The 56,086-nt window shown below is 73.0% G+C and carries 49 protein-coding genes and 2 tRNA genes (1 of these 51 cut by a window edge); 28 read left to right on the forward strand and 23 right to left on the reverse strand.

The features are described from left to right. The 4 genes from ACFYX4_RS12985 to ACFYX4_RS13000 form a co-directional block, all read right to left on the reverse strand. On the reverse strand, positions 1–1,788 hold the 5' portion of the coding sequence (locus tag ACFYX4_RS12985; protein ID WP_389330562.1) for a 3-hydroxyacyl-CoA dehydrogenase NAD-binding domain-containing protein. Its footprint begins 390 nt before the window's first position; only the first 1,788 of its 2,178 coding nucleotides appear in the window; it begins with the start codon at positions 1,786–1,788; its stop codon lies off the left edge, out of view. 40 nt (positions 1,789–1,828) lie between these two features. Then, positions 1,829–3,043: an acetyl-CoA C-acetyltransferase gene (locus ACFYX4_RS12990; RefSeq protein ID WP_389330565.1), complete on the reverse strand. Its 1,215-nt coding sequence runs from the start codon at positions 3,041–3,043 to the stop codon at positions 1,829–1,831. Positions 3,044–3,078: 35 nt separating this feature from the next. Then, positions 3,079–4,179, reverse strand: coding sequence for a CaiB/BaiF CoA transferase family protein (locus ACFYX4_RS12995; protein WP_389331701.1), 1,101 nt, complete (start codon positions 4,177–4,179; stop codon positions 3,079–3,081). A gap of 227 nt (positions 4,180–4,406) precedes the next feature. Then, positions 4,407–4,787, reverse strand: a complete 381-nt coding sequence (locus tag ACFYX4_RS13000; RefSeq protein WP_389330568.1) for an MmcQ/YjbR family DNA-binding protein — start codon at positions 4,785–4,787, stop codon at positions 4,407–4,409. Between the two features lie 92 nt (positions 4,788–4,879). Between ACFYX4_RS13000 and ACFYX4_RS13005 the strand changes: the two genes are divergently transcribed. Continuing rightward, positions 4,880–6,058 carry a saccharopine dehydrogenase family protein gene (locus tag ACFYX4_RS13005; RefSeq protein WP_389330572.1) on the forward strand — a complete coding sequence of 393 codons (1,179 nt, stop codon included), beginning with the start codon at positions 4,880–4,882 and terminating at the stop codon, positions 6,056–6,058. A 51-nt stretch (positions 6,059–6,109) separates the two neighbouring features. Here ACFYX4_RS13005 and mmpA read toward each other — a convergent pair whose 3' ends face one another. Genes mmpA through ACFYX4_RS13025 form a run of 4 tightly spaced genes read right to left on the reverse strand, consistent with a single transcriptional unit; the run spans position 6,110 to position 8,668 of the window. Next, on the reverse strand, positions 6,110–6,256 hold the full coding sequence (gene mmpA, locus ACFYX4_RS13010; RefSeq protein WP_389330575.1) for a morphogenic membrane protein MmpA: 147 nt from the start codon (positions 6,254–6,256) through the stop codon (positions 6,110–6,112). Between the two features lie 48 nt (positions 6,257–6,304). Next, on the reverse strand, positions 6,305–7,036 hold the full coding sequence (locus ACFYX4_RS13015; RefSeq protein WP_389330578.1) for an endonuclease V: 732 nt from the start codon (positions 7,034–7,036) through the stop codon (positions 6,305–6,307). A gap of 52 nt (positions 7,037–7,088) precedes the next feature. Then, positions 7,089–7,418, reverse strand: a complete 330-nt coding sequence (locus ACFYX4_RS13020; protein WP_389330581.1) for a plasmid stabilization protein — start codon at positions 7,416–7,418, stop codon at positions 7,089–7,091. Positions 7,419–7,468: 50 nt separating this feature from the next. After that, positions 7,469–8,668, reverse strand: coding sequence for a WD40/YVTN/BNR-like repeat-containing protein (locus tag ACFYX4_RS13025; protein WP_389330584.1), 1,200 nt, complete (start codon positions 8,666–8,668; stop codon positions 7,469–7,471). A 226-nt stretch (positions 8,669–8,894) separates the two neighbouring features. Here ACFYX4_RS13025 and ACFYX4_RS13030 point away from each other — a divergent pair, with 226 nt between their 5' ends. From ACFYX4_RS13030 to ACFYX4_RS13060, 7 genes are all read left to right on the forward strand, one after another. Continuing rightward, the gene (locus ACFYX4_RS13030; RefSeq protein WP_389330587.1) at positions 8,895–9,308 is read left to right on the forward strand and encodes an SsgA family sporulation/cell division regulator; all 414 of its coding nucleotides are present in this window, start codon (positions 8,895–8,897) and stop codon (positions 9,306–9,308) included. Between the two features lie 333 nt (positions 9,309–9,641). After that, positions 9,642–11,264, forward strand: coding sequence for an ABC-F family ATP-binding cassette domain-containing protein (locus ACFYX4_RS13035; RefSeq protein ID WP_389330590.1), 1,623 nt, complete (start codon positions 9,642–9,644; stop codon positions 11,262–11,264). A 196-nt stretch (positions 11,265–11,460) separates the two neighbouring features. After that, positions 11,461–12,237, forward strand: coding sequence for a dimethylargininase (ddaH, locus tag ACFYX4_RS13040; protein WP_389330593.1), 777 nt, complete (start codon positions 11,461–11,463; stop codon positions 12,235–12,237). Positions 12,238–12,415: 178 nt separating this feature from the next. After that, positions 12,416–13,390: an acyl-ACP desaturase gene (locus tag ACFYX4_RS13045; protein ID WP_389330596.1), complete on the forward strand. Its 975-nt coding sequence runs from the start codon at positions 12,416–12,418 to the stop codon at positions 13,388–13,390. Positions 13,391–13,503: 113 nt separating this feature from the next. After that, positions 13,504–14,349 carry a hypothetical protein gene (locus ACFYX4_RS13050; protein WP_389330599.1) on the forward strand — a complete coding sequence of 282 codons (846 nt, stop codon included), beginning with the start codon at positions 13,504–13,506 and terminating at the stop codon, positions 14,347–14,349. Positions 14,350–14,549: 200 nt separating this feature from the next. Then, positions 14,550–15,956 carry a hypothetical protein gene (locus ACFYX4_RS13055; protein WP_389330602.1) on the forward strand — a complete coding sequence of 469 codons (1,407 nt, stop codon included), beginning with the start codon at positions 14,550–14,552 and terminating at the stop codon, positions 15,954–15,956. A 35-nt stretch (positions 15,957–15,991) separates the two neighbouring features. Continuing rightward, on the forward strand, positions 15,992–17,797 hold the full coding sequence (locus tag ACFYX4_RS13060) for an AAA family ATPase (protein WP_389330605.1): 1,806 nt from the start codon (positions 15,992–15,994) through the stop codon (positions 17,795–17,797). Between the two features lie 70 nt (positions 17,798–17,867). Here the strand turns inward: ACFYX4_RS13060 and ACFYX4_RS13065 are convergent, their stop codons facing one another. The 4 genes from ACFYX4_RS13065 to ACFYX4_RS13080 form a co-directional block, all read right to left on the reverse strand. Next, entirely contained in the window at positions 17,868–19,226 is a 1,359-nt protein-coding gene (locus ACFYX4_RS13065; protein WP_389330608.1) for an SDR family NAD(P)-dependent oxidoreductase, read from the reverse strand. A 79-nt stretch (positions 19,227–19,305) separates the two neighbouring features. Beyond that, positions 19,306–19,377 (reverse strand) — tRNA-Asp (locus tag ACFYX4_RS13070). 9 nt (positions 19,378–19,386) lie between these two features. Next, a tRNA-Ser gene (locus tag ACFYX4_RS13075) sits at positions 19,387–19,459 on the reverse strand. Between the two features lie 59 nt (positions 19,460–19,518). Beyond that, positions 19,519–19,764, reverse strand: a complete 246-nt coding sequence (locus ACFYX4_RS13080; protein WP_389330611.1) for a WhiB family transcriptional regulator — start codon at positions 19,762–19,764, stop codon at positions 19,519–19,521. A gap of 283 nt (positions 19,765–20,047) precedes the next feature. Between ACFYX4_RS13080 and ACFYX4_RS13085 the strand changes: the two genes are divergently transcribed. Continuing rightward, positions 20,048–20,839, forward strand: a complete 792-nt coding sequence (locus ACFYX4_RS13085) for a VOC family protein (RefSeq protein WP_389330614.1) — start codon at positions 20,048–20,050, stop codon at positions 20,837–20,839. A gap of 79 nt (positions 20,840–20,918) precedes the next feature. On the opposite strand, the gene ACFYX4_RS13090 is transcribed toward ACFYX4_RS13085, so the two are convergent. Next, positions 20,919–21,977: a LacI family DNA-binding transcriptional regulator gene (locus tag ACFYX4_RS13090; protein WP_389330617.1), complete on the reverse strand. Its 1,059-nt coding sequence runs from the start codon at positions 21,975–21,977 to the stop codon at positions 20,919–20,921. Positions 21,978–22,053: 76 nt separating this feature from the next. After that, positions 22,054–23,076 (reverse strand): multicopper oxidase domain-containing protein, encoded by a 1,023-nt coding sequence (locus ACFYX4_RS13095; RefSeq protein WP_389330620.1) that lies wholly within the window; start codon positions 23,074–23,076, stop codon positions 22,054–22,056. 187 nt (positions 23,077–23,263) lie between these two features. Between ACFYX4_RS13095 and ACFYX4_RS13100 the strand changes: the two genes are divergently transcribed. Both ACFYX4_RS13100 and ACFYX4_RS13105 read left to right on the forward strand, forming a co-directional pair. Then, positions 23,264–25,759, forward strand: a complete 2,496-nt coding sequence (locus tag ACFYX4_RS13100) for a ThuA domain-containing protein (protein WP_389330623.1) — start codon at positions 23,264–23,266, stop codon at positions 25,757–25,759. Positions 25,760–25,773: 14 nt separating this feature from the next. After that, entirely contained in the window at positions 25,774–27,981 is a 2,208-nt protein-coding gene (locus ACFYX4_RS13105; RefSeq protein WP_389331704.1) for an OmpL47-type beta-barrel domain-containing protein, read from the forward strand. 20 nt (positions 27,982–28,001) lie between these two features. On the opposite strand, the gene ligD is transcribed toward ACFYX4_RS13105, so the two are convergent. Further along, a complete protein-coding gene (gene ligD / locus ACFYX4_RS13110; RefSeq protein ID WP_389330626.1) occupies positions 28,002–29,018 on the reverse strand; it encodes a non-homologous end-joining DNA ligase in 1,017 nt (338 codons plus the stop codon). Positions 29,019–29,092: 74 nt separating this feature from the next. Here ligD and ACFYX4_RS13115 point away from each other — a divergent pair, with 74 nt between their 5' ends. Beyond that, positions 29,093–30,157, forward strand: coding sequence for an ATP-dependent DNA ligase (locus ACFYX4_RS13115; RefSeq protein ID WP_389330629.1), 1,065 nt, complete (start codon positions 29,093–29,095; stop codon positions 30,155–30,157). 21 nt (positions 30,158–30,178) lie between these two features. Here the strand turns inward: ACFYX4_RS13115 and ACFYX4_RS13120 are convergent, their stop codons facing one another. Next, entirely contained in the window at positions 30,179–31,369 is a 1,191-nt protein-coding gene (locus ACFYX4_RS13120) for a zinc-dependent alcohol dehydrogenase (protein WP_389330632.1), read from the reverse strand. A gap of 316 nt (positions 31,370–31,685) precedes the next feature. Between ACFYX4_RS13120 and ACFYX4_RS13125 the strand changes: the two genes are divergently transcribed. Next, the gene (locus ACFYX4_RS13125) at positions 31,686–32,723 is read left to right on the forward strand and encodes a DUF3048 domain-containing protein (RefSeq protein ID WP_389330635.1); all 1,038 of its coding nucleotides are present in this window, start codon (positions 31,686–31,688) and stop codon (positions 32,721–32,723) included. A 55-nt stretch (positions 32,724–32,778) separates the two neighbouring features. Here the strand turns inward: ACFYX4_RS13125 and ACFYX4_RS13130 are convergent, their stop codons facing one another. Further along, entirely contained in the window at positions 32,779–33,243 is a 465-nt protein-coding gene (locus ACFYX4_RS13130) for a MarR family winged helix-turn-helix transcriptional regulator (protein ID WP_389330638.1), read from the reverse strand. 253 nt (positions 33,244–33,496) lie between these two features. Between ACFYX4_RS13130 and ACFYX4_RS13135 the strand changes: the two genes are divergently transcribed. The 7 genes from ACFYX4_RS13135 to pcaD all read left to right on the forward strand — a co-directional run bounded on the left by ACFYX4_RS13135 (position 33,497) and on the right by pcaD (position 40,093). Continuing rightward, the gene (locus ACFYX4_RS13135; protein WP_389330641.1) at positions 33,497–34,282 is read left to right on the forward strand and encodes a CoA transferase subunit A; all 786 of its coding nucleotides are present in this window, start codon (positions 33,497–33,499) and stop codon (positions 34,280–34,282) included. After that, positions 34,282–34,926 carry a CoA transferase subunit B gene (locus ACFYX4_RS13140; RefSeq protein WP_389330644.1) on the forward strand — a complete coding sequence of 215 codons (645 nt, stop codon included), beginning with the start codon at positions 34,282–34,284 and terminating at the stop codon, positions 34,924–34,926. Before ACFYX4_RS13135 ends, ACFYX4_RS13140 begins: the two co-directional genes overlap by 1 nt. Beyond that, positions 34,923–36,125, forward strand: a complete 1,203-nt coding sequence (locus ACFYX4_RS13145; protein WP_389330647.1) for a thiolase family protein — start codon at positions 34,923–34,925, stop codon at positions 36,123–36,125. The genes ACFYX4_RS13140 and ACFYX4_RS13145 overlap by 4 nt, the downstream gene beginning before the upstream one ends. Before the next feature lie 118 nt (positions 36,126–36,243). Further along, the gene (gene pcaH, locus ACFYX4_RS13150; RefSeq protein ID WP_389330650.1) at positions 36,244–37,017 is read left to right on the forward strand and encodes a protocatechuate 3,4-dioxygenase subunit beta; all 774 of its coding nucleotides are present in this window, start codon (positions 36,244–36,246) and stop codon (positions 37,015–37,017) included. Positions 37,018–37,023: 6 nt separating this feature from the next. After that, entirely contained in the window at positions 37,024–37,629 is a 606-nt protein-coding gene (gene pcaG / locus ACFYX4_RS13155) for a protocatechuate 3,4-dioxygenase subunit alpha (RefSeq protein ID WP_389330653.1), read from the forward strand. Then, positions 37,626–38,960 carry a 3-carboxy-cis,cis-muconate cycloisomerase gene (gene pcaB, locus ACFYX4_RS13160; RefSeq protein ID WP_389330656.1) on the forward strand — a complete coding sequence of 445 codons (1,335 nt, stop codon included), beginning with the start codon at positions 37,626–37,628 and terminating at the stop codon, positions 38,958–38,960. Before pcaG ends, pcaB begins: the two co-directional genes overlap by 4 nt. Beyond that, on the forward strand, positions 38,957–40,093 hold the full coding sequence (gene pcaD, locus ACFYX4_RS13165) for a 3-oxoadipate enol-lactonase (RefSeq protein WP_389330659.1): 1,137 nt from the start codon (positions 38,957–38,959) through the stop codon (positions 40,091–40,093). Before pcaB ends, pcaD begins: the two co-directional genes overlap by 4 nt. A 268-nt stretch (positions 40,094–40,361) precedes the next feature. On the opposite strand, the gene ACFYX4_RS13170 is transcribed toward pcaD, so the two are convergent. Continuing rightward, positions 40,362–43,079 (reverse strand): ATP-binding protein, encoded by a 2,718-nt coding sequence (locus ACFYX4_RS13170; RefSeq protein ID WP_389330662.1) that lies wholly within the window; start codon positions 43,077–43,079, stop codon positions 40,362–40,364. A 330-nt stretch (positions 43,080–43,409) separates the two neighbouring features. Between ACFYX4_RS13170 and ACFYX4_RS13175 the strand changes: the two genes are divergently transcribed. After that, positions 43,410–44,477, forward strand: a complete 1,068-nt coding sequence (locus ACFYX4_RS13175; protein ID WP_389330665.1) for a DUF2510 domain-containing protein — start codon at positions 43,410–43,412, stop codon at positions 44,475–44,477. Between the two features lie 160 nt (positions 44,478–44,637). Here ACFYX4_RS13175 and ACFYX4_RS13180 read toward each other — a convergent pair whose 3' ends face one another. After that, positions 44,638–45,252: a TetR/AcrR family transcriptional regulator C-terminal ligand-binding domain-containing protein gene (locus ACFYX4_RS13180; protein WP_389330668.1), complete on the reverse strand. Its 615-nt coding sequence runs from the start codon at positions 45,250–45,252 to the stop codon at positions 44,638–44,640. Between the two features lie 214 nt (positions 45,253–45,466). On the opposite strand from ACFYX4_RS13180, the gene ACFYX4_RS13185 reads away from it, so the two are divergent. Continuing rightward, a complete protein-coding gene (locus ACFYX4_RS13185; RefSeq protein WP_389330671.1) occupies positions 45,467–46,318 on the forward strand; it encodes a phosphatase PAP2 family protein in 852 nt (283 codons plus the stop codon). Continuing rightward, the gene (locus ACFYX4_RS13190) at positions 46,315–47,283 is read left to right on the forward strand and encodes a hypothetical protein (protein ID WP_389330675.1); all 969 of its coding nucleotides are present in this window, start codon (positions 46,315–46,317) and stop codon (positions 47,281–47,283) included. The genes ACFYX4_RS13185 and ACFYX4_RS13190 overlap by 4 nt, the downstream gene beginning before the upstream one ends. 78 nt (positions 47,284–47,361) lie before the next feature. Here ACFYX4_RS13190 and ACFYX4_RS13195 read toward each other — a convergent pair whose 3' ends face one another. The 3 genes from ACFYX4_RS13195 to ACFYX4_RS13205 form a co-directional block, all read right to left on the reverse strand. Beyond that, complete coding sequence (locus ACFYX4_RS13195) at positions 47,362–48,315, reverse strand: phospholipid scramblase-related protein (protein WP_389330678.1); 954 nt, start codon at positions 48,313–48,315, stop codon at positions 47,362–47,364. 83 nt (positions 48,316–48,398) lie between these two features. Beyond that, a complete protein-coding gene (locus ACFYX4_RS13200; protein WP_389330681.1) occupies positions 48,399–50,462 on the reverse strand; it encodes a phosphocholine-specific phospholipase C in 2,064 nt (687 codons plus the stop codon). 202 nt (positions 50,463–50,664) lie between these two features. After that, entirely contained in the window at positions 50,665–51,180 is a 516-nt protein-coding gene (locus tag ACFYX4_RS13205) for a VOC family protein (protein WP_389330684.1), read from the reverse strand. A gap of 181 nt (positions 51,181–51,361) precedes the next feature. Here ACFYX4_RS13205 and ACFYX4_RS13210 point away from each other — a divergent pair, with 181 nt between their 5' ends. The 3 genes from ACFYX4_RS13210 to ACFYX4_RS13220 are packed head-to-tail and all read left to right on the forward strand — an operon-like array spanning position 51,362 to position 53,642. Next, entirely contained in the window at positions 51,362–52,426 is a 1,065-nt protein-coding gene (locus ACFYX4_RS13210; RefSeq protein ID WP_389330687.1) for a Rieske 2Fe-2S domain-containing protein, read from the forward strand. Continuing rightward, positions 52,423–52,635, forward strand: coding sequence for a hypothetical protein (locus ACFYX4_RS13215; RefSeq protein WP_389330690.1), 213 nt, complete (start codon positions 52,423–52,425; stop codon positions 52,633–52,635). Before ACFYX4_RS13210 ends, ACFYX4_RS13215 begins: the two co-directional genes overlap by 4 nt. After that, a complete protein-coding gene (locus tag ACFYX4_RS13220; RefSeq protein WP_389330693.1) occupies positions 52,632–53,642 on the forward strand; it encodes a PDR/VanB family oxidoreductase in 1,011 nt (336 codons plus the stop codon). The genes ACFYX4_RS13215 and ACFYX4_RS13220 overlap by 4 nt, the downstream gene beginning before the upstream one ends. Positions 53,643–53,714: 72 nt before the next feature. Here ACFYX4_RS13220 and ACFYX4_RS13225 read toward each other — a convergent pair whose 3' ends face one another. Continuing rightward, positions 53,715–54,380 carry a hypothetical protein gene (locus ACFYX4_RS13225; protein ID WP_389330696.1) on the reverse strand — a complete coding sequence of 222 codons (666 nt, stop codon included), beginning with the start codon at positions 54,378–54,380 and terminating at the stop codon, positions 53,715–53,717. A gap of 230 nt (positions 54,381–54,610) precedes the next feature. On the opposite strand from ACFYX4_RS13225, the gene ACFYX4_RS13230 reads away from it, so the two are divergent. Beyond that, on the forward strand, positions 54,611–55,261 hold the full coding sequence (locus ACFYX4_RS13230; RefSeq protein WP_389330699.1) for a helix-turn-helix domain-containing protein: 651 nt from the start codon (positions 54,611–54,613) through the stop codon (positions 55,259–55,261). Between the two features lie 32 nt (positions 55,262–55,293). Then, entirely contained in the window at positions 55,294–55,836 is a 543-nt protein-coding gene (locus tag ACFYX4_RS13235; protein ID WP_389331707.1) for a toxin-antitoxin system, toxin component, read from the forward strand. The last annotated feature ends 250 nt before the right edge of the window (positions 55,837–56,086 follow it).

The following is a 56,086-nucleotide window of genomic DNA, read 5'->3' on the forward strand; positions in this document are numbered from 1 at the left end:
GCCGCTGCGGCCGGTGCGGCCGAATTCGTCGACCATGCGGTCGATGACGGCCTCGGCGGGGTGCGCGGTCCAGACGCCGCCGGCCTCCTCGACGGCCCGCCGGGTCTCGTTGCGGATCTTGCGCGGCAGGGTGAGGGTCAGGTCGTCCATGAGGGACAGCACCTTGGCCGGGTAGCCCGCCTGGGCCGCCGCCTGCTCGACGGAGGCGGGCTCGATGCCCTCGCCGACCATGGCGACGCCCTCGTTGATGAAGTGGCCGATCACCCGGGAGGTGAAGAAGCCGCGCGAGTCGTTGACGACGATCGGCGTCTTCTTGATCTGCCGGACCAGGTCGAAGGCGCGCGCGAGCGCCTCGTCGCCGGTCCGCTCGCCCTTGATGATCTCGACGAGCGGCATCTTGTCGACGGGCGAGAAGAAGTGCAGCCCGATGAAGTCGCCCTGGCGCTCGACGCCTTCGGCGAGGGCGGTGATGGGCAGGGTGGAGGTGTTGGAGCACAGCAGGGCGTCGGGGTCGACGAGGTGCTGGATCTCCTGGAACACCTTGTGCTTGAGGCAGGTGTCCTCGAACACGGCTTCGATGACGGCGTCGCAGCCGGCCACGTCCTGCGGGTCGGCGGTGGGCTTGATGCGGGCGAGCAGCGCGTCCGCCTTCTCCTGGCTGGTGCGGCCCCGGGAGACGGCCTTGGCGCACAGCTTCTCGGAGTAGCCCTTGCCCTTGACGGCCGCTTCCAGGGAGACGTCCTTGAGGACGACGTCGATGCCCGCGCGGGCGCACGAGTAGGCGATGCCGGCGCCCATCATCCCGGCGCCGAGGACGGCGACCTTGCGGACCTGGCGCTGTTCGACGCCGCGGGGCCGGTTGGCGCCGGAGTTGACGGCCTGGAGGTCGAAGAAGAACGCCTGGATCATGTTCTTGGAGATCTGCCCGGCGGCCAGTTCCACGAAGTAGCGGGCCTCGATGACCTGCGCGGTCTCGAAGTCGACCTGGGCGCCCTCGACGGCGGCGGCGAGGATGTTGCGCGGGGCGGGGTAGGGCGCGCCCTTGGTCTCCTTGCGCAGGGTGGCGGGGAAGGCGGGCAGGTTCGCCGCGAACTTGGGGTTGGCGGGGGTGCCGCCGGGGATGCGGTAGCCGGGCCGGTCCCAGGGCTGCCGAGACTCGGGGTTCGCATCGATGAAGGCGCGGGCCTTGGCGAGCATCTCCTCGGGCGTGGCGGCGACCTCGTGGACCAGGCCGCTGTCGAGGGCGCGCCGCGGGCTGTACTGGGTGCCCTGGAGGAGGACCTTGAGGAGGGCGTCGGCGATGCCGAGCAGGCGCACGGTGCGGACGACGCCGCCGCCTCCGGGGAGCAGTCCGAGGGTGACCTCGGGGCAGCCGATCTTGGAGCCGGGGGCGTCGAGGGCGACGCGGTGGTGGCAGGCGAGGGCGAGTTCGTAACCGCCGCCGAGGGCCGCGCCGTTGAGGGCGGCGACGACGGGCTTGCCGAGGGTCTCGATGCGGCGCAGGTTGCGCTTGATCTCCATGCCGCCGTCGAGGAGCTGCTGTGCGGTGCCGGGGGTGACGCGGATCAGGTCGCGCAGGTCGCCGCCGGCGAAGAAGGTCTTCTTGGCGGAGGTGATGATCACGCCCCGGATGCTGCCCTTCTCGGCCTCCAGGCGGTCGGTGATCACCGCGAGGGAGTCGCGGAACGCCTGGTTCATGGTGTTCGCGGACTGGTCGGGGTCGTCGAGGACGAGGGTGACGAGGCCGGTGCGGTCCTGTTCCCAGCGGATGGCAGTGCTCTGTGTCATGACAGGGTCTCCGTTGAAGTCTTGTGGTTCCGCCGGGTGTTCAGACGCGTTCGACGATCGTCGCGACGCCCATGCCGCCGCCGACGCACAGCGTGGCGAGGCCGTAGCGCTTGTCCTGGCGCTCCAGTTCGTCGACGAGCGAGCCGAGGATCATCGCGCCGGTCGCGCCGAGGGGGTGGCCGAGGGCGATCGCGCCGCCGTTGACGTTGACCTTGTCCAGGGACAGGCCCATGTCCTTGACGAAGCGCAGGACGACGGCGGCGAAGGCCTCGTTGATCTCGACGAGGTCGATGTCGTCGACGGTGAGGCCGGCCTTGGCGAGGGCCTTGCGGGTGGCGGGGGCGGGGCCGGTGAGCATGATGGTGGGCTCGGAGCCGGAGACGGCGGCGGAGACGATCCGCGCGCGCGGGGTGAGCCCGTATCGTTCGCCGACCTCGCGGGAGCCGATCGCGACGAGGGAGGCGCCGTCGACGATGCCGGAGGAGTTGCCCGCGTGGTGGACGTGGTCGATCCGCTCCACCCAGTGGTACTTCTGGAGCGCCACGGCGTCGAAGCCGCCCAGTTCGCCGATGTCGGCGAAGGAGGGCTTCAGGCCGGCGAGGGAGTCGGCGGTGGTGCCGGGGCGCAGGTGCTCGTCGTGGTCGAGGACGACGAGGCCGTTGCGGTCCCTGACCGGGACGACCGAGCGGTCGAAGCGGCCGTCCTTCCAGGCGGCGGCGGCCCGTTCCTGGGAGAGGGCCGCGTACTCGTCGACGTCGCGCCGGGTGAAGCCCTCGATCGTGGCGATGAGGTCGGCGCCGATGCCCTGCGGCACGAAGTTCACGGCGAGGTTGGTCATCGGGTCGTTGAACCAGGCGCCGCCGTCGGAGGCCATGGGCACGCGGGACATCGACTCCACGCCGCCCGCGAGGACGAGGTCCTCCCAGCCGGAGCGGACCTTGGCGGCGGCCAGGTTGACGGCTTCGAGGCCGGAGGCGCAGAAGCGGTTCTCCTGCACGCCGGCGACCGTGTCGGGCAGTCCGGCGGCGATCGCGGCGATGCGCGCGATGTCGGAGCCCTGGTCGCCGACGGGGCCGACGACGCCGAGCACGATGTCGTCGACGGCGGCCGGGTCGAGGCCGGGGAAGCGGTCGCGCAGCTCGTGGATGAGGCCGACGACGAGGTCGATGGGCTTGGTTCCGTGCAGGGCGCCGGTCGCCTTGCCGCGCCCGCGCGGGGTGCGGATCGCGTCGTACACGTACGCTTCGGTGCTCACTGGCAGGCCTTTCGGGGTGGGTGGTCCATGCGGGCTCAGTCGCCCTGGCCGGGGAGGTCGGTGACGAGCCGGGGCAGGTCCCAGTCGTGTGCCACGCCGGCCGTGTCGGCGCCGGGCAGCGCGGGGCCGCCGCGCACGGCGGTGGGGGTCAGGGAGAAGCGCGGCGCGGGGGCGGGCTGGGTGATGCCGGCGTGGTCGGTGAAGGTGCCGCGGGCGGCGAGGTGCGGGTGGTGCGGGGCCTCGCGCAGCGACAGCACGGGCGCCACGCACGCGTCCGTGCCCTCGAAGAGGGCCGTCCACTCGTCGCGGGTGCGGGACTTGAAGCGGGCGGCGACCGCCTCGCGCAGGTCGCCCCAGCGGGTCCAGTCCTTGCGGGCGTCGGTGAAGTCGTCGAGTTCCAGCAGGCGTACGAACGTGTCGTAGAACTGCGGTTCCAGCGCGCCGACGGCCATGTACCCGCCGTCGGCGGTCTCGTAGGCGCCGTAGTAGGGGCAGCCGCCGTCGAGGAGGTTGGCGGCGCGGCGGTCCTGCCAGCCGCCGGCGGCGAGCATGCCGTGGAGCATGGCGGAGAGGTGGGCCGTGCCGTCGACGATGGCGGCGTCGACGACCTGGCCTTCGCCGGTCGCGCGCGCGTGGTGGAGTGCGGCGAGGACGCCGACGACGAGGTAGAGGGAGCCGCCGGCGTAGTCCCCGAGGAGGTTGGCGGGCGCGGGCGGGGGCGTGTCCGGGGCGCCGATCATGCCGAGGGCGCCGGTGACGGCGATGTAGGCGATGTCGTGGCCCGCGCGGGCGGCGAGGGGGCCGTCCTGACCCCAGCCGGTCATGCGGCCGTAGACCAGTCGGGGGTTGCGGGCGTGGCAGGCCTCGGGGCCGACGCCGAGGCGTTCGGCGACGCCGGGGCGGTTGCCCTCCAGGAGGACGTCGGCGCGGGCGGCGAGGTCGAGCACGCGCGCGGGGCCGTCCGGGGACTTGAGGTCGACGATCACCGAGCGCTTGTTGCGGTTGGTGACGTCGTGGGCGGGGTCGATGGCGAGGGAGGAGCCGCCGGGGCGGTCCACGCGGACGACGTCGGCGCCGAGGTCGGCGAGGAGCATGGCCGCGAAGGGGCCGGGTCCGATGCCGGCGAGTTCGACCACGCGCACACCGGTGAGCGGGCCGCGCCCTGTCGTGGCCGCCGCGTCCGCCGAGTCTGCCGTCGTCATCCAGCCCCCTTGCTGTGACACAACCGATGTAACACCAGTGATGCTAGGAACGTGTTCCAGTGGGCACAAGAGGTGAGCGAGCAAGCGCTTAGCCAGTTTAGGGCGCGATGCCGCATTTCTCCTGACGACTCAGCCTCCTGGCGACTCAGCCTCCTGGCGACTCAGCCGCCGTCCAGCTCCGCCAGCAGGCGTTTGGGGGCGATCGTCCGGTAGCTCTCCTCCACCCAGTCGCAGAGCAGCTCCGCCGCGGGGGCGCCCTGGCCCTCCAGGGGGACGCTCACCCAGCCGGATCTGCCGAGTCCGTATCCGGCGGGCTCCGCGCCCGGGGAGGCCAGCGCGTGCGCGTGGGCGGTGTCGTCCCTCAGCTTGACGGTCACGCGCAGCGGGTGGCTGCCGTCGTCCACGCCGAGGAAGACGAAGACCTTCTTGTTGACCTTGGCGACGCTCTCGCCCCAGGGGAACTCCTCGGCCGCGCCCGGCAGACCGAGCGCGAACTCGCGTACCTTCTCCCACTTTTTCAGGGCGTTCCTGGGCACGGCCACCTGCTGCCTCCGGGCTCGTCGTCGTGGCTCAGCACCCCTCACGCTAGCCTCAGCCACCGACAGCGGCGCGGGCTGCACGACGAAGGGGTGTCATGAGCAGGCTGAAGAGGACCGACCGTCCGTACGACATCGTGCTCTTCGGGGCCACCGGCTTCGTCGGGACGCTCACCGCGGAGTACTTCGCCGCCCACGCGCCGAAGGATCTGCGCTGGGCGATCTCCGGGCGGGACGAGGTCAAGCTGCGGCGGCTGCGCGACCGGCTGCCGGAGGGCGCGGAGCCGGGGGTGCTGCGGGCCGACGTGTCCGACACGGCCTCCCTGCGCGCGCTCGCCGAGCAGGCGCGCGTGGTGGCGACGACGGTCGGCCCCTATGTGACCCACGGCGAGGACCTGGTGGCCGCCTGCGCGGACGCCGGCGCCGACTATCTCGACCTCACCGGCGAGCCGGAGTTCGTCGACCTGACGTACGTCCGGCACGACGCACGCGCGCGGGAGACCGGTGCGCGTCTGGTGCACGCGTGCGGCTTCGACTCGGTCCCGCACGATCTGGGCGCGTACTTCACGGTCCGGCAGCTGCCGGAGGGCGTGCCGCTGGCCGTGGACGGCTTCGTGACCGCCGACGCGGCCTTCTCCGGCGGGACGTTCGCCTCCGCGCTGGGGCAGTTCTCGCGCGGGCGGCGGATGGTGGCCGCGGCGCGGGAACGGCACCGGCACGAGCCGCGGCTGATGGGCCGGCGGGCCACCGCGCCGCTGGGGTCGCCCCGGTACGCCCCGGAGGTCGGCGCGTGGGCGCTGCCGCTGCCCACCATCGACCCGCAGATCGTGCGCCGCTCCGCGAAGGCGCTGGAGCGCTACGGCCCCGACTTCCGCTACCGGCACTACGCGGCCGTGCGGCGGCTGCCGGTCGCCGTGGGCGGGGTCGCGGGCGTCGGCGCGCTGTTCGCCGCCGCCCAACTGCCGCCCGCCCGGCGCTGGCTGTCGGACCGTCTGAAGCCCGGCGACGGGCCGAGCGCCGAGCGTCGCGCGCGGAGCTGGTTCTCGGTGCGGTTCGTGGGCGAGGGCGGCGGCCGGCGGGTCTACACCGAGGTGTCGGGCGGCGACCCCGGCTACGACGAGACGGCGAAGATGTTCGCCGAGTCGGCGCTGTCCCTGGCCTACGACGATCTCCCGGAGACGTCCGGCCAGGTCACGACGGCGGCGGCGATGGGCGACGCCCTGATCGAACGCCTGAACGTGAAGGGGATCCGCTTCCGGGTGGCGGCCAGCCGCTGAGGAGGCCTCCGATCGGCCCGGGGCGGCCCTCACGGGCCGTTCCGGGGCGGTTCAGGCCTGCCACCGGGCCAGCGTGTAGATCATCCCCGCGATCCAGCCCAGGCCCGACAGGACGGCGAGGACCAGGGCCGCGGTCACGGCACGCTCCACGGGCCGGGCGGGGTCGGTGAGGGGCTCGGTGGCCCGGTGCGTCGTCATGAGCTCAGCCTGCCCGGAGACGGCCGGACCTCACATCGGTACGGGTACTCAGTCGACGTACTCAGACCGGCCGTCGCTTCCTGGAGGGAGACCGGTCGTCGCTTCCCGAAGGGCCGCGCGGCACAGCGCGTCCGCTCTGCGGGTCGACTCCGGGAGGCGGAAGCGCGGGGTGAGCGCGAGGGTGTGGGCGCAGGCGTCGTCCAGGGTCGTCCGGTGGCCGACGGAGACGAAGACCGGCTTGACCCCCGCGCGCGTGCGCAGCGCGCGGCCCACCTCGTCGGCGCCGTCGAGCAGCGGTGACGCGGATCCGCGCGGGGCGCCGGGGTCGTCGTACGTGAAGGCGAAGGGGTTCTTGGCGACGCCGATCGTGGGCAGCCCGGTGAGGACCCCGAGGTGGCTGGCGAGGCCGAAGCGGCGGGGGTGGGCGAGGCCGTAGCCGTCGCACACCACCAGGCCCGGGGAGCAGGGCAGCGCGTCGAGCGCGGCGAGCACCGTGGGGATCTCGCGGAAGGCGAGCAGACCGGGCACGTACGGGAAGGAGATCCGTCCGACGGCGGTCGCCTCGGCGACGACGTCGAGGCTCGCCGCGTCCAGCACGACGGCCGCCGCGGCGACGACGTCCCGCTCGTCGTCGTAGGCGACGTCGACGCCCGTCACCCGCCCGGCCCCGGGCGGGGGCCCCGGCTCGTCGAGCACCACCTCGGCCCGCAGCGCGTCCTGGACGGCGCGGGCCTCTTCCTCGGTCGCGGGCCAGCCCGCGGGAACGCGTACGGTCGTCATGGTGGTGACGAGCCTACGGCTCCCGCGGCGGACCGGCGGGGCGGCCCCGGTGTCAGCCCTTGTCGTCCAGGGCGCGTTGCAGCTGACCCTTGTTCATGTCCGAACGGCCATGGATGTTGCGGCGCTTGGCCTCCTCGTACAGCTGGTCGTACGTGGGCCCTTGGGAGCCCTTGCCGGACCGCTGCCCGCCGCGCTTGCCGGACGACATGTCCTCCAGGGAGGTGCGGCTCGCGGTCTTGGACTCGCCGGCCCGAGCGCGCTCCTTGTTGACCGTCCTGGCGGCGATCTCCTCCGCCCGGTCGGTGCTCTCACCCCGGTCCTGCGCGCTCTCCTTGATGTGCTCGTACTGGCGCTCCCGCTTGGGGCTGGAACCGCGTGGCATGGGCGCTCACTCCTTTCGCGTTCGCAGCGACCGGGTACCCCGCAATCGGCTCAGCTCTCCAGCCGCGCCACCCTCCCTTGTTCGCCGGACGCCCAGCAGCCCCGGTCGGGGGCGCAGTCGACGGTGTCGTACGAGCCGGTGTCGACCGTGCGCCAGGTGCGGCCGGCGTCCGTGGTCAGGTCGGTGCCGGTGGGGCCGACGGCGAGGGCGGCGGCGCGGCTGTGCGGCAGCCAGGCGACACCGGAGCGGTAGGCGGGCGGCGGCGCGGCGGCGGGCCGCCAGGTCCGGCCGGCGTCGGCGGTCGTGGCGGCCGACCGCGGGGAGGCCTGGTCGGGGCGGTAGTCGCCGCCGACGGCGAGGCCGTGCGCGCGGTCGCGGAAGGCCAGGGCGAAGACCCCGCGCGCGGGGTCGCCCGCCGGGATCGGGGCGTCGGCGACCGTCCAGGTCCGTCCCCGGTCGGAGGAGTGCATCACCCGCGCGCGTGCGGCCCCGCCGGTGGCGAGCCAGACGTCGCGGGAGCCGGCGGAGACCAGGCACTGGCCGCCGGCGGCGAAGCCGGCCTCGCCCTCCAGGGCGGGCGGCATGCCCCGGTCGGGCAGCACCGTCCAGGAGCGGCCCCCGTCGCTCGTGGACAGGATGCGGAACTTCCCGTCGACGGGGTCGCTCATGGCGAGGCCGTGGCGGCGGTCGAAGAAGGTCATGCAGTCGTAGAAGGCCCGTGCGTCGGTGTTGCGGAAGGACTCCGTCCAGGTGGCTCCGCCGTCGTCGGTGCGGTAGACGCGCGAGGCCTCGCCCTCGCCGATGGCGAGCACCACGGCGCGGCGCGCGTCGAAGGCCTCGATGTCGCGGAACTGGAGTTCGGCCGCGCCGGGCGGCGAGACGTCCCGCCAGGTCCTCCCGCCGTCGGCCGTGCGCAGGACGGTGCCCTGACTGCCGGACACCCAGGCGGTCTTCCGGTCGACGGCGGACAGCCCGCGGAAGCGGACGGCGGGCTTGCCGGTGTCCTTGAGGGCCCACGCGGGCGCGTGGCCGTTCACCGTCACGGGAGCGCCGCTCCCGTTCGCGGCGGTCGCCAGGTCCGTCGCCCGGGCGGGGGCGGCGAGCGCCGCCAGGACGGCCGCGCAGGCCGCTCCCGCGACCGCCGCCCGCCCGATGCGCGGGGTTTCCCGCCCGATGCGCGAGGTTTTCGGAGCCGTCTTCGCCGGCGGAACCGTTCGTACCGTGCGTCGCGTCTTCCCCAGGGGTCTCATGGCGCGCGAAGCTAGCCCACGGCCCGGACGCCGTCCAGAGGACCCCCGTCGCCCCAATCGCCTTACGGGGCACAGGAAGAGAGGTGAGTCACTCGTGTGCATGAAAGTCGGTGACCGAGGTCACTCGCACTGCGTGTGCACGTACTGGCCGCTTCCGTCGTCTCTTCCAGTGTCCGGCTGCACTCACCCCCGGTAGTTCGTCCCGCTGTCACAAGGGAGCAAGGCGTTGTCCATCGTCATCGATCAGCCCGTTGAGGCCCGCCTGGTCGCCGCCGCGCCTCGGATGTCGAACATCCCCGCCACGCTGCACTACGACCGTCGTGATCCCTTCGCCGTCCGCATGACCTTCCCGGCCCCGGCCACCCTGGAGGGCGTCGAAGTCTGCTGGACCTTCGCCCGCGACCTGCTCACCGCGGGGCTGCACGAGGCGGAGGGCCATGGCGACGTCCGGGTCCGCCCCTACGGGTACGACCGGACGGTGCTGGAGTTCCACGCGCCCGAGGGCACCGCCATCGTGCACGTGCACTCGTCGGAGATCCGGCGGTTCCTCCAGGCGACGAGCGAGCTGGTGCCCGCGGGCCGGGAACACCTCCAGCTCGACCTCGACCACGAGCTGGCGGAGCTGATGCGGGAGGCGTGACCCCCGCGGGGACGCCCGGACCCCCCGCGGGCACGCCCGGACCGTAATTCCGTTGACCGGCCCTCCCGGCCCCTTCTACGGTGGGAACGCTTCTGTTGCCGCCGAGGGGAGAAGGACGTTGCTCGTCTGAGGTCCGAGACACCGCGCCACGCCTGTCAGGCGTGCGTGCAGCGTGCGACCTCGGCGTTCGAGCCGTCCTCGCGGAGCAGGGCTCTCCCACGGATTTCCCCCTGACCGCATCCACCGCTCCCGCCCCCGCCCCGCGCGGTGGTCGCCGTCTCCCGGTGTCTCGATACGCGTTGCCCTGACCGCACACGCGACCGCGAGGCCCACTTGTCATCATCCATCACCTGTTCGTCCCTGTCCTTCGCCTGGCCCGACGGCACCTCCGTCTTCGAAGGGCTCGACGTCGTCTTCGGCCCCGGCCGGACCGGACTCGTCGGCCTCAACGGCTCCGGCAAGTCAACCCTGTTGAAACTTCTCGCCGGCCGACTCGCCCCCGCCGACGGCTCGGTGCGCGTCGCGGGCGAGGTGGGCCACCTCCCGCAGAACGTCACCCTCGACACCACCCTCAGGGTCGACGAGGCGCTCGGCATCGCCGCCAGGCGGGCCGCGCTGCACGCCATCGAGGCCGGTGACGTCTCCGAAGAGCACTTCGAGACCGTCGGCGACGACTGGGACGTCGAGGAGCGCGCCCTCGTCACCCTCGGCGAACTCGGGCTCGGCCACATCGGGTTGGACCGCACCGTCGGCGAGGTGTCCGGCGGCGAGTCGGTCCTGCTGCGCCTGGCCGCGCTGCTGCTGCGCCGCCCGGACGTCCTGCTGCTCGACGAGCCCACCAACAACCTCGACCTGTACGCCCGGCGGCGGCTGTACGCGGCGGTCGCGTCCTGGCCGGACGTCATGATCGTCGTCAGCCACGACCGCGAACTCCTCGACCTCGTCGACCAGATCGCCGATCTGCGCGCCGGGGCGGTCACCTGGTACGGCGGCAACTTCTCCGCGTACGAGGAGGCCCTCGCCGTCGAACAGGACGCCGCCGAGCGCATGGTGCGCGTCGCGGAGGCCGACTTGCGCAAGCAGAAGCGCGAACTGGCCGACGCCCAGGTCAAACTGGCCCGCCGCAAGCGGTACGGGCAGAAGATGCAGGAGCAGAAGCGCGAGCCGAAGATCGTCATGGGGGCGCGCAAGCGGGCGGCGCAGGAGTCCGCTGGCAAGCACCGGATCCTGCACGAGGAGAGGCTCGCCGAGGCCAGGGAGCGGCTCGACGAGGCCGCGGAGGCCGTACGGGACGACGACGAGATCCGCGTCGAGCTGCCCTTCACGGCGGTGCCGCCGGGCCGTGAGGTCCTCACTCTGCGGGACCTCGCTCTCGCGCACGGCGCGCGCGTGACGGGCGGTCTCGATCTGCGCGGGCCCGAGCGGGTCGCGCTGGTCGGGCGCAACGGGGCGGGCAAGACGACGCTGCTGCGCACGGTCGCCGGTGAGCTGGAGCCGGTGGCGGGCGAGGTGCACGCGCACGTGCCGCTGCGTTTCCTGCCCCAGCGGCTGGACGTGCTCGACGACGAGCTGACCGTCGCGGAGAACGTGGCCCGGTTCGCGCCGGACGCCACCGCCAACCGGATCCGCGCGCGGCTGGCGCGCTTCCTGTTCCGCGGCGCGCGCGCCGACCAGAAGGCCGGCACGCTCTCCGGCGGGGAGCGCTTCCGGGCGGCCCTGGCGGCGCTGATGCTGGCCGAGCCCGCGCCGCAGCTGCTGATGCTGGACGAGCCGACCAACAACCTGGACATGGCGAGTGTGCGCCGGCTCACGACGGCCCTGGAGTCCTACGAGGGCGCCCTGATCGTCGCCAGCCACGACCTGCCGTTCCTGGAGTCGCTCGGGATCACCCGCTGGCTGCTGCTGGACGGGGAGTTGCGGGAGTCGACGGCGGAGGAGGTGGCCGGACCGGCGTAGGTCCCCGGGCGGACCGGCCCCGAAACCCGTCCGGCGGGTCCGGGGCCGGTGGGTCTCAGGAGGGGCACAGCCCGCTGACGGGGGTTTTGTCCTCGGCGACCGGGGCTGCATGATGGCGGATCGGCGCCATGGACAGGGGCGCCGGTCGGGGCCTGCCGGTCAGGCCCCGAGCCGCCGCCGATTCGGAGACCTGGACGTGCCCAGCAAGAAGGCCCTCATCCGCCGCCCCAGCCCGCGCCTCGCCGAAGGACTGGTGACGCACGTCGAGCGGGAGACGGTCGACGTGCGGCTCGCCCTGGAGCAGTGGGAGGCGTACGTCGAGGCGCTGCGGTCGCACGGCTGGGAGACCGTCGAGGTCGAGCCGGCCGACGACTGCCCCGACTCGGTGTTCGTCGAGGACACCGTCGTGATGTACCGCAACGTCGCCCTGATCGCGCGGCCCGGCGCCGAGTCCCGGCGCGAGGAGACCGCCGGCGTCGAGGAGGCCGTGGCCCGCATGGGCTGCTCGGTCAACTGGATCTGGGAGCCGGGCACGCTGGACGGCGGCGATGTGCTGAAGGTCGGCGACACGGTGTACGTGGGCCGGGGCGGTCGCACCGACGCGGCCGGCGTCCAGCAGGTGCGGGAGGCCTTCGAACCGCTGGGGGCGCGGGTGGTGGCCGTGCCGGTGAGCAAGGTGCTGCATCTGAAGTCGGCGGTCACCGCGCTGCCGGACGGCACGGTGATCGGGCACATCCCGAAGGTCGACCGCCCGTCGCTGTTCCCGCGCTTCCTGTCGGTGCCCGAGGAGGCCGGCGCCCACGTGGTGCTGCTGGGCGGCCCCAAGCTGCTGATGTCGGCGAGCGCGCCGAAGACGGCGGACCTGCTCGCCGACCTCGGGTACGAACCCGTCGTGGTCGACATCTCCGAGTTCGAGAAGCTGGAGGGCTGTGTGACCTGCCTCTCGGTGCGCCTGCGCGGGCTGTACGCCTGACCCGCGCGCGGAGCAGCCCCGGGACCCCCAGGCCTCGAGGCTGCCCAGCTGATCAGCGCTCTTTACCGCGATCTTAACCTACGGTTTCGTAACCTACGGATTCGTAGCCTACGATCCCGTAAGTTCCGGTACAGCACCGGATGTCTCCGCGCTCTGCATCTCGTCCCCTGGAGTACCCGTGACGATCGCTTCCCCGCACCTCGGCAGCCCCTCCGTCTGGACCGACGCCCGGCTGCTGTACGCCCTGGAGGAAGTGGTCGAGCAGGAGCTCAACCGGCATCTGAAGGTCGCCAAGGACTGGATGCCGCACGAGTACGTGCCCTGGAGCGACGCCCGCAACTTCCCCGGTCTCTTCGAGGACGGCGAGGCCTGGGGCAAGGAGCAGTCGAAGGTCACCGAGATCGGCCGCATCGCCCTGGTCGTGAACCTCCTCACCGAGGACAACCTGCCCAGCTACCACCACGAGATCGCCTCCCTCTTCGGCCGGGACGGCGCCTGGGGCACCTGGGTGCACCGCTGGACCGCGGAGGAGGGCAGGCACGGCATCGTGATGCGCGACTACCTGCTCGCCTCGCGCGCGGTGGACCCGGACAAGCTGGAGCAGTTCCGCATGTCCCACATGAGCGAGGGCTTCGAGTCGGACAACCGGCACTCGATGCTGCACTCGGTCGCCTACGTCTCCTTCCAGGAGCTCGCGACCCGCATCTCCCACCGCAACACCGGCCACCAGTCCGGCGACCCGGTCTGCGACCGCATGCTCGCGCGCATCGCGACCGACGAGAACCTGCACATGGTCTTCTACCGCAACCTGCTGAAGGCGGCCTTCGAGCTCGCGCCCGACCTCACCATGCAGGCCGTGCGGGACGTCGTCGTCAACTTCCGGATGCCCGGCCACGGCATCCCCGGCTTCGAGCGGGCCGCGGCGCAGATGGCGATCGGCGAGGTCTACAACCTGCGCATCCACCACGACGACGTGCTGGAGCCCGTGCTGCGCTTCCTGAGGGTCATGGAGATCGACGGCCTCGGTCCCGAGGGCCTGAAGGCGCAGGAGGAACTCGGCCTGTTCATGGGCGGCCTGGACGCGGAGGCCTCGAAGTTCGACGAGAAGCTCGCGGCGCGCAAGGCGCGGATGGCGGCACGGGCCGCCGGCTGACCCGCTCCGCCGTCCGGCCGACGAGGCCGCCGCCCCGCACGCCCGCTCAACGGCTCGCACAGGGAACCGATTTCCCGGTGCGGGCCGTTCGCGTCCTGCGGCATCATGCCGCCATGCACTACAGCGACACGGACGGTCAGGCGCTCGGCTTCCTGCTCGGTCTGACCGACGAGGAGACCGCCCGGCGGATCCGCGGGCGGGTCGGCCTGTCCGCCGTCGCGCGCGAGAACGCCGCGTCGCGACGCCACCGCCTGAGCCGGCCGTGGGCCTGGCCGCCGCACACCCCCGCCTCCCTCACGCTGTGGGTCCTCCAGGAGGACGACCCTCAGCTGAACGCCGTGGTGTGGCAGTACCTCGGCCTCGACACCGGTCTGCGCCGGGCCCTCGCCCGCGGCATCCCGTTCGGGCCGGGCCGCACGAAGCCCGTCCCGTTGCCCCGTCGGCTGCCGGTCGAGGAACCCGACATCCCCGAGAGCCACGTCCGTCACGGCCTGGTGGGCGCCCTGCGTGAGGCGACCACCATGGCCGCCGGACGCGCGGCGGCGTCCATGGTCCTGACCCCGGCCGACTGGCAGGAGGTCACCGAGGCGGACGCGGAGCGCGCACTGCCCGGCTACGCGCGCTGGGCGCTGTCCGTGCGCCCCGACTGCCCGCCCGCGACCCGCGCCGGTTTCGGCTCACACCCCAAGTTCGCCCACCGGGTCCGCCGGGCGGGGATCCTCGACGGCCCGGCGGAGTACGCCCTCGACCACGGGCCCGCCGTGCGGGTCCTGGAGGTGCTGGCCATGGGCCGGGCGCTGTTCCCGGCGCGGATCGGCGAGGCCGAGGACGCCGTGCGCCCCCTCGTACGCAAGCACCTGGGCGACCGGGAGGAGGCGTGGGCGGTGCTGGCCCAGCTCATCGGCACGTTCCACGGCACCGCCCGGGAACTGGTGGCGACCGCGGGCGCCATCGCCTGAACCACGCCGGTCGGGGGGACGGGGCGGCTGGATTCGAACCAGCGTGCTCTGGCTTTGGAGACCGGTGCGCCTGCCTCTGCGCTACGGCCCCGTCCTTGCCGCCGATGGTAGCCGCAGAGCGTAATGGCTTGGCCCGTTGTCAGTGGGGCCTGGTACCAATGAGGCACTGGGGGGGAAGCACGGCACGGGGGGGGCTCGGCATGGGGTACGGGGAGCGGGGGCGGCGGCGTCCGCCGGTGGTGGACCTCGCCGATCGCAGGGCGCTGGAGGCGTACCGTCCCGCGGACGCGGCGGTGGTGGAGGAGGCCCGGCGGCTCAAGGATGCCGCGCTGCTGGACTTCGGGCTGACCGAGTCGGCGGTGGCGTCCTGGCTGTACGCGAAGTGCCGTCACCAGATCCCGACGACGGCGGTGGAAACGGCGGCCGTGGTCGCCTCCGGCGACGGCACGTGCCTGCTGCTGTACAACCCGGACTTCTTCGTCCGACTGGGCCTGGCGGGCGTGAAGTTCGTCCTGTTCCACGAGGCCCGCCATCTGGTGCACCGGCATCTGCTCGCCGACCCGGAGCTGCGCGACGACCCGGTGTTCACCCTGGCCGCCGAGGTGGCCGTCAACCATGTGGCGCTGATCCGGCTGGACCGCGAGCGGCTCCCGCTGCTGGACGGCCGGCCGGTCGGCGTCGACCCGCGCCAGGTCTACGACGCCTACGTCGAGGATCTGACGACGCACGGTCTGGAGCCGGTGTCCTACGGGACGTTCACCGAGACGGACATGCGGGTGTACGGCGAGCTGAAGCGGATGCGCCACCCGCCCGTGCCCGACGAGCGGCTCTGCGTCCACCTGGTGGAGGGCGCGGTCCCCGCCGACCAGGAGACGATCGACGCGGTGACGTCGTCGGCGCTGCTCAACTCCCTGCTGGCGGCCCGGCGCGGACACGCGGGCGCGGAGCGGGAGTTGCTCGAACTGATGGGCCGCACCGAGGAGGGCTCGGCGCGGGCCGCCCGCCTCTGGGGACACCTGGGCGCCGGCGCGCTGCGCGGCGAGACGGCGCGCACGCGCACGGTCGACTGGTGGCAGCGCTGGTTGGTCGACGTGCTCGGCTCGAAGCTGCGCGAGGGTGAGCGGCTGGTGTACCCGAAGAAGCGGGGCGCGCTGCTCGCGGCCCTGGGCCAGGAGCCGATGCTGGCCCGTCGCGGGCCGGTCCGGCAGAAGGTCCTGGTCATCGCGTACGACACCTCGGGGTCGATGCCCGACCGGGTGATCCGCTGGCTCACGGAGCTGGTCGGCGGGATCGACGGAGTGGAGGCGCACTGGCTGTCCTTCGACGCCGTGGTCATGCCGTTCACGCCGGGCGAGCGGGTGTACGGCGGTGGCGGCACCAGTTTCCAGGCCGTCGCGGACTACGTGGAGGGGCGCACGGAGGTGAACGGCCGCCGCTGCGAGGCGAGTCCGGACGCGGTCGTGGTCCTCACCGACGGGTACGCGCCGCCGATCACGCCCGCCGAGCCGGACAGATGGATCTGGCTGATCACCGAGGGCGGCAGCGAGTGGCCCGAGACGCACACCCCGGCGATGGACTGCCATCGCGTCACGACAGGTGCGCGGTGATGATCCCCGCCCTCCCTACAGACACGGAACGGACCATGAGCACCGCCCAGACCGTCCCCGAGCAGCACGCCGAGGTCTCGCGCCTGGAGTCCTTCATCGACGCGATGATCGACCTGGGGCAGACCGGCCAGGTCTTCGGCGAGCACGGCATCGGCAAGACGGCGACGTTCTTCTCGCACGTCGCCCGGTCCCGCCCGGACACCGCGCTGGTGTACGTGCCGGCGGCGAACCTCACCCCGGACGACCTGCTCGTCAACGCGCCCGTGCGGGACCCCGGGTCGGGGGAACTGGTGCTGCGGCAGCTGGTGATGAGCCAGCTGAAGCCGGGCCGGCCGTTCGTGCTGCTGATCGACGACTCGTTGCAGGCCGGGGACACCATCCAGTCGCAGCTGATGCAGATCGCCTGCGACTGGACGCTCGGCGAGCACGATCTGCGCGCCCTGGGCTGCGTCGGCGTCTTCCTCACCGACAACGAGTCGCTCTCCGAGACCTCGGCCCGGCGCGGCGACCTCGCGCTGCTGGACCGCATGGTGACGATGCGGATCACGGCGAACGACACCTCGTGGCGCCGGCACCTGGCCGCCAAGTACCGTCCGTGGGACCTGCGTCCGCTGTTCTCCCTGTGGGCGTCGCTCTCCCCCGCGCTGCGCGAGTCGCTCTCCCCGCGCACGCTGGACCACGTCCTGGCCAACGCCCGTGAAGGCTTCCCGCTGCGCTGGGGACTGCCCCTGATCGACGGCGAGCGGATGCGGCTGGCCGAGCCCGGACCCGACGGCAGACCGGGCCCGAACCGCACCGCGGAGATCCTCGACCGCGTCGCCCGGTCCCTGGGCGTGCCCAACCCGGCCACCATCCCCGACCCGGTACGCCAGGTGGTGCGGGCGGCGCTGCGCAACCGCTGGACGGTGCTGCTCCAGGGCCCGCCCGGGTGCGGCAAGACGGAACTCGTGCGGGAGACGGTCCGGGAGGGGCTGGGCCGGGACGCCCTGTACTTCTCGCTGCCGGTGACCAACGTCGAGGACCTGTGCGCGCCGGTGCCGTCGCCGGACGGCACCCTGGACAACCTCCTCGCGGTGAGGTTCACCGGGCCGGAGCCCAAGGCGATCGTCTGGGACGAGTACAACCGGCCCAAGGACAAGGCCGCGTTCGCCAAGCTCATGGAGATCACCCAGGAGTGGTCGCTCGCCGGGCGGCCGATCGAGAACCTGCGGGCCCAGATAGCCGTGCAGAACCCGCCGTACCACCTGGGCCGCAAGCTGCTGGTGTCGCGGAACAACATCGCGCAGGCGACCCGGTTCACGGCCTCGCTGGAAGTCGCCCCGGAGGACATCCCGGCCAACGAGTGGCTGCTCGCGCGGTACGGGGCGGACGCCGAGACGGTGCTGGAGTGGTGGAAGCACGACATCGACGAGGAGGGCCGCGCCTGGATCACCAAGCGCACCCTGGAGCGGCTGATCAAGCTGCACCGGCGCGGGCTGCCGCTGGAGATGGCGACGGTCTACCTGGGCGACGGCGAGTACGCGCCCGTGCCGCTGTCCGCGCTGATCGACCGGCTCCGGGGCCGCCCGGTGACGGGCCTGCGCGAACTCGCCCGCGACGTGGACCGCTGGGAGGCCCGGCTGCGCCGCGCCGCCGAGCGCTCCGAGGAGGGCGACGACGACAGCGACGTGGTCCACCAGATCCTCGCCAACGCGGAGCTGTCCCAGCTGAAGCGGAACCGGGCGGCGGTCGCCCGCCTGGTCGCCCTGCTGCCGGCGAAGCTGCGGGCGACGTATCTGGTGGGGGCGTCGGAACGGCAGCAGAAGTTCTGGGTGGGGGTGTTCACGGGGATGAAGGGGTGAGGGGTTGAGGTGGTGACGGGATGAGAGGGGCTGTCGCCGGTGGGGAGCGCGGTGCGGTGAGCAGGACCGGTCACCACTCCGCCTCGCGGTAGTCCTTCAGGAACACGCCCGACACCGGGTCGCCGGCCTCGCCGCGGACGACGGGGTCGTACACGCGGGCCGCGCCGTCCACGATGTCCAACGGGGTGCGGAAGCCCGCGCCGGCCATGCGGGCCTTCTTGGGTGCGGGGTTCTCGTCGGTGATCCAGCCGGTGTCGACGGCGCACATGTGCACGCCCCGCTCGGCGAGTTCGACGGCGCTGGTGCGGGTGAGCATGTTCAGGGCGGCCTTGGCCATGTTGGTGTGCGGGTGCCCGGCCATCTTGTTGCGGACGGCGAACCGGCCCTCCACGGCGGTCACGTTGACCACATAGCGGCGCGGGCGCGGGGAGGCGAGCAGCAGCGGCAGCAGCCGGTCGCACAGCAGGGCGGGGGCGAGGGCGTTGACGAGCTGCGTCTCCAGCACCTCGGCCGGGTCGAGCGCGCCGAGCCGGGCGGACCAGGAGTTCTCCGGGGAGGGGTCGGGCAGCAGCCCGGCCTCGTCGGCCTCGCGCAGGGCCGCGGGGAGCGCGGAGACGGTGCCGCCGAGTCCCTCCAGCATGCGCATCGGCGTGAAGCCGGGCGCCCCGCGCGCGCCCTCCGGCAGCGCGTCGCGCTCACCGGCGGCCAGCAGGGCGTACGACTCGGGCGGGCGGCGGACGGTCTGCGCGGCGTTGTTGACGAGGATGTCGAGCGGTTCGCCGTCCCGGCGCAGGTCCTCGCACAGGCCCAGCACCTGGCGCGGGTCGCGCAGGTCGACGGCGAGGACGGTGAGCCGGTCGAGCCACTCGCCGCTGCCCGGTTCGGCGCGGAAGCGGCGCACGGTGTCGTGCGGGAAGCGGGAGGTGACGAGCACCTCCGCGCCGTCCCGCAGCATCATCAGCGCCAACTGGAAGCCGATCTTCACCCGGCCGCCGGTCAACAGGACCCGGCGTCCGCTCAGATCGGTGCTCAGAGCGCGGCGCGCGCTGTTGTCGGCGGCGCAGTCGGGACACAGGCGGTGGTAGAACGCGTCGACCTGTCGATACGGCGACTTGCAGACGTAGCAGGTACGCGGGTTGTGGAAGACGCCCACGGCGGCGGCGCGATCGGGCCCGGTGGGCAGGGGCGCGTCCTCGCGTCGGTCGACCGCGCCGGTCGCGGTCGCGGCCATCGCGGCGGCGTCGGCGGCCGACGCCGCGGCACCGCGCGCCTTGCGCCGGCGCTGCCGCCCGTCGCGGGCGAAGGACGCGGCGACCTGCTCGGCCCGCAGCCGGACGGGATCGTCGACGGGCAGGGCGCGCAGCCTGCCCACGACGTGGTGGAAGGCGGCCAACTCCGCCTCGCTGATCTCCTCGATCTCGTCGCCCATGCGTCCCCGCCCGCCCCGCCTGTGCCCGCCCGTGCCCCGTCCCACCTGTGCCCCGCCGCGCCCGTGCCGGGCCGTTCCGTGGTCCCGACCGGATTCGAACCGGCGTATCCGCCCTGATAAGGCGGTGAGTCTGCCTCTGCTCCACGGGACCGCGCACGCATCCGGACGGCCGGATTCGAACCGGCGTGATTCGCCTGAGCAAGGCGGTGCGCCTGCCTCTGCGCTACGTCCGGACGCGCTTCCGGATCTTAACCACACCCCCGCGATGTGGTCTCCCGGTTATCGAGCCCGGTCATCGTGCGGTACGGCGCAGTTCCAGGCGTTCCTTCTCGGACAGGCCTCCCCACACTCCGAAGCGTTCGTCGTGGGTCAGGGCGTAGTCGAGGCAGGCGGTGCGCATCTCGCACATGCCGCAGATGCGCTTGGCCTCGCGTACGGAGCTGCCCGGCTCGGGGAAGAAGAAGTCCGCCCCGGTCTGCGCGCAGAGTGCCTCCAGCTGCCAGTCGGGCTCAGGTGTGCGGATCGTGTCGGTGTACATGGCGAGGATCGTGCCCTGCGGCGAAAAACGTTCGCTCAACGCCGGATATACACGGTCGTTCGCGGCCCCTCCCCGATGGTGCCCGCACGGAGGCCCGCCCCGCACGGCGGCGCGCGGGAACGACGAAGAGCGGTCGACAGGTCTTCGTGACCGCTCCGGCAGCGGTTGTCGGTGGGCGGTGCCAGACTCGGCAGTGCACGGCAACCGGACGTCCCGGGCTTCCTGGACTTCCCGGGCTTCCTGGGCTTCCTGGGCTTCCTGGGCTTCGACGAGGAGGGCGACGATGCTCACCACCCGTTTCGTCAACGGCGCTCCGAACTGGGTCGACGTCGGCGCGTCCGACATCGACCGCGCCTCCGACTTCTACGGCGCCCTCTTCGGCTGGCGGTTCCGGTCGGCGGGGCCCGACGCCGGCGGCTACGGCTACTTCCAGCTGGACGGGAGGACGGCGGCGGGCGGCATGCGGACCGCGCCCGAGCAGGGTCCTCCGTCGTGGACGGTGTACTTCCAGGCGTCGGACGCGGAGGCCACCTGCAAGACGGCCGAGCAGGCGCACGGCCGGGTGCTCTTCCCGCCCATGGACGTCATGGAGGAGGGCACGATGGCGGTCCTGGCCGACCCGGCGGGCGTGCGGTTCGGGATCTGGCAGCCGGGGCGGACCAGGGGCGTGGACATCGCGAGCGACCCGGGTTCGCTGCGCTGGGTCGAGCTGTACACGCCGGACGAGGCGGCGGCCGCCGCGTTCTACGGCGCCGCCCTGGGCCTGGAGACGTCGGCGGTCTCGCTCCCGGGCGGCACGTACACGTGCGTCAACCCGGCAGGCGCCGGGGAGGACGCCATGTTCGGCGGGATCGTCCCGCTGGCCGACGACCCGGCGGAGCGGGAGTCGGGGCCGTACTGGCTGCCGTACTTCGAGGTCACGGACGTGGACGCGGCGGTCGCCCGGGCGGAGGAGCTGGGCGGGTCGGTGCGGCGGGCCGCGGCGGACATGGAGGGCGTCGGCCGCATCGCACGACTCGCCGACCCGGACGGGGCGCGGTTCGCGGTGATGACGAGCGTTCCTCGGTCCGGCTGAGGAGACGACGCGGCTCGACGGCTCGACGGCTCGACGCCATGGCTCGGCCGGGCGGTTCAGCGGCTAGGCGGCTAGGCGGCTAGGCGGAGGCGCGCGGCACGAGTGTCGTCGGCAGGACCACGCCGGGTCCGGAGCCGCGCCCGGGGCCGTCACCATCACCGTCACGGTCACGGTCACCGTCGCCGTCGCCGTCGCCGAGCAGGAGGCGGGCCATGATCCTGCCCATCTCCTCTATGTCCTGACGGACCGTCGTGAGCGGCGGGTCGGTCTGTTCGGCGACGGGGAGCATGTCGTCGAAGCCGACCACCGCCACGTCCTCGGGCACACGCCGCCCGCGTTCCCGCAGGACGCGCAGGGCGCCCGCGGCGCTGAGGTCGTTGGCGGCGAACACGGCGTCGACGTCGGGGCAGCGGTCCAGGAGCTCCCGCATCGCCCGCTCGCCGCCGCCGGGGGTGAAGTCGCACTCCACGACGAGCCGCGGGTCGGTGTCGCCCATGACGTCCCGGAAGCCTTCGAGGCGGTCCGCCGCGGAGGTCTGGTCGAGGGGCCCGGTCAGGTGCGCGACCCGGCGGCGGCCCAGGCCGACGAGGTGGCGCACGGCCTCGCGGGCGCCGCCGCGGTTGTCGCTGTCGACGTAGACGACGTCACGCGTGCCGTCGCTCCAGCCGGGACGTCCGCCGAACACGGTCGGCACCCCGGCGCCCTGGATCAGACCGGGCAGCGGGTCGTCGAGGTGCAGCGAGAAGACGAGGGCTCCGTCGACATGGCCGCCGGCGAGATAGCGGGCCACCCGGGCGTGGTCGTCGCGCCCCTCGGTGAGCAGCAGCACGAGCTGGTTGTCATGGGCCGTCAACTCCTTGCTGATGCCGCGGAGTTGCAGCGCGAAGAAGGGGTCGGCGAAGACCCGGGTCTCCGGTTCCGCGATGACGACGGCTACGGCGTCGTGCCGCTTCGTGACCAGACTGCGGGCGGCCTGGTTGGGGACGTACCCGAGCTCCTCCACCGCCCGCCGGACCCGCTCGGCCAGCGGCTCCCTGACCCCGTCCCCGCCGTTGACGACCCGAGAGACGGTGGCCCGGGACACCCCGGCCCGCGCGGCCACGGCCTCCAACGTGGGACGCGGCGCTGTCTCGGTCACTGCGGGGCTCCTCCTCGGGTGCGGGGAGGTCAGGATAGCTCCGGGAGGAGAACCGGCCCCGTGCCCCTCAGCCCTCTCAGTGCGCCTGCGAACCCCCGGCGTGCGCCCCCTCCGCCCCGTGCACCCCATCCGAAGCATGCGGCCCCTCCGCCCCGTGCGGCCCGTGCGGCTCGTATCCCGGAATCGTGCCGTCCGGCTTCTTCACCAGGAACAGGCCCACCATCCCCATGTCGGAGTGGCTCTGGACGTGGCAGTGGTACATCCAGGCGCCGGCGCCCACCCCCTCCCCCGCGATCACCTGGAAGCCGAAGGAGTCGGCCGGACCGACGATCTTGTTGTCGATGATCTGGCTGGGGTCGTCGGGGCCGGTGAGGAGCCCGGTGCGGTTGTCGGCCCAGCGGTGTCCGTGGACGTGGAACGTGTGGTAGTACTCACCGTGGGTGATCACGACGAACTCGACCCGGTCGCCCACCGTGGCCTCGAAGTTCGGCCCGCTGTGGGCCGGCTGGTTGTTGATGGTCATGTCGTTGAAGACGATCGTGTGGGTCGCGTCGGGCAGGACGTCGCCCTTGCGGCGCACGATCACCGGGCCGTAGAGCCCCTTGCGGATGCCGCCCGTTCCGTGTTCCGTGCCGACGACGTGGTCGTGGTAGTGCCAGTAACCGGCGCTGCCCGCGCGCCAGGTGCCGTCCGAGCGGCGGCCGGGGGCGTGGGTGCGCCAGGTGTAGGTGCGGGCGCCGCCGGGCTCGATGTCGCTGTGGTTCAGCTTCGTGCCGTCGCTGGAGATCTCGTAGTCCAGCCCGTGGACGTGCAGACTCACCGCCACGTCAAGGGTGTTCTCCACCTCGATGTGGACGGTGTCGCCCTCGGTGATCTCGATCAGCGGTCCCGGGACCGACGCCGCGCCCTTCCGGAAACCGTAGCCGAGCCGCCCGTCGGGGAGCTTCTCGGCGTACAGCTTGAGGTGTCTGACCTCGCCGCCCGGCGGCGCCTTGCGGGCCGACGTGTCCACGCTGGCCGCCTCCGGCGCGAGGGACAGCGATGTCGCGACCGCCGCGCCGCCGAGCAGCACCCGCCGGTTGAAGCCACGCCTGTCCATGCGGAACTCCCTGCCCTGGTAAGGAACTTGCGGAGACACCTGGGACGAACCCGTGGGACCGTACCGGCCGTTCCGAGGTTCGTCCACACCCAGGACAAAGTTCGTGCCATTGCGGTCATAGGTATTGGCCTGGCGCGCAAAGGGGTCTAGCTTCCTTGGCGCTGTCGCTGTGACCGAGGAGGCGCCCATGCACTTACGAGGGTCGAGCACGCAAGGCACGAGCAACAGGAGAAGACGCGCCTGGGCGGCCTCGGTGGCCGCTTCAGCCGTCGCCGCCGGACTGCTGTCGGGCCCGGCGGCGAGCGCGCGTCCGGTCCCGGAGCCACCCCTGACAACGATGTCCGTCAAGTCGCCGCCGGGCAGCGCCGAGGTACGGGTGCTGCTCTTCCACGGCTCGGCGGCGGCCGGGGAGGAGTCGCCGGTCGTCGACGCCGGGATCGAGGCGATCGAGCGGATCGGGCTGTCCGGTCCGGCGGAGCAGCGCTTCGCGGTGGAGGCCACGGACGACGCCTCGGTCTTCACCGACGGGGCCGAACTGGGCCGCTACAACGCCGTCGTGTTCCTCACCGGAGGCGGAGACGTCCTGGATCCGGAGCAGGAGACGGGACTGGAGGCCTATATGGAGGCCGGCGGCGGCTTCCTCGGCGTCCATGACGCGGCCCGCGCGGAGCCGTACTCGGACTGGTTCACCGGTCTGATCGGCGCCCGCCCGACCGCGGCCGGTCCGGCGTCCGCGCAGCGGGCGACGGTCGAGGTCGGCGACCGCCGGCATCCGGCCACGAAGGACCTGCCGCTGGAGTGGAAGCGTGCCGACCGGTGGCCCAACTGGGTGCGCAACCCGTCCGGTTCGGTGCACACCGTGGCCCGGGTCCGCGAGTCGTCGTACCAGCCGGGAACGGGCGCCAACGGCGCGGACCACCCGATCAGCTGGTGCCGTGACTACGACGGCGGCCGGTCCTTCTACACCGGCATGGGCGGGACGGTCGCGGCCTGGGACGAGACCGACTTCCGCTCCCACCTGCGCGGCGCGCTGCTGTGGACGACCCGGCTGGTGAGCGCCGACTGCAAGGCGACCATCACCGGCAACTACAAGGCGGAACGTCTCACCCGGCCCAACCAGCCGGGGAAGAACGACCAGATCGGTGAGCCGCACGGCCTGGTCACCGCCCCCGACGGCCGCGTCCTCTACATCGGGCGGGGCGGCGCCGACTCCTCCCAGCCGGTGGTGACCGACTGGAACGACCCGAACATCGGCAAGGGCAAGGGGCAGATCCACATCTACGACCCGAGGACACAGCAGGCAGTCCTGGCGGGCGAGTTGACGGTGTTCGGCAACAAGGGCGGCGGGGACGAGCTCGTCAAGGTCGAGGAAGGCCTCCTCGGCATCGAACTCGATCCGCGGTTCGCGGAGAACGGCTGGGTCTATCTGCACTGGACGCCGCACTCCCAGCTGAACCGTGAGACGCGGATCGCCGAGCGGCGCGTCTCCCGCTTCACCCTGGACCAGGCGACGAACCGGCTGGACCTCGGCAGCGAGAAGGTGCTGCTCAAGTGGCCGGTGCAGGTGCACAGTTGCTGTCACGCGGGCGGCGGGATGGCCTGGGACTCCCGGGGCAACCTGTACATCGCGACCGGCGACACCAACTCCAGTGGCTTCAGCGGCGGTTACTCGGGCAACAACCCGCAGCCGAACTTCAAGGGCGTGTCCTTCGCCGACGCCCGCCGCACCGCCGGCAACACCAACAACCTCAACGGCAAGATCCTGCGCATCCATCCGGAGCCGGACGGCACGTACACGCTGCCGCGGGGAAACCTCTTCACCGGCCGGGAGACCGACGAGGGCGGCGGCAAGACGCGCGGCGAGATCTATGTGATGGGCGTGCGCAACCCGGCCCGGATCTTCGTCGACCGCACGACCGACGTCCTGTACGCGGGCTGGGTCGGCCCGGACGCGAGCGAGCCGTCGCCGACCTGGGGGCCGGCGAAGTACGACACGTTCGCCGTCATCACCGAGGCGGGCAACCGGGGTTGGCCGTACTGCATGGGCAACGAGCAGCCCTACCGGGACCGCGGTCTGCCGGATCCGTCCAAGCCGCTGGGCTGGTACGACTGCGATCACCCGAAGAACGAGTCCCCGAACAACGACGGTCTGGTCGCGCTGCCGCCGGTGACGGGCAACAACATCTGGTACGCGCCCCAGGGCGGCGCCCCCGACTACCCGAGGGACGCGAACGGGGTGCCGTCGTACAAGAAGGAGGAGGCCGTCTACGGGCTGCCGTGGCTGAAGGGCGGCGGACAGGCCGCGATGAACGGGCCGGTCTACCGCTACGACGCGACGAGCGCGAGCGCGACCAAGTGGCCCGCGTACTGGGACGGCAAGTGGTTCGTCGGCGACTTCTACGACGCCGACCAGCCGCGCCACGCGGTCGTCATGGACCCGAGGACGCAAGGGGCGGGCGGTCTGCCCGTCCACGCGGAGTCACTGAAAAGAATCGTGCCGGTCGGCAACGACGGCATCAAGAACCTCATGGACTGGAGGTTCGGCCCGGACGGCGCCCTGTACGTGCTCGACTACGGGCGCGGCTTCTTCACCTCCGACGCCAAGTCGGCTCTGTGGCGCATCACTTACACGGGCGGCGGTCCGACACCGGCCGCCGGCCTGCTGGCGGGAGGAGCCCGGTGACACGCCGACACGGAGTGCTGACGGCCCTGTTGGCCGTCCTGCTGGTGACGCTCGGCCTCCAGCCGGCTCCGGCCGCCGGACGGACCGAGGGACTCGCGCGGGCCGAGTCGCCCGCGCGGTCCGCCGCCCAGGTCCTCACCTGGACGGCCGGCGACGACATCACGAAGTACAACTCCGCGCCGGCGACGGCGGTGGCGGGCGCGGCGACGATCGTCTTCGAGAACAGCGCGGCGACCGGCAACACCATGGGGATGCCGCACACGTTGACCTTCGTGACGTCCGATCCCGAGTTCAACGGCGATGTCACGCTCAACATCCTCGCCAACCCCGCCGACGACCGGGGCGGCCGTCACACCGCCGAGGTCACGCTCACGCCCGGCCGGTACTTCTACCACTGCACGATCCCCGGGCACGGACAGATGCAGGGCATCCTGGTCGTGACGGAGGGCGGCGGCGAGGACACGACTGCCCCGCAGACCTCGGCGAGCGTGACCGGGACGCAGAACGCCCAGGGCGAGTACGTCGGTTCGGCGACCGTCGCGATCGGCGCGACGGACGACGGCGGCTCGGGCGTGGACCGGATCCAGTACGCGGTCGGTGACACGGGCGACTGGCTGCCGTACACCACGCCCGTCGTGGTGGACCGGCTCGGCCGGCACAAGATCCGGCACCGCGCCTTCGACAAGGCCGGGAACGTCTCGGCGGAGAAGAGCGCCGAGTTCACCGTGGTCGCGCCGCCGTCGGACGACACGGCCGCGCCGGAGACCTCGGCGACCGTGAGCGGTGAGCGGAACACCGACGGCGCGTACATCGACATGGCCACGGTCACGGTGACGGCGTCGGACGTGGGCTCCGGCGTCGACGCCGTGCAGTACGCGATCGGCGCGACGGGGCAATGGCAGCCCTACACAGCACCTGTGATGGTGCATCAGCCGGGCTCCCACACCGTGCGCTACCGCGCCTCCGACAAGGCGGGCAACGTGTCCGCCGAGAAGAGCGTCGCGTTCACGGTGGTCGCCGCGCCCCCGCGGGACACCACTCCCCCGGTGACCGGCGTGACCGTCGACGGCACGCGCAACTCCGCCGGGGCGTACGTCGGGAACGCCAGGGTGACCGTCGGCGCGACGGACGAGCACGGCGGCTCCGGGGTGGCGGGCGTCGAGTACTCGCTCGACGGCGGACCGTACCTCGCCTACACCGCCCCCGTGATCGTCGACCGCGTCGGGACGCACACCGTGGCCTACCGGGCGAGCGACAAGGCGGGCAACACCTCGGCGGCCCGCACCGTGAGCTTCACGGTGGCCGCCGGCGGCGGCGTGCCCGCGCCCAACTGCCCCGAGTGGGACGAGCGGTTGACGGTGATCGTCGGCACGGTCGACACCGGCGTGCCGAACCGGGTGACGAACAACCGGTGCCGGATCAACGAGTTGATCGAGGACGAGAAGGAGTGGACGTCGCACGCCCTGTTCGTCAAGCACGCGAAGTCCGTCCTGGACCGGCTGTTCAGGGAAGGAGTCGTCGACGAGCGGGAGTACGACGTCGTCCTGGCGGCGGCCCGCGCCTCGGGGGTCGGCAAGCCGGGCCAGACAGAGGGCTACCGCACGATCCTCGACGGCAGCCCCGAGTCGTTCGCGCGGTGGCAGCAGGCCGGCGGCGGCTCCTTCGCCCGCAACGCCGACGGCTCGATCACCTCGGGCACGACCCGGCCGGGCCTCGGCATGCTGTGGTTCCCGCAGCGCAAGTACGGCGACTTCTCGCTGCGGCTCCAGTGGCGCGACGACGCCCCGGGCACGGGCAACGCCAACTCCGGTGTGTTCGTGCGCTTCCCGTGGATCGACGGGCACCCCGAGGAACCGCGCCCCGAGTGGGTCGCCATCAAGTACGGGCACGAGGTGCAGGTGCTGGACCGGCCTGACGGCGACCTGTACAAGACCGGTTCGGTGTACGGCTTCGACCGGGTGGGACTCGCCGGCGCGGGCGTCACCCAGAAGGGGACCTGGAACGACTACGAGATCCGCGTCGTCGACCAGCGCTACTCGGTGTACCGCAACGGCGTGCTGATCAACGAGTTCGACAACATCGGCGGCCTGGCGTTCTCCCCGCCCCGCGCGGACGACCCGGGCACCGACGGACGCCGGTTCGCCTCCGGCTACATCGGGCTCCAGGTGCACGGCACGACGGACGTGGTGTCGTACCGGGACATCCGGATCAAGGAGTTGTAGTCGATGAAGGAGCCGTAGTCCTACGAGGGGTTCTCGCGGGCCCGGCTCGGCTGGACCCGCTTGGGCTCCCCCGGCATCTTCGGGTACTCCGGCGGGTACGGCAGGTCGCCCAGACCGTGGTCGTGCTCGTCGCGCCGGGCGAGGTCCAGCAGGGCTTCGAGGGAGAAGGCGTGGTCGTCCATGTCGGCGTGCACGTCGCCGAGTTCGGCGAAGCGGGCCGGCATCGTCGCGATGTCGAAGTCGCGCGGACGGGCCACGCCCACCTCCTCCCAGCGCAGGGGCGCCGACACGGGGGCGTGCGGGCGGGGCCGTACGGAGTAGGCGGAGGCGATGGTGCGGTCGCGGGCGGTCTGGTTGTAGTCGACGAAGATGCGTTCGCCGCGTTCCTCCTTCCACCATTTGATGGTCACCCGCTGCGGCATCCGGCGTTCCAGCTCCCGCCCGACGGCGATGGCGGCGCGCCGGACCTGGGTGAAGGTCCAGCGCGGCTCGATCGGGACGAACACATGCAGGCCGCGTCCGCCGGAGGTCTTGGGCCAGCCGCGCAGTCCGCCGAACTCGTCGAGGACGGCGCGCAGTTCGTGAGCGGCGTGCACGGCGTCGTCGTAGTCGGTGCCGGGCTGCGGGTCGAGGTCGATGCGGAGTTCGTCGGGGCGGTCGACATCGGCGCGGCGGACCGGCCAGGGGTGGAAGGTGAGCGTGCCGTACTGGGCGGCCCACAGGACGGCGGCCTCCTCGGAGGGGCACATCTCGTCGGCGGAGCGTCCGCTGGGGAAGGTGATGTGGGCGGTCGGGATCCAGTCGGGCATGTTCTTCGGGGCCCGCTTCTGGAAGAAGGACTCGCCGGTGACGCCGTCCGGGTAGCGCTCCAGGGTGGTGGGCCGGTCGCGCAGGGCGCGCAGGATGCCGGGGGCGACCGCCTGGTAGTAGCGGGCGAGGTCCAGCTTGGTGAAGCCGCGCTCCGGGAAGAAGACCTTGTCCGGGCTGGACAGCCGCACGGTCCGGCCGCCCGCCTGGAGTTCCACCGCATCGCCCATGCGAGCCACGGTAGGCGTACCGCTCATGCCTCGCACACCGGGCGATTCATCCGGTGCGGGAGCAGAATCGGACCATGGATCTGCCGGTCATGCCGCCCGTGAAGCCGATGCTCGCCAAGTCGGTGGCGGTGATCCCGCCGGGCATGCAGTACGAGGCGAAGTGGGACGGGTTCCGGGCGATCGTGTTCCGCGACGGGCCCGACGTCGAGCTGGGCAGCCGGACGGGCAAGCCGCTGACCAGGTATTTCCCCGAACTGGTGGAGGCACTGCGGGAGCGGGTCCCGGAGCGGTGCGTGCTGGACGGGGAGATCGTGATCGCCCGGGAGGGGCGGCTCGACTTCGACGCGCTGACCGAGCGCATCCACCCGGCGGACTCCCGGGTGCGCACGCTGGCCGAGCGGACGCCGGCCTCGTTCGTCGCGTTCGACCTGCTGGCGCTGGCCGACGAGTCGCTGCTCGGTGTGGGGCTGACCGACCGGCGGGCGCTGCTCGACCGGGTGCTGGCCGGGGTGACGCCGCCCGTGCACCTCGCGCCGGCGACGACCGACGTCGAGGTGGCGCGGCAGTGGTTCGAGGAGTACGAGGGCGCGGGGCTCGACGGGGTGATCGCCAAACCGCTGACGTTGCCCTATCTCCAGGACGAGCGGGCCATGTTCAAGGTCAAGCACGAGCGCACCGCGGACGTGGTGGTGGCCGGCTACCGCCTGCACAAGAGCGGGCCGGTGGTGGGCTCGCTGCTGCTGGGCCTGTACGACGACCGGGGCGTCCTCCAGCACGTCGGCGTGTCCGCCGCCTTCTCGATGAAGCGGCGGGCCGAGCTGGTCGAGGAGCTGGAGCCGCTGCGCCTGGAGGACGCGGCGGGTCATCCCTGGGCCGCCTGGTCCGACGAGGCCGCCCACGAGAGCGCCCGGCTGCCGGGCGCGCCGAGCCGCTGGTCGGGCAAGAAGGACCTGTCGTGGGTTCCGCTGCGCCCGGAGCGGGTGGTGGAGGTGGCGTACGACCACATGGAGAACGGCGCCCGCTTCCGCCACACGGCCCGCTTCCGCCGCTGGCGTCCGGACCGCGCCCCGGAGAGCTGCACGTACGCGCAGCTGGAGGAGCCGGTGCGCTACGACCTCGCGGAGATCCTGGGCGCGTGATGTCGTCGGTCGTCGTGAGCGCTACGGCGTCATCAGGATCTTCACCGCGCCGTCCCGCTTCTGCTGGAACATCTCGTAGGCGTCGGGGGCCTCCGCCAGCGGCACGCGGTGGGTGGCGAAGTCGTCGACGCCGAGCGGGTCCTCGTCGCGGAGGTAGGGGATGATCTCGTCGCTCCAGCGGCGCACGTTGGCCTGGCCCATGCGGATCTGGATCTGCTTGTCGAACATCGTGAGCATGGGCAGCGGGTCGGCCATGCCGCCGTAGACGCCGATCAGGGAGAGCGTGCCGCCGCGGCGCACCAGTTCGATGGCGGTGTGCAGGGCGGCGAGCCGGTCGACGCTGAAGCGTTCGGCGAGGGGGCCGCTGAGCTTGCGCGGCAGCAGCGCGGAGGCGTTCTGGATCAGGCGCGCGGCGGCGCTGCCGTGGGCCTCGGTGCCGACGGCGTCGATCACCGCGTCGGGTCCGCGGCCGTCGGTCCGGTCCCGGATCGCGGCGACCAGTTCCTTCTCGCTGTCGAAGCTGCGCAGGTCGTACGTCTCGACGCCCCGCGCGCGGGCGCGGCGCAGCCGGTCGCCGACCAGGTCCACGCCGAACACGCGTCCGGCGCCGCGTACCTGGGCGACGCGGCAGGCCATGTCGCCGATGGGGCCGAGGCCGAGCACGGCGACGCTGCCTCCCTCCGGGATGTCGGCGTAGGCGACCGCCTGCCAGGCGGTGGGCAGCACGTCGGAGAGGTAGACGAACCGGTCGTCGGGCGGGCCCTCGGGGACCTTGATGGGGCCGTACTGGGCCTGCGGGACGCGCAGGTACTCGGCCTGACCGCCGGGCACGGCGCCGTACAGGCGGGTGTAGCCGAACAGGGCGGCGCCCATGCCCTCGCCGGTGACCTGGGTGGTCTCGCACTGGGTGGGCAGGGAGTTCAGGCACATCCAGCAGTCGCCGCAGGCGATCTGGAAGGGCACGACGACCCGGTCGCCGGCCTTGAGGTCGGGCACGCCGGCGCCGACCTCCTCGACGATGCCCATGGGTTCGTGGCCGAGGATGTCGCCGGGGGTCATGAAGGGCGTGAGCACCTCGTACAGGTGCAGGTCGGATCCGCACAGTCCGGTGGACGTGATGCGGATGACGGCGTCGGTCGGTTCCTGGATCGTCGGGTCGGGCACGGTCTCCACCCGCACGTCCCGCTTCCCCTGCCACGTCACTGCCTTCATCGTCCGCGCTCCCTCCACCGTCTTCGGGGGTCCCGCCCCGTCGAGGGCCGGGCCCTGGGTGCGCCCCGGGTACCCGGGGGCCCCGTCGCGAACCGTGATCCGGGCGCACCCCATGGGCCGATCGGCCCATTCGGCGCGAAGAATCGGGCTCGATCGGGTAGGGCCACCGATGACCCGATAAGCGCACAATCAAGTCATAGAACGGGGTGCGGCGGTGGGCGTGACAACGGTGGACGGGGAGACGGGCGCCGGACGCGGGGCCCGGCCTGGGGCCGCCGCGAGGGCGGTGGCAGCGAAGGCGGTGCCAGGGAGGACGGTGGCCGCGAGGACGGTGGCCGCGCTGGCCACGGCGATCGCGGTCGCCCTGGCGGCGGGCTGCACGACGCCGAGCGGTCCGGCCGACGACGGCCGCGGCGCGGACCGCACTCCCGGCGCGGGCCTGGGCACGGAGCGCACTCCCGGCGGCGGCACGGGCGCGGACCGCGGGCCCGACGGCGCGGAGCGCTCACCCGGCGACGGCCGCGCGAGCACGGCGGCCCCCGCCGGCCCGCTGCTCGCCGTGAAGATCGACAACGTCCGGGCGGCCCGCCCGCAGACCGGCCTGGACGCCGCGGACATCGTGTACGTCGAGCCGGTCGAGGGCGGCCTCAGCCGGCTGATGGCGGTGTACGCGACGAAGCTGCCGAAGGCCGTCGGGCCGGTGCGCAGCGCCCGCGAGTCCGACCTGGAGCTGCTGCGCCAGTTCGAGCGGCCGGTGCTGGCCTTCTCCGGGGCGCAGCGCAAGCTGCTGCCGCTGATCGACGGGGCCCCGCTGAAGGCCGTCACCCCCGGCGAGGCCGAGAACGCCTACTACCGCGGCGGCGGGCGGGCGCCCCACAACCTCTATCTGCGGCCCGGACGTCTGCTGCCCACGGCCCCTGGACCGAGCGCGCTGACGACCGGCTTCCGCTTCGGCCCCGCCCCTTCCGGCGGCGCGCCGAAGGCCTCGCGCACGGTGCGGTACCCGGCGGCCCGGTTCACGTTCGAGTGGTCGCGGAGCGAGCGGCGCTGGCTGGTCTCGACGGACGGCCGCGCGACCACGACGGCCGACGGGCGGCGGGTGACTCCGGCGACGGTCGTCGTGCAGTACGTGAAGGTGCGCAGGTCCGCCTACCACGACTCGCTCGGCAACCACACGCCGTACCCGGAGACGGTGGGCGCGGGGAAGGCCGAGGTGCTGCGCGACGGGCGCTCCTACGCCGTGCGCTGGAAGCGGCCGACGGCCGCGGAGGGCACGCGGTTCACGACGAACGACGGCAGGCCGGTCGCCTTCGCCCAGGGCCAGGTGTGGGTGGTGTTCGCCAAAGCCCCGTAGGCACACCGCGGCCCGTGGTCACCCCGCGGCCCATGAGCACCCCCGCGGACGGGGGTCACCCCTGGGCGAGCAGCGGCTCCGCCGGGTTGCGCAGTCCCTCCGCCGCGTCGGCGACCCTGCGGATCAGGTCGAAGAACACCGTCTGCTCCTCGGCGGACAGCGGCGCGAGGAAGACCTGGCTCATCCGGGCGGCGCGCACCGCGAGCCTGCGGTGCGTGCGCACGCCCTCGTCCGTGGGGCGCAGCACGAAGCGGCGGCCGTCCTGCGGGTCTCGGACCTTGTCCAGCAGCCCGCGCCGGGACAGCCGGCTGACCACCTCGGCGACGGTGGAGCGGTCCAGGTTCACCCGCTCCCCCGCCGTGCGCTGGTCGAGGCCGGGCTCGGCGACGAGGGCGTTGAGGACGGCGAACTGCGGTGAGGTGATCTCCTCGGACACCATCGCGTTCCACAGCAGGTAGTGCCCCTGCTGAAGCCGCCGGGCCAGGTGCCCGGGATGGGTGTTGAGGTCCACCGCCGCCATGCGCGCTCCCGAAGTCTGATCGTACGTGCACTGAACGATACTCGGGGTCGGCTCGACTGTCTCCACCCCTGGCAGCCGACTGACCTCACCTTTCTCCGGACCCTTGACGGCCCGGTCCGGCGATGGCAGCGTGAAGGACACCTCGTCGAAATAGTCAGTGCCCTGATTAATCGAAGCGATCAGGGGTCGGACGGATCGAGGGCTCGAAGGCCTGCGGCGCGTCGGGGCGCCCGGAAGAGATGGGGCTTGACGGATGGACAAGGTGGTCGCCACGGCCCTGGAGGCGGTGGCCGACGTGCCGGACGGCGCGTCGCTGGCAGTGGGCGGTTTCGGACTGAGCGGCGTGCCCAACGTCCTCATCCAGGCCCTGTACGAGCGGGGCGTCACCGGCCTGTCGGTCGTCTCCAACAACTGCGGGGCGATGGAGTCGGGCCTCGCGGTCCTCCTCGCCGCCGGGCGGATCGGCCGGGTGACCGGCTCCTACATAGGCGCCAACAAGGAGTTCGCCCGTCAGTACCTGGCCGGTGAGCTGGAGGTCGAGCTGATCCCGCAGGGCACGCTCGCGGAGCGGCTACGGGCCGGCGGCGCCGGCATCCCCGCCTTCTACACGCCGGCCGGGGTCGGCACGCAGGTCGCCGAGGGCGGACTGCCCTGGCGCTACGACGGCGAGGGCGGCGTCGCGCTGGCCTCGCCGCCGAAGGAGGTCCGCGAGTTCGACGGCACGCAATACGTGCTGGAGCACGGCATCCGCACCGACTTCGCGCTGGTCAGGGCGGCCAAGGGGGACCGGCACGGCAACCTCGTCTTCAACCGGTCCGCGCGCAACTTCAACCCGCTCGCGGCGATGGCGGGCCGGGTGACCGTCGCCGAGGTCGAGGAGCTGGTCGAGCCGGGCGAGATCGACCCGGACGCGGTGCACCTGCCGGGCGTCTTCGTGCAGCGGGTGATCGCGCTGACCCCGGAGCAGGCGGCCGACAAGAAGATCGAGCAGCGGACGGTCTCGCCGTCCCGCGCGGCGGACGGAACGGTGAGCAGCTGATGGCCTGGACACGGCAGGAGATGGCCGCCCGCGCCGCGCGCGAGCTCCGGGACGGCCAGTACGTCAACCTCGGCATCGGACTGCCGACCCTGATCCCCAACTACCTGCCCCCGGGCGTCGAGGTGATCCTGGAGTCGGAGAACGGCATCCTCGGCACCGGCCCCTACCCCACCGAGGACCAGGTCGACCCGGATCTGATCAACGCCGGCAAGGAGACGGTCACCGTCCTGCCGGGCGCGTCCTTCTTCGACTCCGCGCTGTCCTTCGGCATGATCCGCGGCGGGCACATCGACGTCGCCGTGCTGGGCGCGATGCAGGTGTCCGAGCGGGGCGACCTCGCCAACTGGGCGATCCCGGGCAAGATGATCACCGGCATCGGCGGCGCGATGGACCTCGTCCACGGCGCGCGCACGGTCATCGTCGTCATGACGCACACCGCCAAGGACGGCAGCCCCAAGATCCTCGCCGAGTGCGCGCTGCCGCTCACCGGCAAGGGGTGCGTGAACCGGATCATCACCGACCTCGGCGTCCTGGACGTCACCGACGACCGCCTCGTCCTCGTCGAGACCGCGCCCGGTGTCGGCGTCGAGGAGATCGCCGGCAAGACCGACGCCGAGCTGACCGTCACGGAGGCCCTGCGATGAAGGACGTCTACATCGTCGACGCGGTCCGCACCCCCGTCGGCCGCTACAACGGGGCGTTCGCCGCCGTCCGCCCGGACGACCTGGCCGCCCACGCCCTGCGCGAACTCCTCGCCCGCACACCCGCGTTGGACCCGGCGCGGATCGAGGACGTCTACTTCGGCAACGCCAACGGCGCCGGCGAGGAGAACCGCAACGTCGGCCGGATGGCCGCGCTGCTCGCCGGTCTGCCGACCTCGGTTCCCGGCGTCACCGTGAACCGGCTCTGCGCCTCGGGACTGGAGGCCGTCGTCCAGGCGGCCCGCGCGATCGCCGTCGGCGACGCCTCCGTCGTCGTGGCGGGCGGGGTGGAGTCGATGACCCGGGCGCCGTACGTGCTGCCGAAGAACGACAAGCCGTTCCCGGCCGCCCACACCGAGCTGTACTCGACCACGCTGGGCTGGCGGATGGTCAATCCGAGGATGGACCCGCAGTGGACCGTCCCGCTGGGCGAGTCTGCCGAACTGATCGCCGACAAGCACGAGATCACGCGGGAGCGGCAGGACGAGTTCGCCCTGCGCAGCCATCAGAAGGCGGCCGAGGCGCAGGCCGCGGGCCTGTTCGACGCCGAGATCGCGCCCGTGCCGGTCCCGCAGCGCAAGGGCGAGCCGGTGGTCGTCGCTGCCGACGAGTGTGTGCGCGCCGACGCCTCACTGGCGGCGATGGCCCGGCTCAAGCCGTCCTTCCGCGCGGAGGGCGGCACGGTGACCGCCGGCAACGCCTCGCCGCTGAACGACGGCGCGGCGGCGCTGCTGCTGGTCGACGAGGAGGGGCTGCGGGCCACCGGCCGCGAACCCCTGGCCCGGGTGTCCGCCACCGGGGTCTCCGCGATCGACCCGCACTACTTCGGCCTCGCCCCGGTCGAGGCGGTCGGACGCGCACTCGCCAAGGCGGGCAAGAGTTTTGACGATCTGTCAGTGCTCGAACTGAACGAGGCGTTCGCCGCCCAGGTGCTGGGCTGCGTCGCCGAGTGGCCGGAGTTCGACCCGGCGGTCCTCAACCCCCAGGGCGGGGCGATCGCCCTCGGCCATCCGCTCGGGGCCTCCGGCGCCCGGCTCGCCGGCACGGTCGCCCACCAACTCGCCCGCCGGGGCGGGGGCGTGGGGGTGGCCACCCTGTGCATCGGGGTGGGGCAGGGCCTCGCGCTCGTCCTCGAACGGTAGCCGCGGGACGCCGCCGCGGAGGCCGCGCCGAGCACCGCCGGGAAGGCCACGCCAAGCACCGCCGGAAAGGCCGTTCACCCCTTCTTCGACGTGACCGTCAGCAACCTCGGGAAACCCCATGACTCTCACCCAGCACGACATCGATCTGGAGATCGCGGCCGAACGCGCCGCGTACGAGAAGCGGATCGCCGACGGAGCGCCCGTCGAGCACCAGCCGCGCCGTGACTACGCCCCCTACCGCTCCTCCGTGCTGCGCCATCCGAAGCAGCCGCCGGTCACCATCGACGTCAGCAAGGACCCGGAGCTGGTGGAGCTGGCCTCCCCCGCCTTCGGCGAGCGCGACATCACCGAGATCGACAACGACCTCACCCGGCAGCACACCGGCGAGCCGATCGGTGAGCGGATCACCGTCTCCGGCCGGCTCCTCGACCGCGACGGCCGCCCGGTCCGCGGCCAGCTGATCGAGATCTGGCAGGCCAACTCGGCAGGGCGCTACGCCCATCAGCGCGAGCAGCACGACGCCCCGCTGGACCCGAACTTCACCGGCGTCGGCCGGACGCTGAGCGACGACGACGGCTTCTACCGGTTCACGACGATCCAGCCGGGCCCCTACCCGTGGCGCCAGCACGTCAACGCCTGGCGGCCGGCGCACATCCACTTCTCGCTCTTCGGCACGGCGTTCACCCAGCGACTGGTGACGCAGATGTACTTCCCGAGCGACCCGCTGTTCCCGTACGACCCGATCATCCAGTCGGTGACGGACGACGCGGCCCGGCAGCGGCTGGTCGCCACCTACGACCACGCCCTGTCGGTGCCGGAGTTCTCGATGGGCTACCACTGGGACATCGTGCTCGACGGACCGCACGCCACCTGGATCGAAGAGGGACGCTGACCTGCCATGACGAAGATCGACACCGGTCGCCCGGAGACGGTCCTGCCCACCCCGTCGCACACGGTGGGCCCCTTCTACGGCCACGCCCTGCCGTTCCCCGGCGGCGGTGACATCGCCCCCCTCGGCCACCCGGACACCGTCACCGTCCAGGGGTACGTGTACGACGGGGCCGGTCAACCGCTGCCGGACGCGTTCGTGGAGCTGTGGGGCGCCGACCCCGAGGGCCGCGTGCCCGTGACCGACGGCTCGATGCGGCGCGACCCGGCGAGCGGCGGTTTCCTCGGCCGCAACGGCGTGGAGTTCACCGGCTGGGGGCGGATCCAGACCGACGCCAACGGCCACTGGTCGGCCCGTACGCTGCGGCCCGGAGCGCGCGGGCGCAGCGCTCCCTGTCTGAGCGTCTGCGTGTTCGCGCGCGGGCTGCTGGTCCATCTGTTCACCCGGATCTACTTCCCGGAGGACACCGCCGCGCACGCCGTCGACCCGCTGCTGTCCGGGCTCGACGAGGCCCGCCGGGGGACGCTGATCGCCGGGGGCGACGGCACGGGCGCCTACCGTTTCGACATCCGCCTCCAGGGCGCGGGCGAGACGGTCTTCCTGGAGTTCCGGTGACCTCGGGCGGACCCGACGACGCCGGTCTGCTCGCCCCCGGGCGGGCCGGCTCCCCCGCCGCCGCCGCTACCGGCGACACGGCCTTCCTGCGGGCGCTGCTCGACGCGGAGGCCGCGCTGACCCGCGCGCAGGCCTCGCTGGGACTGGCCCCCGAGGAGGCCGCGCGCGCGGTGACCGAGGCGGCCGGGTCCAGTGGCTTCGACGTGCGGTCCCTCGCGGAGCGCGCCCGCGGCGGCGGCAACCCGGTGATCCCGCTGGTCGGGGACCTCACCGAGGCGGTCGGCGCGCAGCACGGGCCGTACGTCCACCGGGGCGCCACCAGCCAGGACATCATGGACACGGCGGCGATGCTGGTCGCCCGGCGCACCCTGGACCTGCTCCTGCCCGACCTGGACCGGGCGCAGCGGGCGCTGGCCCGGCTCGCGGCCGAGCACCGGGACACGCCGATGCCGGGGCGCACGCTCACCCAGCACGCCGTACCGACGACCTTCGGACTGAAGGCGGCGGGGTGGCGGTCGCTGGTGCTGGACGCCCGGGACCGGGCGACGGCCGTGCGGGACGCGCTGCCCGCGCAACTCGGGGGCGCGGCGGGGACGTTGGCGGCGTTCACGGCGTACGGCGCCGAGGACGCGACCGCGCTGCCCGCCGCGTACGCGCGTGAACTCGGCCTCGCGGCACCGCTGTTGCCGTGGCACACGCTGCGGACGCCGATCGCCGATCTCGCCGGCTGCCTCGCCTTCACGGCCGGGGCGCTGGGGAAGGTCGCGGTCGACGTCCTCACCCTCGCCCGCACCGAGATCGCCGAGGTGGCGGAGGGCGGCGGAGGCGGCTCCTCGGCCATGCCGCACAAGGCGAACCCCGTGCGCGCCACGCTGATCGCGGCCGCCGCCCGGCGTGCGCCGCAGCTCGCGGCCGTGCTGTACGGGTCGCTGGTCGCGGAGGACGAGCGGCCGGCCGGGGCCTGGCACGCCGAGTGGGAACCGCTCAGGGATCTGCTGCGGCTGGCCGGCGGGGCCGCCCGGGACGCGGCCGAGCTGGCGGAGGGGCTGCGGGTGCACCCCGACGCGATGCGCGCCAACCTCGCTCTCACCCATGGGCTGATCGTCTCCGAGCGGCTGTCCGCCGAGCTGTCCCAGGTGCTGGGCCGGGCCCGCGCGAAGGAGCTGCTCACCGAACTCGCCCCGCGCACCTACGCCGAGGGCCGCTCGCTGGCGGAACTGCTCGCCGAGCAGCCCGACTTGCAGGATATCGACCTCGGCGAGCTCACCGACCCCGCCCGCTACACCGGCTCCGCCGGAGCCCTCACCGACCGTGCGCTGGAGCGACGTTGACCGAGAAACTGCTCAACCACCGCGCCGAGGGGCCCGTTTCCGCGCCCCCGCTGCTGCTCGGGCCCTCGCTGGGAACCTCGTACGCCCTGTGGGACGAGGTCGCGCCCGAACTGTCCGCCGCCCACCTGGTGATCCTCTGGGACCTGCCGGGGCACGGCGGGTCCGCCGCCGAGCTGATCGGGCCCGGCGCGACCGTCGCCGACCTCGCCGGTCTGGTGCTCGCGCTCGCCGACGCGCTCGGCGTGGAGCGGTTCGCGTACGCCGGGGTGTCTTTGGGCGGCGCCGTCGGGCTGCACCTCGCGGTGCACCACCCCGAGCGGGTGTCCTCGCTGGCGGTGATCTGCTCCTCCGCCCACTTCAACGGGGCGAAGCCGTGGGAGGAGCGGGCCGCGCTCGTGCGGCGCGAGGGGCTGGCGGAGCTGGCCGGGTCGGCGGACGCCCGCTGGTTCACGCCCGGGTTCACCGTGCCGAAGCTGGTCGCCGACCACCGGGACGCCGATCCCGGGGCGTACGCCGCCTGCTGCGACGCGCTGGCCGCGTACGACCTGCGCGACCGGCTGCCGGAGATCTCGACGCCCACGCTGCTCGTCGCCGGGCGGGAAGACCCCGCGACGCCGCCCGCGCATCTGCGGGAGATCGCGGACGCGGTGCCGGGCGCGGCGCTCGTCGAGATCCCGGGGGCCTCGCACCTGGCGCCGGCGCAGCGGCCGGAGGCCGTGCTGACGGCGCTGCGCGCGCACTTCGGCGGGGACGCCCGGCGCGGCATGGAGGTCCGCCGGCAGGTGCTGGGCGACACGCACGTGGACCGGGCGCAGAGCCGGCAGACCCCGTTCACGGCCCGTTTCCAGGACTTCATCTCACGCTACGCCTGGGGCGAGATCTGGACGGACCCGACGCTGAGCCGCCGCGAGCGCAGCATGATCACACTGACCGCGCTGGTCGCCCACGGCCACTACGACGAGCTGGCCATGCACGTACGGGCGGCCCGCCGCAACGGGCTCACCCCGGAGGAGATCGGCGCGGTCCTCCTCCAGACGGCCGTCTACTGCGGTGTCCCGGCGGCGAACTCGGCCTTCGCGACAGCCCAGCGGGTGCTGTCCGAGGAGGAGAACGGCGACGGCGGTCGCGCCTGACGCCGCCGTCTGCCTATGGGCGAGGCTCACCCGATGGCCCGCGAGGGCGGCGTCGTTCCCTGCGGCCCGGCTGTCCACAGCCCCGCTCCTGGCGGCGCTGCTGCCAGCGGCTCAGCTGCTGGCGGCAGGGCTGCCGGCGGCAGGGGTCCTAGCGGCACGGCTGCCGGCGGCACGCGTCGGGCCAGGCGGCACGCGTCGGGCCAGGCGGCGATCGCCGCGGGGCGGAGTGCGCCGCTCACCGCCCGGCCCACCGCTCGGGGCTCGGGCGCTATCTCCGTGTCTGGCCCGGGACCAGGCCCACCTGGGGTGCGCCCAGGTGGTCCAGGGCGCGTTGGGCCTTGGTGGCCAGGCCGTCCGCGCCGCAGGAGCGGGCCAGGGTGAGGCCCCGGTGGAGTTCGGAGGCCGAGCGGGACGCGATGCCGTGTTCCACGCGGGCGGCCGCGTGCTCGTACTGGCAGGGCGAGGCCTCCAGGTAGGCGACCGCCTGGGCGGTCAGCCGGACCGCGCGCTGGCCGGTCTCCAGGGCCGCGGCGCAGCGCAGGGCCTCGCCGATCGCCGTGTCGGTGCCGAAGCGCTCGGCCTGGCGGCGGGCGTCGGAGGCGAGCCGGGCCGCACGGGCCGGGTCCTCGGTGGCGAGGGCACGGGCGAGGTCGACCGCCCAGGGGACCATGACGGGGTTGAGGTGGCCGCGGACGGCCGCCGCCTTCTCGGCCTCCTCCAGTTCGTTGATGCCGTCCTTGGTGCGGCCGACGGCGAGCAGCAGCCGGCCCCGCACGGAGCGCGGGTCGGGCAGCACGATCGTGGACGGGTAGGGCGGGGCGAAGCCGTACTGCTCGGCGATCCCCCACGCCTCGTCGACATGGCCGCGCGCGAGGAGCGTGTCGACGAGGTTGCACGTCGCCGACCAGTACAACGGCAGCCCGCGGCCGACGCGTTCGGCGAGGCGCAGCGACTCCCGCAGGGACTTCTCCGCGTCCTTCAGCCGCCCGCGCCGACGGTGGCCGAGGCCGACGTAGGCGTGCGCGAGGGCGAGGTGTCCGCCGCTCCAGCCGGCCGTCTCGTAGGCGCGCAGGGCCTCGTTGAAGAGGGCCTCGGCGCGGTCGAGCCGGTCGGTGTACACGTACGAACTGGCCAGCATCATCAGCAGTTCGAGGCCCCACTCGGGGTCGGTCCAGCCGAGGCCGGGCGCGAGGCGGCCGTTGACGAGGGCGCGGTCGCAGAACTCCACGACCTCCTCGGCGTTCTCGCCGTGCGTCATGGCGTCGAAGCCGCGCAGGATGAGCAGCGCGCGCTCGGCGTTGTCGCGGCCGGCGCAGGTCGCGGCGAGCGAGGCGAGTTTGCGTGAGCGGCCCGGTGAGGTGGTGGGGTCGCCGGCGTGGACGCCCTCCCACATGAACTGCACGGCCTGGAGCCGCATCCTGGCCGGTCCCGGCGGCTGCCGGGCGGCCTCCGCCTCGACCGTGCGCAGGGCCTCCTCCATCTGGTCGTTGTGCAACAGTGCCTGGGAGAGGCGGAAGATGGCGTCGACGCGCTCCGAGCCGTCGAGGCCCTGCATGGCGAGCGCCGCGCGCAGGTGCTCGATGGTCTTCGCGGGCGCGGTGAGATGGGTGGCGCTGCCCAACTCGTGCAGCACGCGCGCGTGGACGTCGGCCGAGGGCGGCTCCCGCAGCGCCCGCTCCAGGCAGCGGCGGGCCGCGTCGGGTGCGCCGACGGCGAGGTGTTCGCGGGCAGCGCCCCGCAGTTGCTCGACGAGTTCCTCGTCACCCTCCGAGTGGACCTGGATCAGGTGCCGGGAGGCGGCGGCGAGACCCTTGCCCGCGTCGGTGACGACCTCGGCGGCGATGCCGTGCATCGCGGTGCGCAGGCTCGGCGGGATGGAGTCGTAGACGGCCGAGGCGATCAGCGGGTGGACGAACTCCAGGTCGCCGTCGGCGGCGGGCGCGGCCGCCGGGTCGGGCTCGGTCAGGATGCGGGCGGTGCGCAGCAGTTCGGCGCAGCGCACCGCGTCGTCGCGGCCCATGACGGCGAGCCGGGCCGCCTCGTCGATCGAGATGTCGGTGCCGAGGATCGCCGCGGCCATGGCGAACCGGGTGGCGTCGACGCCGAGTTCCTCCAGGCGGGCGACGAGTCCGCCGCCGCGGGCCGAGCGGTTGAGGGGGCGCAGTTCGGTGGCGGAGGACTCGCTCGGGTCGATGGCGCTGTCCTGGACCTTGGCGAGGAGTTCGACGGTCTCGTAGGGGTTGCCGCCGGTGACGGCCCAGACCTCGCGGCAGAACGCGTCGTCGGCGTGCGCGCCGAGGGTGGCACGGGTGAGACCGGCGACGGCGTCCGGGGTGAGGGCGCTGAGGCTCGTCACGGAGTGCTCGGCGACGCCGGCGATCGCGTCGAGGTGGCGGGCGCCGTCGCCCTTGACGTCACCGGTCCTGCGGGCGACGACGAGCAGGACGGACAGGTGGTCGAGGCGCTCGACGAAGGCGTCGAGCCAGCGCAGGGTCTCCTGGTCGGCCGAGTGCGCGTCGTCGACGAGCAGCACCAGCGGGTAGTAGCGGGTGGCGAGCCGGCTGACGGCGGCGACCAGGCCGTCGCACACGCCCTGCGGATCGGCGTGGCCCGCGCCGGGTTCGGCGATGCCGAGGGCGGGGCCGGCGATGTCGTACCAGTCGCCGAGGTACTCGCGGGCCTCCTCCGGCAGCAGCGACAGCAGCGCGGGCTGGAGCAGTTGGCGCACCACGTTGAACGGAACGGACTTCAAGGTCTCGCCGCCGCGGGCCGACCACACCGTGCAGCCCCGGGACTCCGCGATACGGCGGGTCTCGGCCAGCAGCGTGGTCTTGCCGAGGCCCGCCTCGCCCCGCAGCACGTGCACATGGCCCGAGGAGGAGCGGTCGGCGCAGAGTGCCTCCACCGCCCGCTCGATCGCGGCGACTTCCGCGTCGCGCTCCCACAGGGAAGCCGAGGCGGCCGCCGCCGGCCGTACCTCCGTCATCCCGCTACCTCCCCAAGTCGCCCGAACGACGTACAGACCTTGAGCGTAGCCCTCCGGCGGCCGGAACGGAGGGCGGTCGGGTCAGCTGTTGCCTCGACGGGTGACGGGGAGCGGTCCGGCGCGCCCCGACGGGCCTGCGGAGGAGGCCTCGGTGCGTCAACGGCGGTCGACGCACGGCGAATTGACGGCGGATTCCGGCCAGAGGGGCACGCGGTGCCGTCACGGGGCTCGCGCGCGGGGCCGTCGGCGGTCACCATGGAGTCACCACGGAGGGGTACGAGATGCCATCCCTCTCATCCGACTTTCACCGACGCCTCATACGGTGGGGGCATGACGCAGGTGACTCCCCCCGGGTGGTACCCCGACCCCGGGCAGACAAGTGACGGTCCCGCCACCGAGCGCTGGTGGGACGGCGGGGCGTGGACGGACCAGACCCGCCCCGCGGGCTCGGCCGCCGCATGGGGGCCGCCGACGCAGGGGGCGACGGCGCACGGGGCGACGGCGCAGGTGCCGGCGCCGGGACCGGCCGCGGGGCCCTACCCGGCTTACGGGGCGCACGCGGCGTACCCGGCGTATCCCGTGCCGCCGGCGAGCCGGGGCGGGCGGCGCGGGCTGCGCACGGGGATAGCCGTCGCGGCGGCCGTGGCGGTGCTGACCAGCATCGGGGTCGGCGTGTACGCGCTGACCAGGGACGACGGCGGCTCCGGTGATGCCGGCACGGCGCAGGGGTCGGGCGGCCAGGGCGGTCCGGGCGGCTCCGGCGGGCAGGACGGGCCCTTCGGTGACTCGGGCGGATCCGGCGGTTCGGGCGGCTCGGGAGGTTCGGACGGCTCCCCGCCGTCGCCCGGCGAGTCCGAGGCCCCGGAGATCAAGAGCGGTTCGGTGACGGACGCGCTCAACGGGTTCAGCATCCCCATACCGGACGGCTGGACCGGGCAGCAGTCGAACATCGGCGCGCAGGTGACCTCCGACTCCACCTATCCGTGCCCCGGCGACACCTCGAAGTCGTGCACCAAGGGCGGCGTGTACTCGGCGCCCGCGGAGGTGCTGGAGACCAAGGGGACCACGGCCGAGGCGGTCGCCAAGGCGGACATCGCGGCCAACGCCGAGGAGTCCTACGGCGGCACCACCTACGGCGCGATCACCTCGCACCAGGTGCTCGCCTCCCAGGCGGTGACCGTGGCCGGGCAGAAGGGCTACCTGGTCCGCTGGAAGGCGGTCACCAGCAAGGGCGCGGACGGCTTCGTCCAGTCCCTGGCCTTCCCGGCGCCGGCCGACTCCAAGCGACTGGTGGTCCTCCGCTTCGGCCTGGACGCCGACCAGAGCGCGACGATCCTCGACACGATCACCAAGGGCATCAAGGTGGCGAAGGGCGGGGGGAGCGGGCAGGACGTGTGAGCGGCGGGCGCGGGTCCGCCGCGGTGCGCCGGTCGGCCGGGTGGGTCGCCCCGCCGCTCATGGGGGCGGCCCACCCGGCCGGGGGGTGCGCGCCGCCCCCGTCCCCACGGTGCGGCGCGAGCAGGTCGCCGTCCGGTCATCCCGGGGACGGCGGCCTGGTCTAGGTGAGGCCCAGCGCCGGCAGCACGGCGGCCTCCACGAAGCGGAGCAGGTAGTCCTCGTCGGCGTACGTCCCGTCCACCACGGGGCGGGCGCGGACGACGCCGAACATCTGGGCCGGGATGTACTCCAGCGCCGGGTGGCCGGCCGGGATCTCGCCGCGGTCGACGCCGCGCCGGAGGATCTCCCGCAGGGCGGCGATCTCCGGGTCGACGAGCGCCTCGCGCAACGCGCAGGCGAGTTCCTGGTCCTGGGTGACGGCGTGGCCGAGGGCCTGGAGCAGCTTGGTGTCCGTCGTGGACCACCGCGCCGCCGCGCGCGCGGCCTCGCGCAGGTCGCCGGCGAGCGTCCCGGTGTCGATGCCGTCCAGGCGTGAGCGGCGGCGGGAGCGCAGGGCTGCCACGACGAACTGGGGCTTGGTCCGCCACTGCCGGTACAGCGTGGACTTGCTGCACCGCGTGCTCGCGGCGACCCCCTCCATGGTGACGGCCTCATACCCGCACTCGCGGATCTGTTCGAGGACGGCGTCGAAGAACTCCTGCTCACGCTCGGGCGTGAGCTTGGAGCGGCGCGAGGCGGTGACCGACTCCGGTCCGTCCGCGGCCTGCGACGTCATCGGCTCTTCTCCTCGCTCCTGTGTGCCCCTGGGCCCGCGTTGCCGTCGGGCGGCCCGCTGCGGACCTGGTTCCAGTGTGGCGTACGTCAATCGATACGGCAGTGTACCGGTACGGCAGCGTATCGGTACACTGCCGTATCGGTACGTCACCGTATCGATGACGACGCCCACCACGCACCACCGCACGCACCACCGTCAGTGAAGGGGCCGGGGGATGAATGCCCGCACCGAGCCTGAAGAAGCGGAGCCGGCCACGCCGGCCCGGCCGCCGATAGTCCGTGAGCTCCTGCTCGTCGCAGGGCTCTTCCTCGTCTACAAGCTCGGCCGGCAACTGGCCTCCGGTCACACCGGCGAGGCCTTCCGCGACGCGCACCGCGTGTGGGACCTCGAACGGTGGCTCCGACTGCCCGGCGAGGGCGCGGTGCAGTCCCTGCTGCTGCACGGCGTCCACGGCGACACCCTGGTCCGGGTCGCGAACGTCTACTACGCGACCGTCCACTTCCCGGCCACCGCCGCCTTTCTGATCTGGCTCTATCTGCGACGTCCGGCGCACTACGTGTGGGCCCGCCGGGTGCTGGCCGCCGTGACGGCCGCCGCCCTGGTGCTGCACCTCGCGTTTCCGCTCGCCCCGCCCCGCATGCTCGCCGCGACGGGGCTCGTCGACACCGCGCGCGTGTACGGGCCGTCGGTGTACGGGCCGCCGCAGACCGACCACCTGTCGAACCAGTTCGCGGCGATGCCCTCGCTGCACTTCGGCTGGGCGCTGATGGTCGCCGTCGGCCTCGTCGTGGCGACCCGGTCGCGGTGGCGTTGGCTGTGGCTGCTGCATCCCCTGCTGACGCTGCTGGTGATCGTCGGGACGGCGAACCACTACTGGCTGGACGCGCTCGTCGCGGCGGCGCTGCTGGGCGTCGCGCTCGCGGTGATCCACGCGCCGCGCCACACGGCCGTGCCGGCCGCCACGGCAACTGGTGCCGCCTCCGCCACCGGTCGCCGCGGAGGCGCGCCGAAGCTCGCGCCGGCCGACGCCGAGGAACGCCCGGCGCTGCTGGGGGCGGGACGATGAGCGCCACCCTCGTCGCCGTCGCCCTGTCCCTGCTGTCGGCCGTCGCCTACGCGGCCGCGGCCGTCGCCCAGGAGCGGCTGGCCTCCCGCTCACCGGGCACGGGGGTGGTACGGCTGCTGCGCCGCGGCGCGTGGTGGGCGTCGGTGGGGCTGAACGCCGGCGCGGCGCTGCTGCATGTCGTGGCCCTCAAGTACGGTCCGCTGACCGTGGTGCAGCCGCTCGGCGCGCTCACCCTGGTCGCCGCGGTGCCGATGGGCGCGCGGGTCGCGGGACGGCGGGTGAGCGCGGCCGAGTGGCGGGGCACCGCCTACACGCTGGCCGGGCTGGCCGCGATCCTGGTCACCGCGTCGGGGGCGGCCCCGGAGGACGTGCTGAGCGCGCCCGAGGCGCTCGCGGTGGCGGGGGCGACGGCGGCGGTGATCGGGCTGCTGGCCCGGCCCGGCGCGCGGCCCGGCCTGCGGCACGCGACCGCGTCCGGGTTCGCGTCGGGCGTCGCGTCCGCCCTCACCCAGACGGTGACGGTGGCCGCGACGGACCGGTCGGGCCCGCTGCTGAGCGTGCAGGTGGTCGGGGTGGCGCTGCTGGTGGCCGCGTTCGCGACGGCCGGCCTGCTGCTGTCACAGACCGCCTACCGCGGCGGCCTCGGCGCTCCGCTGGCGGTGGTGACGCTGGCCAACCCGATGGCCGCCGCGATCATCGGCCTCTCCCTGCTGGGCGAACGCCTCCAGGGCGGCCCGACGGGCGCGCTGTCGGCACTGGCGGGCGCGGCGGTCGCCGGCTGGGGCGTGATCCTGCTGTCCCGGGCGACCCCGGAGCCCACGCCCGAGGAGGAGCACCCGGTGGCGGCGGTCCTGGCCCTGGAACCAGCCACGGCCTCCCCGGAACCCGCCCTGCTCCCCCGCGCGCCGAGGCTCCCCCGCCGCCGCCACCCGAGGCCGGCCCGGGAACACCTGACCCGACTGTGACCGGGGCCGGCGTCGGTCCGGGGCAAGGGCGGACGGGCAGGAGCTCGGCCCAGGCCGGAGCTCAGCCCGGGTCCGAGCTCAGCCCAGGCCGCGGGAGTCCTGCTTCAGAGCCGTGTCGACCGTCAGGGCCGTGGCCACGACCAGGCTCAGGAGGGGGTCGGGGAGTTGGTAGTGGACCTGGAGGACGTAGTTGTCCGCCGTCGTGAACAGGGTCTTGGCGAGGCCTTCCCAGGTCTTGGTGATCCGGGCGACCTCGTTGTCCGCGTGGTCGACGATCGCGAAGTTCCAGGCCCGCCAGTTCTCCGCCTTGATCGCTCCTATCCGCTGCCCGTTCGCGTTCATCGCGAAGTTGATCTTCCCGAAGACGTTCTGCTGGACGATCTCGCCGACCTGCTGCCCGTCGGGACGCGTGACGATCACCCGTGACTTGAGGAACTTCCGCGGCCGGGTCAGCAGCAGCACGGGCTGCCCGTAGGCGTCCCGGATCTCCAGCTTGTGCGTCAGGAACTGGTCGACGCTCGCGAGGAAGCGCAGCACCTTCCGCAGCGCGCTCTGCCCGACCTGGACGACCGAACCGAGCTGGTTGCCCTGCTGGTCCATGACCTTGTACTCGTTGGTCAGCTCGATCAGCTTGGCCTTCTGGTTCACCACCAGCACCGGCTCGCTGAACAGCGTCCCGCCGCCGGAGCCGCCCGCCACGACCCCGGCCTGCTGCTGCACCTGGCGCTGCACCCGCGGGTCGGGACCGGCGGGCTGCGCCGGCACCTGCGGCAGAGGCTGGGGCTGGGGCTGGGGCTGAGCGTGGGACTGAGGGTGGGGCTGATGCTGGGGCTGGGCCGGCGCCTGGCCCACGGGGTGAGCCGGCGCCTGCGCCACGGCCTGGGCCTGGGCCTGCGCCGGGGCCTGGGCCTGCGCCTGCTGGTCGGCGTGGGTGTGCTCCGTCCAGCGGGAGCCGTCCCAGTAGCGCAGGGTCTGCGCCGCCCCGTGCGGATCCGGGTACCAACCTGCAGGTGTGTTCGAATGCGTGGTCACCGGGGCACACTACCCCGGCCCCACCCGGACCTGACCAGCCCCCACGATGCGGTGTTCACCGGCCTTTTACCCTCCCATTGCGTTCATTCCGTCGCGATGGCCGGGTCGCTGACGCCGGGCCGCCCGTTCTCCACGTGGCCGGCGAACCGCCGCCGGAAGGAGGGGTCGGCGACCGAGGTGACGGTGAGGTCGTACCAACGCCGGCTCGCCCTCAGGTCGACGGTCCGCTTCAGGACGGCCCCGACCCGCACCCGCACCGTCGTCGTCCGCCCGCCGTAGCCGTCCGCCACCTTCAACTCGGCCGTGTGGGAGCCCCTGTTGGTGAAGGTCAGCTCAAGACCGTCGCCCACATGACGGGCGACGACCTCCGGTCCTGCCGTCGCCCCGGGGCCCTGGAAGACGCGCAGGAAGCCGTTGGGCCCGTGCACGGTCAGATCGTGGGAGCCGCCGGAGTACGCGGAGTTCCAGGTGTCGGAGATCTTCTTGCCGGCCTCGGCGGTGTAGTTCCAGGGCCCGTCGCCCCGGTTGCCGGACGTGACCAGGAACGCGGCGCCGGCCTTCGCCCCCGAGGCGAAGGTCAGCGTCAGCGTGCCGGCCGCAGGGTCGGCCGAACCGTCCACGGCCGGCGCGTACTTGAGCGGACGGGTGCGGCGCAGGCCGGGCTCCTGCCGGGGCAGGACGCCCTCGGCGGGCGGGGTGGGCCGGTAGTCGGGGTGACGCTCGCGGTCCGGGGGCTCGTAGGCGTCGGTGTCGGGCAGCGCGACCGGCCCTGCGTCCTTGCGGGAGAAGTCGAAGGCCGAGGTCAGATCACCGCAGACGGCGCGCCGCCAGGGCGAGATGTTCGGCTCGCGCACACCGAAGCGGCGCTCCATGAACCGGACGATCGAGGTGTGGTCGAGCGTCTCGGAGCAGACGTAACCGCCCTTGCTCCAGGGGGAGATGACGAGCATCGGGACGCGCGGTCCGAGCCCGTAGGGGCCGGCGACATGGGTCGGGCTGCCCGGGAACAGGTCCAGGGTGACGTCGACGGTGGAGCGGCCCCGGTCGGCGGAGGCGGGCGGCAGCGGCGGCACCAGGTGGTCGAAGAAGCCGTCGTTCTCGTCGTAGGTGATGAACAGGGCCGTCTTCGCCCACACCGCCGGGTTGGAGGTGAGCGCGTCCAGAACCTGCGCGATGTACCACGCGCCGTAGTTGGAGGGCCAGTTGGAGTGCTCGGAGAACGCTTCCGGGGCGGCGATATAGGAGACCTGCGGCAGCTTGCCCGCCTTGACGTCGGCGCGCAGCAGATCGAAGTAGCCGTCGCCGTTCTTGACGTCGGTGCCGGTGCGGGCCTTGTCGTAGAGGGGGTCGCCGGGCCGGGCGTTGCGGTACTTGTTGAAGTACAGCAGGGAGTTGTCGCCGTAGTTGCCGCGGTAGGCGTCCTGGATCCAGCCCCAGGAGCCCTTGGCGTCGAGGCCGTCGCCGATGTCCTGGTAGATCTTCCAGGAGACGCCCGCCTTCTCCAGGCGCTCGGGGTAGGTCGTCCAGTCGTAGCCGAGTTCGTCGTTCCCCATGACGGGTCCGCCGCCCCGGCCGTCGTTTCCGGTGTGGCCGGTCCACATGTAGTAGCGGTTGGGGTCGGTGGAGCCGATGAAGGAGCAGTGATAGGCGTCGCAGACGGTGAACCGGTCGGCGAGGGCGTAGTGGAAGGGGATGTCCTCGCGGGTCAGATAGGCCATGGTCGTGGTGCCCTTGGCGGGGACCCAGCGGTCGTAACGGCCGCCGTTGTAGGCGGCTTGGCCGTCGGGCCAGCTGTGCGGCAGGCCTTCGAGGAACTGCATGCCGAGGTCGTCGGCGGTCGGGTGGAAGGGCAGCACGTCCTTGGCGTCACCCGAGGCGCTGTTCGGCTGGTGCCACACCGGTCTGCCGTCGGCGAGCGTGACCGGATGGGGGTCGCCGAAGCCGCGTACGCCCCTGAGCGTGCCGAAGTAGTGGTCGAACGAGCGGTTCTCCTGCATCAGGACGACGATGTGCTCGACGTCCTCGATGGTGCCCGTGCGGTGGTGGGCGGGGAGGGCGGCGGCACGCTCGATGCTGCTCGACAGGGCGCTGAACGCCGTGGTGGCGCCCGCGATCTGGAGGAATCTGCGCCGGTTGACGTCGGACATGGCTGGGGGACCTCCCGGTGGGCGACGGAATGCGCGCGCAAGGAGTGTTCCAACTCCGCCCGGAACGCGGGGGAAGAGCCGGGTGGCGTCCGCGTGAAGCTCGACGGTACGGGGGGTGCGGGCGGGGCGGGCGGGAAGTCCGCCGGACGACCGAGAACCCCCGCCCGCCTCGCGAGGCTCAAGAGCCGCCGCAACAAACGGATTACAGCACCTCGGTGCCGTACATCTCCCCCAGCGGGTCGGCGATGAGCTCGATGCGGGCGCCGTCGGGGTCGCGGAAGTAGACGGACACCTCGCTGTGCACGACGTGGTCGACGCCCGCCTCGGCGAGCTTGTCGACGAGCCGGCGCCAGCGGTCGGGCTCGACGGAGATGGCCATGTGGTGCAGTCCGCCCAGCACTTCGGCGTAGGGGCCGACGTCGAGGCCGGGGAAGTCGAAGAAGGCGAGCAGGTTGCCGTTGCCGATGTCGAAGAAGAAGTGGGAGGAGCCGGGATAGTCCCGGTTCTCGATCAGCTCGGTCAGCGGGAACTCCAGCAGGTCCTGGTAGAAGCGCACGGTCCGCTCGACGTCGCCGCTGATCAGGGCGGTGTGGTGGAGCCCCCGGGCGGACGAGGCGGGACGTGATCCGCTCGGCCGCAGATGGCGGTCCCGGATCCGCTGCCGCTGCGCCTCGAGGGCCGAACGGTCGGGCTGCGCTTCTTCCTTCGGCGTGGACATCTGACTCCTCGGGTGGCGACGCGGGTGGGTCCCCGCGGGATCAGCATCGCAGAAACCAATCGTCTCGGACCCCGTGACCAGGCGGTTCGCCAAATGCCTTCCGCGAGGCGGAAGCGGTGTTGCGGCACGGTGACGCCCTTCCGGACGATGCCACCACCGCAGACAGACGGGAGCCGCATCCATGCCGCACACGACCGCCTTCGCCAGGAACCAGTGGTACGTCGCCGCCTACAGTCACGAGGTCGGGCGTGAGCTGCTCGGCCGGACGATCCTCGGTGAGCCGCTCGTCTTCTACCGCACCGAGGGCGAGGGTACGCCGGTCGCGCTGCACGACCGCTGTGTGCACCGCCGCTACCCGCTGTCGGAGAGCGGTCTCGACGGCGACCGGATCGTGTGCGGCTACCACGGCTTCACGTACGACACGACCGGCGCGTGCGTGTACGTGCCGGGGCAGAAACGCATCCCGCGCACCGCGCGGGTCGCCTCGTACCCGGTGGTGGAGCAGGACTCCCTGATCTGGGTGTGGATCGGCGACCCCGCGCTCGCCGACCCGCAGGGCATCCCGCGCGCCCGTCACCTCGACTCCCCCGGCTGGACCACCGTGCGCGGGATGGAGCCCATCGACGCCGACTACGGGCTGCTCGTCGACAACCTGCTCGACCTGTCCCACGAGACCTATCTGCACGGCGGGTACATCGGCACCCCCGAGGTCGCCGAGACGCCGATCACCACCGAGGTGGACGAGGGCGCGGGCATCGTGCGGGTGAGCCGGCACATGGACGACGCCGAGTGCCCGCCGTTCTACGCCCGCTCGACGGGCATAGACAGCCGGATCACCCGCTGGCAGGACATCGAGTACCACGCGCCCTGCCTCTATCTGCTGCACAGCCGGGTCGCCCCGGTGGGCGTGCTGCCCGAGGCGGACGGCAGCGACCCGGGCGGCTTCCACACCGAGGTGACCTACGCGATCACCCCGTCGACCGACGGGAAGGTGTACGACTTCTGGATGGTCTCGCGGGACTGGGCGACGGACGACGACGAGGTCACCGAGTTCCTGCGGGCCAACAACCACACGGTGGTCATGCAGGACGTCGACGCGCTCAACCTGCTCCAGCGGACGCTCGGCACCGAGCGCACCGGCTACCAGGAGCTGAGCATCAACATCGACACCGGCGGCCTGGCCGCGCGCCGTATCCTCGCCCGGCTGGTCGAGGAGGGCGACAAGCCGGTGGAGCGGGTGCTGTGAGCAGCCCGACGGGCGAGATCTACCGCATCGACTGGCTGCCGGGCACCGACGTCCTGCACGGCACCTGTCACTGCGGCGCCGAGCACGCGTCCCAGGACCCGATCGAGATGTGGGAGTGGATGCTCGGCCACCCCGACGGCCACCACCCCGAAGGCCATCACCCCGAAGGCCACCGCCCGGAAGCCGGGGCAGGAGGGAGCGACTCATGACGACCGTGACCACGGCGACGACCTCGACGAGCGCCACGGCGGCCACGACAACTACGTCGGCCACGTCGGCCACTGCCGTGTACGAGGCCGAACTCGTCGTCGCCGAGGCGGAGTCGGCGGCCGACGGCGTCCTCGCGCTCACCCTGCGCCACCCGCTGGGCGAGCCGCTGCCCGGCTGGGAGCCGGGCGCGCACGTCGATCTCGTCCTCGGTCCGGAGCTGGAGCGCCAGTACTCGCTGTGCGGCGACCCGGCGGACCGGGACGCATGGCGGGTCGCGGTGCTGCGGGAGCCGGCCGGGCGCGGCGGATCCGCCTACGTCCACGAGCGGTTGAGGCCGGGGCACCGGGTGCGGGTGCGCGGTCCGCGCAACCACTTCGCCCTGCGGCCGGCACCCCGCTACCGCTTCATCGCGGGCGGCATCGGCATCACCCCGATCCTCCCGATGCTCGCGGCGGCCGAGGCGGCGGGCGCCGAGTGGACCCTGCTCTACGGCGGACGCTCCCGCGACTCCATGGCGTTCGCCGAGGAGTTGGCGCGCTACGGCGACCGGGTCACGCTCGCCCCGCAGGACGAGTGCGGGCTGCTCGACCTCGGGGCCGTGCTGGACGGGCTGCCCGAGGGGGCGTTGGTGTACTGCTGCGGTCCGGGCGCGCTGCTCGACGCGGTCGAGGACCGGTGTCCGTCCGGGGCGTTGCACGTCGAACGGTTCCAGCCCAAGGAGCAACCGGTCGGCGAGGACGGGGAGTTCGAGGTCGAGTTGGCGCAGAGCGGCCGTACGGTGTCCGTCGCGGCGGGAGTCTCCGTGCTGGACGCCGTCCGCTCCGCCGGGGTCGAGGTGCTGTTCTCCTGCTCCGAGGGGACGTGCGGCACCTGTGAGACCGACGTGCTGGAGGGCACCCCGGACCACCGCGACTCGGTGCTGAGCCCGCAGGAGCGGGAGGCCGGGGAGACGATGATGATCTGCGTGTCGCGGTGCCGGGGGAAGCGACTGGTCCTGGATCTCTAGGCACGCGCCGGGCCCGCTGGAGTGACGGCCCGCCCGGGCGCCGTCGGCGACCTGAACGCCGGCGGTGCCCGGTCAGGCCTCGGGGGCGGGAACCACGCTGAGGTGTCCCGCGGTGCGGCGGGGGCGGCGGGCCCTGCGGGGCGCGGGCGCGGGGGCCTCGCGCAGCACCATCGTCAGCCGGGTGTACCCCATGTCCTCGAGGGTCCTCGGCGTCTCGTCGACGATACGGCACCGGGTGGCGCCCCAGCGAGGGTCGGGGTGGAACAGGGAGCGGACGGCTCCGTCGTGTTCGACGGCGTCCGCGCCGACCGCGCGGACCCAGTGCGGCAGGCCCTGCCGGTAGGCGGCCTCCATGATCGGGTCCTGGGCGATGTCACGGCGGATCGCCTGGAGCGCGGGGTCGTGGCCGTATCGTTCGAGTGCCGCCGCGAGTTGGGCCAGCATCGGCAGGCACCAGCTCGCCTCGTGGTCGCCGAGGACCGCGGCCGCGTCGGGGTGGAAGAGGACGAACCGGAGGAAGTTGTCGTCCGGAAGGGCCGTCGGGTGCGGGCTCACGTCCCGGAAAAGTGTCCGGAAAGCTGTGTTGGCGAGGACGACGTCCCAGCGGTGGTCCAGTACGACGGACGGGAAGGAGACGGCTTCCAAGTAGGCGTCGTAGTCCTGGAGATAGGCCTGGGCCTGAGGACTCTCGGGGACGGGCCGCGGTGCCGGCCGCTGCCCTCCTGCCTGATATGCCATCGGGAGGTCACCCCTCTTGCCTCTGCCGCCTTCAAGCGGCGCCCCGATCCTGGTGCCCCGACGCGAGGCGTGTCAACTATCGTGGCATTCGGCCGTCGTTGACGGCTGAAATAGGCCACAGTTGTGGCGATGTATGGATGTGAGTTCGAAGGACCCGCTACTCTCCGGTCAGTTCACGGCGATTCGCCTGTGCCTGTGAGAGGGTCGTGAGAGACGTAGGAGACCTGTCGGTGACGGATGGCTTCGAGGTTCCGGGCGCCACGGCGACGGTTCTGCTGTCGGCCGTCGTCTCACGTGTCGCCGCGCTCGCCGACCGGGTCGGCGTGCCGCACGCGGAGGTCTTCGACACCGGTCGGCTGTCCGTCGCCTCCGGGGTGCCCGAGTCGGTGGTCAAGGCCCTGCTGAGCGGCCGGCCGGCGGGCGAGCCGGACATCCAGGCCCGCTTCCTGCAACGTCTGGACCTGCTGCGCCGCACCCGGCTCAAGCCCAACGGGCGCAGATACACCCAGCAGGAGATCGCCGACGGCGCCGGCATGTCCCGGCAGCAGGCGGGCGCCCTCATCAACGGCGACCGCCGTCCCACGATGGAGCACTGCGACGCCATCCAGCGGTTCTTCCATGTGCACGCCGGCTTCCTGACGGCGGAGGACCCCGAGGCGCTCGCCGGCGCCCTCCAGCGCACCGAGCAGGAGCTGCTCCAGAAGCTCGCCGCGCGGGAGGCGGCCGCTGCCGCCGAGGACCCCTTGGAGCGGCTGCTCCAGGACCACGGGGTGCGCGGGATCGCCTGGCGGGCCGCGCAGCTGCCCACCGACCAGCACCGCGACAAGGTCGCCGAGTGGCTGGACATGCTCTTGGAGAGCGTGAAGCGGCCCGAGTCGTGATCCGGGGGAGAACTGTGGGCATCAGCAAGGACATGCGCCGCCTGTGCGACGAGCTGGTCGCGGAGCTGACCCTCCCGGCCCCCGCCGCCCCGGCCGACCTGTACACCGCCCTGTGCGACGGCATGAGCAGACGCCGTGGCCGTCCCGTCCACTTCCGTACGGCCCCCTTCCCGCCGGGCACGGCCAGCGGGCTGTGGCTCGACATGGCCGACCAGGATCTCGTCGTCGTCGAGGAACGCACCGCGCCCGACCACCAGTTGGTGATCCTCGGGCACGAGCTGTGGCACATGAAGGCCGGGCATTGCAGTCATCACGTCGAGGGCGCCGCCGTTGCGGCCCGTTTACTCAACGACGGGGCCGACCTCCAGGCGACGGTCAGGAAGGTGGCCGCGCGCACGCGCTTCGACGAGGCCGACGAACGGGACGCCGAACGCTTCGGCCTGCTGCTGGCCAGCAAGTGCCGCACCTGGCTGGTGGGTTCCCAGCCCCGCGGCCGCGGCCAGCGCGACCACCTGGCCGGCCGCATCGAGGCGGCCCTCGGCTACCTGGGCCCCCAGGACCGCGGCGCGAACTGAGCGTCGGCCCGGCCCCCCGTCACCGGCGTCGAGCGACCGGCGTCCCGTCACCGGCGCGCCTGCGCAGCGGGGCTCGGTGCGCCGCAGACGGGCGTGCCGAGCCCCGCGTCCGCGACGTGATCCGCCGGACAGGCCCCAAGCGGGCGAACCGATGCGGGGCGGAGCCGGATTGTCAGTGGGGGGCGGCAAGCTGGAGGGTGCGTCGCCGCGCGGTGGCGTGCGCGCCGTCCGGCGCGGAGGAGTCGACGCC

The sequence above is a fragment of the Streptomyces sp. NPDC002328 genome (genome assembly GCF_042890065.1).
Classification (GTDB): domain Bacteria; phylum Actinomycetota; class Actinomycetes; order Streptomycetales; family Streptomycetaceae; genus Streptomyces.

Excerpts from the sequence above, each read along its gene's own strand:
- ACFYX4_RS13200 (WP_389330681.1), bottom strand. The coding sequence starts at position 50,462 with ATGTCCGACGTCAACCGGCGCAGATTCCTCCAGATCGCGGGCGCCACC.
- pcaG (WP_389330653.1), top strand. The coding sequence starts at position 37,024 with ATGACGAAGATCGACACCGGTCGCCCGGAGACGGTCCTGCCCACCCCG.
- ACFYX4_RS13180 (WP_389330668.1), bottom strand. The coding sequence starts at position 45,252 with ATGACGTCGCAGGCCGCGGACGGACCGGAGTCGGTCACCGCCTCGCGC.
- mmpA (WP_389330575.1), bottom strand. The coding sequence starts at position 6,256 with ATGACGACGCACCGGGCCACCGAGCCCCTCACCGACCCCGCCCGGCCC.
- ACFYX4_RS13185 (WP_389330671.1), top strand. The coding sequence starts at position 45,467 with ATGAATGCCCGCACCGAGCCTGAAGAAGCGGAGCCGGCCACGCCGGCC.
- ACFYX4_RS13145 (WP_389330647.1), top strand. The coding sequence starts at position 34,923 with ATGAAGGACGTCTACATCGTCGACGCGGTCCGCACCCCCGTCGGCCGC.
- ACFYX4_RS13130 (WP_389330638.1), bottom strand. The coding sequence starts at position 33,243 with ATGGCGGCGGTGGACCTCAACACCCATCCCGGGCACCTGGCCCGGCGG.
- ACFYX4_RS13205 (WP_389330684.1), bottom strand. The coding sequence starts at position 51,180 with ATGTCCACGCCGAAGGAAGAAGCGCAGCCCGACCGTTCGGCCCTCGAG.
- ACFYX4_RS13065 (WP_389330608.1), bottom strand. The coding sequence starts at position 19,226 with ATGGGCGACGAGATCGAGGAGATCAGCGAGGCGGAGTTGGCCGCCTTC.
- ACFYX4_RS13115 (WP_389330629.1), top strand. The coding sequence starts at position 29,093 with ATGGATCTGCCGGTCATGCCGCCCGTGAAGCCGATGCTCGCCAAGTCG.
- ACFYX4_RS13050 (WP_389330599.1), top strand. The coding sequence starts at position 13,504 with ATGCACTACAGCGACACGGACGGTCAGGCGCTCGGCTTCCTGCTCGGT.
- ACFYX4_RS13235 (WP_389331707.1), top strand. The coding sequence starts at position 55,294 with ATGCGCCGCCTGTGCGACGAGCTGGTCGCGGAGCTGACCCTCCCGGCC.
- ACFYX4_RS13005 (WP_389330572.1), top strand. The coding sequence starts at position 4,880 with ATGAGCAGGCTGAAGAGGACCGACCGTCCGTACGACATCGTGCTCTTC.
- ACFYX4_RS13080 (WP_389330611.1), bottom strand. The coding sequence starts at position 19,764 with ATGTACACCGACACGATCCGCACACCTGAGCCCGACTGGCAGCTGGAG.
- ACFYX4_RS13190 (WP_389330675.1), top strand. The coding sequence starts at position 46,315 with ATGAGCGCCACCCTCGTCGCCGTCGCCCTGTCCCTGCTGTCGGCCGTC.
- ACFYX4_RS13060 (WP_389330605.1), top strand. The coding sequence starts at position 15,992 with ATGAGCACCGCCCAGACCGTCCCCGAGCAGCACGCCGAGGTCTCGCGC.
- ACFYX4_RS13220 (WP_389330693.1), top strand. The coding sequence starts at position 52,632 with ATGACGACCGTGACCACGGCGACGACCTCGACGAGCGCCACGGCGGCC.
- ACFYX4_RS13140 (WP_389330644.1), top strand. The coding sequence starts at position 34,282 with ATGGCCTGGACACGGCAGGAGATGGCCGCCCGCGCCGCGCGCGAGCTC.
- ACFYX4_RS13170 (WP_389330662.1), bottom strand. The coding sequence starts at position 43,079 with ATGACGGAGGTACGGCCGGCGGCGGCCGCCTCGGCTTCCCTGTGGGAG.
- ACFYX4_RS13135 (WP_389330641.1), top strand. The coding sequence starts at position 33,497 with ATGGACAAGGTGGTCGCCACGGCCCTGGAGGCGGTGGCCGACGTGCCG.
- pcaH (WP_389330650.1), top strand. The coding sequence starts at position 36,244 with ATGACTCTCACCCAGCACGACATCGATCTGGAGATCGCGGCCGAACGC.
- ACFYX4_RS13025 (WP_389330584.1), bottom strand. The coding sequence starts at position 8,668 with ATGAGACCCCTGGGGAAGACGCGACGCACGGTACGAACGGTTCCGCCG.
- ligD (WP_389330626.1), bottom strand. The coding sequence starts at position 29,018 with ATGGGCGATGCGGTGGAACTCCAGGCGGGCGGCCGGACCGTGCGGCTG.
- ACFYX4_RS13085 (WP_389330614.1), top strand. The coding sequence starts at position 20,048 with ATGCTCACCACCCGTTTCGTCAACGGCGCTCCGAACTGGGTCGACGTC.
- ACFYX4_RS13055 (WP_389330602.1), top strand. The coding sequence starts at position 14,550 with ATGGGGTACGGGGAGCGGGGGCGGCGGCGTCCGCCGGTGGTGGACCTC.
- ACFYX4_RS13120 (WP_389330632.1), bottom strand. The coding sequence starts at position 31,369 with ATGAAGGCAGTGACGTGGCAGGGGAAGCGGGACGTGCGGGTGGAGACC.
- ACFYX4_RS13175 (WP_389330665.1), top strand. The coding sequence starts at position 43,410 with ATGACGCAGGTGACTCCCCCCGGGTGGTACCCCGACCCCGGGCAGACA.
- ACFYX4_RS13210 (WP_389330687.1), top strand. The coding sequence starts at position 51,362 with ATGCCGCACACGACCGCCTTCGCCAGGAACCAGTGGTACGTCGCCGCC.
- ACFYX4_RS13095 (WP_389330620.1), bottom strand. The coding sequence starts at position 23,076 with ATGGACAGGCGTGGCTTCAACCGGCGGGTGCTGCTCGGCGGCGCGGCG.
- ACFYX4_RS13225 (WP_389330696.1), bottom strand. The coding sequence starts at position 54,380 with ATGGCATATCAGGCAGGAGGGCAGCGGCCGGCACCGCGGCCCGTCCCC.
- ACFYX4_RS13020 (WP_389330581.1), bottom strand. The coding sequence starts at position 7,418 with ATGCCACGCGGTTCCAGCCCCAAGCGGGAGCGCCAGTACGAGCACATC.
- ACFYX4_RS13015 (WP_389330578.1), bottom strand. The coding sequence starts at position 7,036 with ATGACGACCGTACGCGTTCCCGCGGGCTGGCCCGCGACCGAGGAAGAG.
- ACFYX4_RS13100 (WP_389330623.1), top strand. The coding sequence starts at position 23,264 with ATGCACTTACGAGGGTCGAGCACGCAAGGCACGAGCAACAGGAGAAGA.